Origin of the sequence: Nitrosospira sp. Nsp18 (assembly GCF_900103145.1) — a bacterium.
In the GTDB taxonomy this organism is placed as follows: Bacteria; Pseudomonadota; Gammaproteobacteria; order Burkholderiales; family Nitrosomonadaceae; genus Nitrosospira.
In genome coordinates, this window is sequence record NZ_FMWY01000032.1 from 1 (window position 1) to 43,548 (window position 43,548).

At 50.3% G+C, this 43,548-nt stretch carries 41 protein-coding genes, 1 tRNA gene and 2 pseudogenes; 32 read left to right on the forward strand and 12 right to left on the reverse strand.

The features are described from left to right. Positions 1-1,619 precede the first annotated feature (1,619 nt). The 6 genes from BLS94_RS12430 to BLS94_RS12460 all read left to right on the forward strand — a co-directional run bounded on the left by BLS94_RS12430 (position 1,620) and on the right by BLS94_RS12460 (position 5,261). Positions 1,620-1,708 (forward strand) — tRNA-Leu (locus tag BLS94_RS12430). A gap of 163 nt (positions 1,709-1,871) precedes the next feature. Next, positions 1,872-3,071, forward strand: coding sequence for a tyrosine-type recombinase/integrase (locus tag BLS94_RS12435; protein ID WP_090961534.1), 1,200 nt, complete (start codon positions 1,872-1,874; stop codon positions 3,069-3,071). Positions 3,072-3,158: 87 nt separating this feature from the next. Then, positions 3,159-3,839, forward strand: a complete 681-nt coding sequence (locus BLS94_RS12440) for a hypothetical protein (RefSeq protein WP_090961538.1) — start codon at positions 3,159-3,161, stop codon at positions 3,837-3,839. 94 nt (positions 3,840-3,933) lie between these two features. Further along, a complete protein-coding gene (locus BLS94_RS12445) occupies positions 3,934-4,443 on the forward strand; it encodes a hypothetical protein (protein WP_090961541.1) in 510 nt (169 codons plus the stop codon). Positions 4,444-4,761: 318 nt separating this feature from the next. Then, positions 4,762-4,965 carry a helix-turn-helix transcriptional regulator gene (locus tag BLS94_RS12455; protein WP_090961547.1) on the forward strand — a complete coding sequence of 68 codons (204 nt, stop codon included), beginning with the start codon at positions 4,762-4,764 and terminating at the stop codon, positions 4,963-4,965. Next, the gene (locus BLS94_RS12460) at positions 4,962-5,261 is read left to right on the forward strand and encodes a helix-turn-helix domain-containing protein (protein ID WP_218124804.1); all 300 of its coding nucleotides are present in this window, start codon (positions 4,962-4,964) and stop codon (positions 5,259-5,261) included. Before BLS94_RS12455 ends, BLS94_RS12460 begins: the two co-directional genes overlap by 4 nt. Before the next feature lie 604 nt (positions 5,262-5,865). Here the strand turns inward: BLS94_RS12460 and BLS94_RS12470 are convergent. Next, on the reverse strand, positions 5,866-6,099 hold the full coding sequence (locus BLS94_RS12470; protein WP_143021696.1) for a hypothetical protein: 234 nt from the start codon (positions 6,097-6,099) through the stop codon (positions 5,866-5,868). Between the two features lie 521 nt (positions 6,100-6,620). On the opposite strand from BLS94_RS12470, the gene BLS94_RS12475 reads away from it, so the two are divergent. The 8 genes from BLS94_RS12475 (at position 6,621) to BLS94_RS12515 (ending at position 13,992) form a co-directional block, all read left to right on the forward strand. Further along, a complete protein-coding gene (locus BLS94_RS12475; RefSeq protein ID WP_090961555.1) occupies positions 6,621-7,847 on the forward strand; it encodes a phage major capsid protein in 1,227 nt (408 codons plus the stop codon). Positions 7,848-7,865: 18 nt separating this feature from the next. Continuing rightward, positions 7,866-8,453 (forward strand): HK97 family phage prohead protease, encoded by a 588-nt coding sequence (locus BLS94_RS12480; protein ID WP_090961558.1) that lies wholly within the window; start codon positions 7,866-7,868, stop codon positions 8,451-8,453. Next, positions 8,435-9,598: a phage portal protein gene (locus tag BLS94_RS12485; protein WP_090961561.1), complete on the forward strand. Its 1,164-nt coding sequence runs from the start codon at positions 8,435-8,437 to the stop codon at positions 9,596-9,598. Before BLS94_RS12480 ends, BLS94_RS12485 begins: the two co-directional genes overlap by 19 nt. Positions 9,599-9,784: 186 nt before the next feature. Further along, positions 9,785-10,168 carry a DUF6950 family protein gene (locus tag BLS94_RS12490; RefSeq protein WP_090961564.1) on the forward strand — a complete coding sequence of 128 codons (384 nt, stop codon included), beginning with the start codon at positions 9,785-9,787 and terminating at the stop codon, positions 10,166-10,168. Next, the gene (locus BLS94_RS12495) at positions 10,156-11,226 is read left to right on the forward strand and encodes a hypothetical protein (protein ID WP_090961567.1); all 1,071 of its coding nucleotides are present in this window, start codon (positions 10,156-10,158) and stop codon (positions 11,224-11,226) included. The genes BLS94_RS12490 and BLS94_RS12495 overlap by 13 nt, the downstream gene beginning before the upstream one ends. Then, positions 11,226-11,699 (forward strand): retropepsin-like aspartic protease, encoded by a 474-nt coding sequence (locus BLS94_RS12500; RefSeq protein WP_256325425.1) that lies wholly within the window; start codon positions 11,226-11,228, stop codon positions 11,697-11,699. Before BLS94_RS12495 ends, BLS94_RS12500 begins: the two co-directional genes overlap by 1 nt. Before the next feature lie 1,065 nt (positions 11,700-12,764). Beyond that, positions 12,765-13,649: a GGDEF domain-containing protein gene (locus BLS94_RS12510; RefSeq protein WP_176767875.1), complete on the forward strand. Its 885-nt coding sequence runs from the start codon at positions 12,765-12,767 to the stop codon at positions 13,647-13,649. Between the two features lie 157 nt (positions 13,650-13,806). Continuing rightward, positions 13,807-13,992, forward strand: coding sequence for a CsbD family protein (locus BLS94_RS12515; RefSeq protein WP_090961578.1), 186 nt, complete (start codon positions 13,807-13,809; stop codon positions 13,990-13,992). Between the two features lie 386 nt (positions 13,993-14,378). Here the strand turns inward: BLS94_RS12515 and BLS94_RS12520 are convergent, their stop codons facing one another. Continuing rightward, positions 14,379-14,615, reverse strand: a complete 237-nt coding sequence (locus BLS94_RS12520; RefSeq protein ID WP_090961580.1) for a hypothetical protein — start codon at positions 14,613-14,615, stop codon at positions 14,379-14,381. 448 nt (positions 14,616-15,063) lie between these two features. Between BLS94_RS12520 and BLS94_RS12525 the strand changes: the two genes are divergently transcribed. The 4 genes from BLS94_RS12525 to BLS94_RS12540 all read left to right on the forward strand — a co-directional run bounded on the left by BLS94_RS12525 (position 15,064) and on the right by BLS94_RS12540 (position 19,502). Beyond that, entirely contained in the window at positions 15,064-15,306 is a 243-nt protein-coding gene (locus tag BLS94_RS12525; protein ID WP_090961583.1) for a hypothetical protein, read from the forward strand. 34 nt (positions 15,307-15,340) lie between these two features. Then, complete coding sequence (locus BLS94_RS12530) at positions 15,341-16,483, forward strand: sulfate ABC transporter substrate-binding protein (protein ID WP_090961586.1); 1,143 nt, start codon at positions 15,341-15,343, stop codon at positions 16,481-16,483. A 315-nt stretch (positions 16,484-16,798) separates the two neighbouring features. Continuing rightward, on the forward strand, positions 16,799-18,040 hold the full coding sequence (locus tag BLS94_RS12535; RefSeq protein WP_218124805.1) for an MFS transporter: 1,242 nt from the start codon (positions 16,799-16,801) through the stop codon (positions 18,038-18,040). Between the two features lie 463 nt (positions 18,041-18,503). Continuing rightward, positions 18,504-19,502, forward strand: coding sequence for a PstS family phosphate ABC transporter substrate-binding protein (locus BLS94_RS12540; RefSeq protein WP_090961589.1), 999 nt, complete (start codon positions 18,504-18,506; stop codon positions 19,500-19,502). Between the two features lie 495 nt (positions 19,503-19,997). Here BLS94_RS12540 and BLS94_RS14660 read toward each other — a convergent pair whose 3' ends face one another. Beyond that, positions 19,998-20,201: a hypothetical protein gene (locus tag BLS94_RS14660; RefSeq protein WP_143021698.1), complete on the reverse strand. Its 204-nt coding sequence runs from the start codon at positions 20,199-20,201 to the stop codon at positions 19,998-20,000. A 132-nt stretch (positions 20,202-20,333) separates the two neighbouring features. Here BLS94_RS14660 and BLS94_RS12550 point away from each other — a divergent pair, with 132 nt between their 5' ends. After that, positions 20,334-21,836 carry an OprO/OprP family phosphate-selective porin gene (locus BLS94_RS12550; protein ID WP_090961594.1) on the forward strand — a complete coding sequence of 501 codons (1,503 nt, stop codon included), beginning with the start codon at positions 20,334-20,336 and terminating at the stop codon, positions 21,834-21,836. 720 nt (positions 21,837-22,556) lie between these two features. Here BLS94_RS12550 and BLS94_RS12555 read toward each other — a convergent pair. Beyond that, positions 22,557-22,784, reverse strand: a complete 228-nt coding sequence (locus BLS94_RS12555) for a hypothetical protein (RefSeq protein ID WP_090961597.1) — start codon at positions 22,782-22,784, stop codon at positions 22,557-22,559. A gap of 279 nt (positions 22,785-23,063) precedes the next feature. Between BLS94_RS12555 and BLS94_RS12565 the strand changes: the two genes are divergently transcribed. After that, on the forward strand, positions 23,064-24,536 hold the full coding sequence (locus tag BLS94_RS12565; protein WP_143021699.1) for an alkaline phosphatase PhoX: 1,473 nt from the start codon (positions 23,064-23,066) through the stop codon (positions 24,534-24,536). 32 nt (positions 24,537-24,568) lie between these two features. Here the strand turns inward: BLS94_RS12565 and BLS94_RS14665 are convergent. The 3 genes and pseudogenes from BLS94_RS14665 to BLS94_RS12580 all read right to left on the reverse strand — a co-directional run. After that, a pseudogene (locus BLS94_RS14665) lies at positions 24,569-24,840 on the reverse strand (DUF932 domain-containing protein); the annotation flags it as partial. A gap of 111 nt (positions 24,841-24,951) precedes the next feature. Then, positions 24,952-25,575, reverse strand: a complete 624-nt coding sequence (locus BLS94_RS12575) for a MarC family protein (protein ID WP_176767876.1) — start codon at positions 25,573-25,575, stop codon at positions 24,952-24,954. 422 nt (positions 25,576-25,997) lie between these two features. Then, positions 25,998-26,588 carry a CHRD domain-containing protein gene (locus tag BLS94_RS12580; protein ID WP_090961605.1) on the reverse strand — a complete coding sequence of 197 codons (591 nt, stop codon included), beginning with the start codon at positions 26,586-26,588 and terminating at the stop codon, positions 25,998-26,000. Positions 26,589-27,011: 423 nt separating this feature from the next. Here BLS94_RS12580 and BLS94_RS12585 point away from each other — a divergent pair, with 423 nt between their 5' ends. The 6 genes from BLS94_RS12585 (at position 27,012) to BLS94_RS12610 (ending at position 33,391) form a co-directional block, all read left to right on the forward strand. Beyond that, entirely contained in the window at positions 27,012-28,949 is a 1,938-nt protein-coding gene (locus BLS94_RS12585) for a Tar ligand binding domain-containing protein (protein WP_090961608.1), read from the forward strand. Continuing rightward, positions 28,946-29,359 carry a response regulator gene (locus BLS94_RS12590; RefSeq protein ID WP_072766909.1) on the forward strand — a complete coding sequence of 138 codons (414 nt, stop codon included), beginning with the start codon at positions 28,946-28,948 and terminating at the stop codon, positions 29,357-29,359. Before BLS94_RS12585 ends, BLS94_RS12590 begins: the two co-directional genes overlap by 4 nt. Positions 29,360-29,410: 51 nt before the next feature. Beyond that, entirely contained in the window at positions 29,411-31,093 is a 1,683-nt protein-coding gene (locus BLS94_RS12595) for a hybrid sensor histidine kinase/response regulator (protein ID WP_072766908.1), read from the forward strand. 310 nt (positions 31,094-31,403) lie between these two features. Continuing rightward, positions 31,404-32,033 carry a UdgX family uracil-DNA binding protein gene (locus BLS94_RS12600; protein ID WP_090961611.1) on the forward strand — a complete coding sequence of 210 codons (630 nt, stop codon included), beginning with the start codon at positions 31,404-31,406 and terminating at the stop codon, positions 32,031-32,033. A gap of 151 nt (positions 32,034-32,184) precedes the next feature. Next, on the forward strand, positions 32,185-32,523 hold the full coding sequence (locus BLS94_RS12605; protein ID WP_090961647.1) for a cupin domain-containing protein: 339 nt from the start codon (positions 32,185-32,187) through the stop codon (positions 32,521-32,523). A 4-nt stretch (positions 32,524-32,527) separates the two neighbouring features. Further along, entirely contained in the window at positions 32,528-33,391 is an 864-nt protein-coding gene (locus BLS94_RS12610; RefSeq protein ID WP_090961614.1) for a DUF72 domain-containing protein, read from the forward strand. A gap of 296 nt (positions 33,392-33,687) precedes the next feature. Here the strand turns inward: BLS94_RS12610 and BLS94_RS12615 are convergent, their stop codons facing one another. The 3 genes and pseudogenes from BLS94_RS12615 to BLS94_RS12625 all read right to left on the reverse strand — a co-directional run bounded on the left by BLS94_RS12615 (position 33,688) and on the right by BLS94_RS12625 (position 36,327). Continuing rightward, entirely contained in the window at positions 33,688-34,161 is a 474-nt protein-coding gene (locus tag BLS94_RS12615; RefSeq protein ID WP_256325426.1) for a KGG domain-containing protein, read from the reverse strand. Positions 34,162-35,347: 1,186 nt separating this feature from the next. Beyond that, a pseudogene (locus tag BLS94_RS12620) lies at positions 35,348-35,629 on the reverse strand (chromate transporter); the annotation flags it as partial. A 398-nt stretch (positions 35,630-36,027) separates the two neighbouring features. Further along, the gene (locus BLS94_RS12625; protein WP_090961618.1) at positions 36,028-36,327 is read right to left on the reverse strand and encodes a hypothetical protein; all 300 of its coding nucleotides are present in this window, start codon (positions 36,325-36,327) and stop codon (positions 36,028-36,030) included. Positions 36,328-36,401: 74 nt separating this feature from the next. On the opposite strand from BLS94_RS12625, the gene BLS94_RS12630 reads away from it, so the two are divergent. Then, entirely contained in the window at positions 36,402-37,511 is a 1,110-nt protein-coding gene (locus BLS94_RS12630; protein WP_090961621.1) for an ADP-ribosylglycohydrolase family protein, read from the forward strand. A 288-nt stretch (positions 37,512-37,799) separates the two neighbouring features. Here BLS94_RS12630 and BLS94_RS12635 read toward each other — a convergent pair whose 3' ends face one another. Further along, a complete protein-coding gene (locus tag BLS94_RS12635) occupies positions 37,800-38,075 on the reverse strand; it encodes a hypothetical protein (protein ID WP_090961624.1) in 276 nt (91 codons plus the stop codon). Positions 38,076-38,724: 649 nt separating this feature from the next. Between BLS94_RS12635 and BLS94_RS12640 the strand changes: the two genes are divergently transcribed. Next, positions 38,725-39,237 carry a YceK/YidQ family lipoprotein gene (locus BLS94_RS12640; protein WP_090961628.1) on the forward strand — a complete coding sequence of 171 codons (513 nt, stop codon included), beginning with the start codon at positions 38,725-38,727 and terminating at the stop codon, positions 39,235-39,237. A 1,362-nt stretch (positions 39,238-40,599) separates the two neighbouring features. Beyond that, positions 40,600-40,824, forward strand: coding sequence for a hypothetical protein (locus BLS94_RS12650; protein ID WP_090961633.1), 225 nt, complete (start codon positions 40,600-40,602; stop codon positions 40,822-40,824). On the opposite strand, the gene BLS94_RS12655 is transcribed toward BLS94_RS12650, so the two are convergent. Next, positions 40,821-41,318, reverse strand: a complete 498-nt coding sequence (locus BLS94_RS12655; RefSeq protein WP_143021700.1) for a hypothetical protein — start codon at positions 41,316-41,318, stop codon at positions 40,821-40,823. The genes BLS94_RS12650 and BLS94_RS12655 overlap by 4 nt on opposite strands. A 456-nt stretch (positions 41,319-41,774) precedes the next feature. Between BLS94_RS12655 and BLS94_RS12660 the strand changes: the two genes are divergently transcribed. From BLS94_RS12660 to BLS94_RS12665, 3 genes are all read left to right on the forward strand, one after another. Further along, complete coding sequence (locus BLS94_RS12660) at positions 41,775-42,242, forward strand: DUF4145 domain-containing protein (RefSeq protein ID WP_218124809.1); 468 nt, start codon at positions 41,775-41,777, stop codon at positions 42,240-42,242. 8 nt (positions 42,243-42,250) lie between these two features. After that, positions 42,251-42,379 carry a hypothetical protein gene (locus tag BLS94_RS15350; protein WP_256325427.1) on the forward strand — a complete coding sequence of 43 codons (129 nt, stop codon included), beginning with the start codon at positions 42,251-42,253 and terminating at the stop codon, positions 42,377-42,379. A gap of 376 nt (positions 42,380-42,755) precedes the next feature. Beyond that, positions 42,756-43,436: a hypothetical protein gene (locus BLS94_RS12665; RefSeq protein ID WP_090961638.1), complete on the forward strand. Its 681-nt coding sequence runs from the start codon at positions 42,756-42,758 to the stop codon at positions 43,434-43,436. Positions 43,437-43,548: the final 112 nt, after the last annotated feature.

A 43,548-nucleotide genomic window follows, 5' to 3' on the forward strand; every position in this document is an offset into this window, starting at 1 on the left:
AAATCATCTTCGATGCACTAAAATGAATTCCTTTCCTTATGGCACAACGTTAACTGCAAAACTGTTTCGGTAACCTTTTTCTATGGCGCAACGCGATACCGGCGAGAATTACAACATCGCTATTACCATTTTTGGGTCAGCGCATAGTCCGGGCGGTTCGCTGCCAGGTGTGCATCTACTGGACAGTAAAGGCAAATGGCAAATAATTTTGCCGACAATAAAAAAAACGAATGGAGGAAATAAAGCCGCATGGTCTCGCCGGCTGCACTAGCGATAACTGCCACTGGAATCTTGAGTAAGCGCCGACAAGAAAAAATACGCCCCATGGGCTTCGGGTACGATAATTGCTTGATGCTTATCGCAAAGACTGGCTGCTTCCTTTCGGGAAAATTCTAAAAGGAGTGATAAAAGGAGCGATATTAATGATGGTTTTGAGGCGGTAATGGGTGGCTTTCAGCAATCCCTGTTTTCATAAAAGCAGCCGATATACCTGCTTATTCCTGAGTCGGGTGCGTGGTTTATGCGATGTAACGCACAGATGTAATTGGGAAAAACGAAAATGATGACGCTTTGATCGACCTTCAGAAGGAGGGGCAGACCATGGAGAAGTTTTTATTACTTTGTTACAACTCTGTTCTTATATACTGGACCGGCTGGGTAGCATACGGACTGGCAACCAATCTGGGACCTTAAAAAACAGCACAAGCAGGGCAATAAAAATCCGAGGAGGTCGGTTTTTGGATCGCCAACAGAGTTGTTTAATGCTTTAGCTAACAAAGTTTAATGTAGGTGTTTACCGATTTTCTGCGTTAATTCAGGGGGCCTTATCGAGCGCCGTCGTTAATAACGGTAGCGGCGTGGTGGCCCGCATGACGGATCGATCAAGCTGGGGCGTGTATCATCCCCCTTCGGAAACATTTCTATGGGCGTCGGGAAGACCTATTGCCTGGCAGACTCTGCCGTGCTCTTCCCGTTACTTTTTTTACAATTGCACCAGTTCGAGCAAGCGGCCAATGCTGGGTGAGTGAAATTCCCATGAGATTCGATTGGGCTAACTCATCCAATGGCCGAAGCATGACTCATAATGCGGTAACCACAGCGGCATAGCGGCCACCAGAGGCTTGCTGCATATCTGATCTATGGCAAGCCGTGACTTGTGTAACGCGGTAGGCAAAAGCGGTTCATAGTATTATTAGGAAGGCCACCCAGCGCGGCGTGTTGATCTGGCAGGCTTGCGCCTCATAACCCGATGGCGCTTGTGCTGATAACCGCAAACCCAGCAGAACTCGTATCCTTGTCAGCGCGTCCGCAGCGCGTCCGGCCCGGCGATAGCGACTGCATATTGCTTCAAGGTTAATCCGTTTCTCAGGTTTGCCCATGTCGGTAACCCTCGCTTGATTCGGTTATCAACAGTTTGAGCTATCTTCCGGAAATACCTCTTCAGTTACTTTTTTTATGGAGGCAATTCGGAAGCAAACCCCGGCAATACAATGATTTTTGGGTGTGATAAAATCAAACACGTTTTCAGTTGAAGGCTTTCCTTTTGTATCGCTATATAGCCGGAACGCAGGGGGAAAGTTCAATCAAACTTTGTCTGAAAATAATGAATAAGATCTATTGCCCGGATGGTGAAATTGGTAGACACAAGGGACTTAAAATCCCTCGACTGGAAACGGTTGTGCCGGTTCGACTCCGGCTCCGGGCACCATAACAGAGTTCCAGTAAGTCTCAAAGAGTACCAAAACCTTAATAGATACGGGCATTAGCGCTGATAGACCGTTTCAAGCCGTATCAATTAATATCTTGACATACCGTCAGTAATGGCGGTATCTTTGACGGCAGAGCACATACCGTCATACTTAGATACCGTCATGCCTCTCTCTGATCCCGCTGTACGCAATGCAAAACCTTCCGCCAAGCCATACAAGCTAACTGATGGCGAGGGGCTTTATTTGCTTATCAATAATGCGGGGAAATATTGGCGGTATGACTATCGTTTCCAAGGAAAGCGCAAAACGCTCGCGTTTGGCGTTTATCCTGTCATTACCTTGGCTGATGCAAGAGACCGGCGTAATCAAGCCCGTAAACTGATAGCTAATGGCGGAGACCCTGGAGCTATCAAACAGGCTAAAAAACAAGAAGAAAGACAACTCGCCGCCAATACCTTCAAAGCCGTCGCTCTTGAATGGCACAAAAAGCAATCAGTAAAATGGGTGCCCAAGAATACCGCCAGGACATTGAGCCTGCTGGAGCGGAATATCTTTCCCTATATTGGCAGCACTCCCATAGCGCAAGTAACACCTGCGAGTTTGTTGAGCGCAGTTCAGAAAATAGAAAAGCGCGGCAACATTGAAACCGCTCATCGATCGATGCAGATTTCTGGGCAAATATTCCGCTACGCCATCGCCACGGGTCGGGCTCAAGCGGATCTTAGCCTAGTGTTAAAAGGTGCGCTCACGCCCGTAAGAGAAAAGCACCACGCCAGCATTACCGATCCCAAAAAGATAAAGGATTTACTTCTCGCGCTCGAAGGCTATAACGGATCGTTTATTACGTTGTCGGCTCTTAAATTAGCGCCGTTGCTTTTTGTGCGCCCGGGAGAACTCCGGCATGCTGAATGGTCAGAAATAGATTTTCATGCTGCTGAGTGGCGTATAGCGGCCGGCAAGATGAAAATGAAGGCCGTTCACTTGGTGCCTTTGTGTAAACAAGCTTTGGCCGTATTGCGGGAGCTGAAACCGCTGACAGGAGAGGGTCGGTACGTTTTCCCGGGTGTCAGAAGCTATGCCAGGCCGATGAGTGAAAACACGGTTAACGCAGCTCTAAGGCGCCTGGGTTACGATAAAAACGAAATGACGGGGCATGGCTTCCGAAGCATGGCATCGACCATCCTACATGAGCAGGGTTGGCCCCATGAAGCAATAGAAAGGCAATTGGCGCATGCTGAACGCAATAAGGTAAGTGCTGCTTATAACTATGCCGAGCATTTACCAAAGCGCAGAGAGATGATGCAGGCCTGGGCGGATTATTTGGACGAGCTCAAGGCTGGACAGAGTTACACCGTGGCCTGACGGACTTCAGGCAATAAAACGGGGTGTAAAGTGTTGACGCACCAAACACCCCTGACCACAACGCAACCTTTACTGGAGGTACGCATCATGGCTAACGCCAATTCTACACCTATTGAAACACCCCTGGATCGTCTCAAGGTCGAGGACTGTTGGTGGGGCAAATTTTATCAAGGAACGCAAGCAGACCTTATCGGCGCCGGATTGGTTAAGCTTGAGTGGTTTCCTGGGCCGGGCACCGCAAAGACTGCAACCAGAATCGCAATAGTCGACGGCGAAATGAAAGTTCTTCCATTGGGGAGAATGGCGACACGGGAGCAGCAGGAAAAAGGCCTGGTGAAGATTTTTCAGGCAAGCAAGAATGTATTCAAGGTACACATAGCTTACAGCCGAGAACAGATCGAAAGAGAAAATTTCAAGCGGGAAATAGAGCGACAGCATGCCGATAAAAAACGAGCGCTGGAGGCAGCAGCCAAAAGCCCGGGGGAATTCTTACACGATCAAAAACGTGTGATCAAAGGCCTTCTGGAGGTAGTTTTTAATCACTTTAGAAGGGCTGACAATGGTTTCCATTATTCGAAAGAAGTTATTGAACAGGCGAATGATTTAATTTGCGATTTGATTGAACTGGCCGAAGACGGGAAGGTATATTTTGACCAAAAGCGGCATCAGCACTTTATGGATGACGTGGAGGAAAAGGCAGTAAAAGCGCATCCGGAATTTTCCGCATTCATGGCGGCGACTCTGGCGATTGGTAAAGCTGCAGCATGACAAGTTAAGCCACCCCTAGCCCGACGGGGCGAAAAGCGGAAACCTTCACCGCCTGGGGTGGCATCTCAATGAAGGCACTTTGAAGGGGTGCGAAATGGTAAATAAAGACTGGACGGGAAAAGAGGCTTGGGCTGCTAATCAATCGGCATTAGAAGAAAATCCATCACGCTCATGGACTGACCCCACATTACCTTATTCGCAATGGTTCGCTCTTCAAGAGCTAGATACTTGTCAACAAAACTACGAGAACGACCCTTATTTCCTAATGACGGCAATAAGAATTTGTGCAAATCATCAGTTACCACTGCCAGACTGGGCGGCAAAATCGTATATCAAAGCGTATGACAACGTTAATCAAGCGCGGGCCAAATCATGGAATTCTGTATTCGGTAACCCGTATCCAAAAGGCCGACATCTGAGCGCAATAAGAAAAAAATTAATGTATCAGGTTGCGATATGGAATGAAATTACATTGATTCGACAAATGGAGCCCGATACACCGGTAGACGAAAACCTCTTCGAGACCGTAGGTAAAAAGTTTGGCCTCGGGAAAACGCTTGCCAGCGAATATTACTACTCGGAAAAGAAGAGGTTTGAGAAGTAAGGTTTCCGCTAATTTTCAAAATCTTGCGGAAATACAAAAAAAGGATAAGTTGATTAAATGGCGTTGGCTGTATTCAGTAATCCACTGAAGCCCGTAACGAACGATGAGGACATATATGAACAAACCAGCTTATACATTCCCCGGCTTTTGCAGTGATCACCATATCTCCAGATCATTCCTTTATGAATTGATTAAAGAGGGCAAGGGTCCACGTCTTATGAAGATTGGCCGGCGCACCTTAATAAGCGCAGAGGCCGCTGCTGACTGGCGCGCAAGAATGGAAGCCGAGACAAACCAGACATCAGCACAGGGGCAAGTATGAAAGAAAAAGAAACCGACTACATACGCGAGTCGAAACTCATTCCCGGCATAGTGCCGTTCTCACATGCAACGCTGTGGCGTAAGGTGAAATCGGGAGAGTTTCCAAAGCCCATCAAACTATCTGAACGTATCACAGCGTGGGAAAGGAGCGCTGTAATGGCGTGGCTCGAATCCAAAACTCAGGAAGGAGCTGGAAAATGAATGATGATCAGAAAATAAAAGGCGCAGCCCCCTGCCAAGAGAACGCGCCTTCGAAATACGTCAAGCAACAGAATACCAAAGAACTGAGTATTTTGGAAGAACTCCGCACCGGTCGCACCCTTAATAGGTTTGAAGCTGAGCGGCTAGGCGATCACTGCTTACATTCCACAATTTCTACCCTACGCAGCAAAGGCTATTCGTTTTACGACGAATGGGAGCGCGTCCCTACCCGCTTCAATAAAGAAGCTCGCGTTAAACGATACCGCTATGTTGGGTTAGGGCGTGAGCAAGGCTAGAACGCGCGCGCTAAGGGAAGCGCAGGAAAAGCGGGGGCCGGGCGGATTCGTTGCCTTGCCTTTCGCCTTGCTGCGCAGCAGGTCATTCGCCGCCCTCGGACCGCACTCAGTTAAGCTTCTGTTTGATCTATTGCATCAGTATAACTTACGGAACAACGGCGACCTCTCTATGAGCTTTGAGAAGGTTATGAAGCCTCGCGGATGGAAGAGCAAGGACACGCTGTATAAAGCCCGCCAGGAGCTCTTAGAGTGCGGTTTCATCATCCTTACTCGGCAGGGCGGATTGCACCAATGTTCGCTGTACGCCGTGACATTCTTTGCGGTCGACCATTGTGAAGGGAAGCTTGATGTAAGCGCCACTCGATCACCGCTCGGGCTTTGGAGCAAAAACGAGCCGGTTAAAATTAGATCGTCCAGTACGCCTGCCGTACTAGATAAGCAGCATTTAGGTACGCCGGCCGTACTATAGGATTCTCAAATTGCCCATTTAGGTACGCCGATCGTACTTAAATGGGCCTTTTTTACGCCCTTACTAGTACGCCTACCGTACACCTTCTAAGAGTTACCATCTTATACAAAGAATTCTCCGTCCTTGTTAGGCGAGCTAGTCAAGGACCACGATTCCCGGCTCCCGGGTATCCTCCGGACCCTCGCCAATTCTGCTAATGATCTCTGAAACCTCTTTCGGCAGATTCAACGCGTCGGCCAGAGTCAACGTCCTACTCGCGATCGATCTTAGATTATTGCCAGTCTCCCTTGACAGCGTGGCCAAGATCAAGCCTATCGCCATTTCGGTATGTTTTAAACGCTCATCAAGATCCAGTATCGACGTATTCATTTCTTCCCCAGGTAGTGTAATGAAAGCCAATTTTACCACGTCCACATATCAACTCAGCAGTGGGCACCCAGCCTCCCTGTCACCGTTACAGTAACGTTACATCACCGTTACGCATCCGTTGAACGGCTGTTCAACACATGTTCACTCGCTCGCGACAAATCCAGAGCGCTCTGGATAAAACCAGAATAACCCAGCAGGTTATTTATCGGTTTCGGAAAATAACCTACCCAAGCAATGCTTCAAGCATTCATCAAGCAGAGCTTAACCATTGCGCATCACCTACCCATGCCTTCGCCATGCCTTCGCTATGCGTTCGCATTGCCAAGGCAATTCTTCTGATTCGGTTCTGAAATCATATCTGACATCACATTGCTGTCATTCGACCGCGAGCTGCTGGCAATCATTTTTCTGTTCTTATTTGTACACTGAAATCCACAGGGGTATTAAGTGTAACGTACTGTATCAATAGGACAATTAACATGATATAAAGATAGTGAGACATTCTTTATATGGAGTATTAAATGATCCACGAACTGAAAGAACAACGCGCCCTGGCTGTAACAGAAATGCGCGGTATTGTAGAAAAAGCGAAAGCCGAAAAGCGCAATCTGTCTGCTGACGAGGCCGCGAAGTTTGACGGTTTGAAAGCAAAGATTACCGAACTTGAAGGACAAGAGGCCCGCACATCATTTCTGGAAAACGCCGAGCGCAGCATGAACGGCGTACCGGTCGACGGCGACAAAGCTTTCAGCTCCCTGGAAAGCAACGTAAGCCTGATGAGCGTCATTCGTGCCGGCATGGAAGGCCGCGCACTGTCTGGAGCCGAAGCTGAATACTCGAAAGAGATCGAGCGACGCACAGGCCGCAAAGCTGGCGGCGTATTCGTTCCCCTTTCCGTTCTGGAGAAGCGGGTAAATACGACAACTACCGGAACCCAGCTTGTCGCGACTGAGCACAGACCGGACCAGTTTATTGAGCCCCTGCGCAACAAGCTGTTGATGCGGCAATTGGGCGTACGCGTACTCAGCGGGCTGGAAGGCTCGCTGTCGATCCCTGCTTATACCTCCGGCGTCACGGCTGGATGGGTAGCGGAAAACGGCTCGCTTACCCCTTCCGACATGGACTTTGACAGCAAATCGCTTTCCCCCAAGCACGTCGGCGCGTTGTCCGAAATGTCACGGCAGTTGATACAGCAAAGCAGCCCCGACATTGAGCAACTGCTTCGCGACGATATGTCGTTCGCCCTGGCTGCCGCACTCGATAGCGCGCTGATCAAAGGCGGCGGAACCAACGAGCCGACCGGGATCATCGGCACAACCGGCGTTCAGACCCACTCCCTGGCTACCCTGGATTGGGCGGGTATCGCTTCCATGGTTGAAAAAATCGAGCTCGCGAACGCTACCGCGGGCGCATGGTTAACTTCCCCCGGCGTTGCTAAAAAGCTCCGCGTCACCCTGAAATCGGCGACCGCCGGCGCAGCCTACCTTTGCGAAAACAACCGCATGGCCGATCTGCCCGTGAACAGCACAAAGCAAGTGCCCCTTGCTACGGCAAAAGGCCAGCTCATCCTGGGCGACTTCAGCCAGGTGCTTCTAGGAATCTGGAGCGAGCTGGATATTCTGGTAAACCCGTTCGACTCTACCGCATACGCTCGCGGCGGGGTGCTGGTTCGGGCGATGGCAACCTGCGATATAGCGCTGCGCCAGCCGACCGCCTTTGTCCTGGCCAGCGACATAACCGTCTCGTAATAAGGAGGCGCGCAGGTGATGACAAATGCCTTTGAAATACGATCAGGAGGCGATCTGCGCGCAATCTCTCCCGGCAAATTGGCCGGGTATGCGGCGGTCTACAACTCTCAGAGCCAGGACTTAGGCGGCTTTGTAGAGCGCATCCTGCCGGGAGCGTTTAAACGTTCACTCACCAAACCGGACAATATCCGCGCATTGCTTGAGCACGACCCACAACGCCTTTTAGGCCGCGTGGGCTCGCGTACTCTTTCCCTACAGGAAGATACCAGGGGGCTCTACTTCGAGTTGTCGCTACCTGATACCAGCTATGCGCGTGATCTGGGCGCTCTGGTCGAGCGTGGCGATATATCCGGCTGCTCATTCGGCTTTCGTGTCCCTGCTGGCGGCGATCACTGGGAAATGTATTCCGGCCAATTAACGCGCGATCTGGTACTGGTCGACTTGCACGAAATAACCATTACTGCAAACCCTGCTTATCTTGATACCACCGTTGCTAAACGCAGCATGGAAGATTGGCAGCTAAGTCGTTTAGAAGCCGATATGCGGTGGCTGGAAACGGTGGATGACGACGACTGTGGAGGCTCGCGATGCGTACGACTCTACTAGACCGCGCGCTGAGTTTTGTTGGCCTGGAGCGCCGGGCATATAACGCACAAGATCCATCATGGAACCATCCTTTGATAAGTAGCGGCCCTGCCAAGGCTGAGAGCCTTTCAGCGGCCTATGCGTGCGTAGCAGCGATAAGCGAAACCATTGCATCTCTACCCCTGATTCTCTACAAGCGCACCGCTGACGATGGAAGGGAAAGGGCGCCGGAAAACCCGCTGTATCGAGTATTGCATGATCAGGCGAACGAATTGCAAACAGCACTTGAATTCCGCGAAATGATGCAAGCCAATACATTGCTACGCGGCAATGCTCACGCTGAAATCATCCGCGGCAATGATGGGCAAGTTACCGCGCTAGTGCCATTGCTGCCAGGCAGGGTAACAACGCTCCAGCTCGATAACGACCGGCTGGCATACGATGTGACAGACACCAAGGGGCGCGTGCGGCGCCTGCTGCAGCATGAGGTATTGCATCTGCGCCATCGTTCCGATAATGGCTTGGTGGGAGTATCGCCAATCACAGCAAGCAGGGAGACCTTCGAGCTAGCTCTATCCGAGCGTGATCACGGCAATTCGACCTATACGAACGGAACAAGACTATCCGGAATATTAAAGTTCAAACAGTCACTCAAACCCGAACAGTTGGAGCAGATCAGAGAAACGTGGCACAAGAGGCACGCCGGAACCGATAACTCCGGGCGGATAGCCATAACCTATGGAGACGTTGACTACGTGCCCACATCGATGAGCATGGAAGATGCGCAGTGGCTCGAGTCGCGCCAGTTCTCAGTTGAAGAGATAGCCCGCCTGTTCCGCGTACCGCCTACCATCATTGGCGATCTGCGCCACGGCAACTACTCCAACAGTGTCGAGATGAACAGAGTATTCGTAGTTCATACCCTACGGCGTCACATGACGATGTGGGAGCAGGCTATCAGCTCATCATTGCTTACCCCTGCCTCGCGCCAACTCTACTTTGCTGAGCATAGCGTTGAAGGATTGCTAAGAGGCGACAGCACGAACCGCGCGGACTTCTACAGCAAGGGGATAGCAGATGGATGGCTACTCATTGATGAAGTGCGCAAGTATGAGAACCTGCCTAAGCTTCCACCCAGGCAGGAGAAGCCAGAGGCTGGCATATGAAAGAAAATCACCGCAACCTCATAGCCCCAGACCGCGCTCCTTCCTTTCCTTTTATAAATCGTAACAAAAAAGATAAAAATCACCGCAACCTTGCGCTCCTAGACCGCGCTGGTAGTCATTTATTCGCACGTGCAGTTCAGAAAAACAGGTTTTTCGTAGTTAAACACTTAACCAAAATGGATAAACATGCTTACCAATTTGCCGATGACGCTACCGGAATACATTACCGCGCATCTAACGAAGCCGTTCAAATGGGGTGAAAACGACTGTTGCACGTTCATAGGAGCGTGGGTTCAGATTAAGGCCGGTCGCGATTACCTGACTGAGCACAAGCCCTGGCGCACCGCGCGACAGGCTGCAAAAAAGCTTAGAGACCTGGGCGGCATTCGAGGTTTGCTCCAAAGCAATCTGAAACAGATCAATCCAAACATGGCTCAAGACGGTGACTTAACAATTTATCAAGGCACGGCACACCTATTTAGTGGCTGGCACATAGTTTCGGTTGGGATCGATGGCTTGATTTTTACTGACCGTACTGTAGCAAAGGAGGCGTGGACATGCCGCCACTAATAGCCGCACTACCAGCAATTGCTGCAGCAGTTGGTCTTACTGTCCCTCAGCTAGCGTTTGCTGTCGCCTCTATTTCGCTGACTATCGGCACTACCGTATTCGGCGCAGTCCAGCAAAAAGCCGCAGCGAAAAAAGCCAAACGCGCCGCAGCCCGCGCCCGCGAGGATTTCCTCAACTCTTTGCAAGAACGCACGGTAACGCGCATTGCTACTGACGCGCCTCATCGGTACGTTTACGGGAAAGCCAGGGTCGGTGCGGATATTGTCGCGACGTTCAAGAGCGGTCCAAACGACGAATATAAGCATCTGGTTTGCGTCCACGCGGCCGGGGAATCGGAATCGATCGATGAGATTTACATCAATAACAAACCGCTGGGCCCGCTTGACGATGAAGGCTTTGTCACCACCGGCGATTATTTTATTTCCGTCCGCACGGAGAACATCAGCGAGACCTTTACAACCTCACCTTTTACCATGACGCGCACGCCGTCAAGCGCGATCCGCGTTATTGCGAGTGGTCGCGTCATGACAGCGGCCGGCCAGCCGTTTCCATTTCCGCCCCAAGGCGGCGAGGTCAGTTTTACGCGGGTCGGGAATACGCTCACGGTAACCAGTGCGCCGAGCTCGCCGATACCGGGCACTTGGCTGCAAGTGACGAGCTACACGGTAACGTATCAGTATCAGGTCAACGATTCACAAGTCCGGGTCAAGAAGCACCTGGGCGCGCCGGGCGATCCTGCTGATGCTTCCCTGCTGGCCGAGTGCGGCGACAAATGGAAGCCTACTTCTACCCTCAGCGGATTCACCTACACAGTGATCCGGCTGGATCTGAGACAGGCGGAATTTCAAAACGGCGTCCCCGATATTAATGTCTTGATGAAAGGGCGAAAGCTCTACGATCCGCGCACCGGTTTAACGGCGTGGAGTAGTAACCCGGCGCTCGTAGCCTATGACTACCTAACCTCTGAAATGTGCGGGGTTGATCCGGCTGATCTTCCAGTAGCGCGCTATATCACGGCGGCAAATGTCTGTGATGAACAAATTCAAGGATTATGCTAATGGATAGAAGCTTTACCGTTAAATCTGCCAACGGGTTATTAAGTTCCTTGGCAACCCCTTGCCATGTTTCACAATCATTCGATTCAGCGACTGGAGCGTCTGACAGCGCAAGGATTCAATGCAATGCACTTTGGGATACAGGCGCGACCAAGTCAGTGATAACAAAACGTCTCGCCGACGCATGCGGCCTAAAACCTATCAGAGCTATAAGGCCAGTCCTTATACAAGGTGTAGACGGGCTCGAAAAGAGTGCGGCCTACGTGGTAAATATCCATCTTCCAGACAAGATTACGATACGTGAACTGACGGTCCTTTTAAAGGATCCGGGCGATGTGTGGTGGGATGTAATCGTCGGGATGGATGTCCTGTCAGTTGGAAATTTCTCGATAAGAAACGTGAACGGCAAGACTGAGTGGTCATTCAGTATTCCATTGGGCCGGCTATCCAAGCAAGGCGCTAGCGATGGGAAATGAAATCACGGCAACCTCAGGGACTTGGACACCGCGCTCCCTCGCACGCAGACAAAAAATTCCATATTTGAAAATATTCAACAAATCAAATGGCGAGCGAGTGGAACCGGTAATCAATTTTTTCGTTTTGTTGTTCCAGGCGTCCTACGCCCGATTAGTCGTGAGTGCGATAACCGCGACGGCCAGCGGCAGGGTTTCCTTTCATTCCCCTGCGCGGCTGGCTCTACCAGAAGCCCTACAATCAATTTAAATGGAGTGGTGGCTACCTCAGCGTGGACGCCGCGATAAAATGGGCTATGGTGGTCTATAATCGTTTAATTAGGTGAGTTCGATGCCGCCTAAGAAACCCGCAGGAATATTCATTAGCTGACAATCTGTAGGAAAGGTCGGCTGGGTCCTAGTGCTGAGCTATGACGGTATCTTTGACGGTACCTCATCCATAAACAATATATAAATCATTAACTGATCAATAAGTTATAGAGTTTATTCGAATGAGGCTCCGGCACCAGCAGATAATCCAGAAGTCCAGAGAGATACAAATAATCATTCATATTACATCTCCGGACCTGCGCGATAATGTTAGGGGTGTTGTAGACAATAACCCGACTCAAGCATTTAGGCTAGTGGAAGTAAGCCAGACACTTGAAGAATAAGACAATTGAATCTAAAGCCGGCCGCTGCTAGAGTTGATCCGTTCTACCAATACCACGGTGCTGTCCATAATCTGTCCAAGAGAAACAGCGGTAGCTTAACTTGTTCCATAAGCGATATAGAGGCCGGCCAGGAACTCCAATCGGTTGGCCGCAATATTACCGGTTTCGCCCTGCGCCAGAAGGTTGGCGGCGGCGCTGTAAACAATCATGAATAGTCCGACTATGAAGCGGCAAGGCAATCCATACTTCCGGCAATGAAATATTGGGGTTCAAACGGTAAGGAGGGTGGGTAGTCAAAAGATATATTCCTGCTGAGTTAAGCACAACCTCTCGTATCGGTTAAAATCCTCGATTCTCTTCAACTGCTCTCCACGAAATGACCACTGAAAACAGTTCAACGGCACGATCACCGCGCATGCCTGCTCCTCCTTTGAAGAAGGCTCTTAAAAAAAACCAGGGTATTAAGAAAAACATGGAGGATTGCGCCGCTGAGCTTTCTACCGTCAATGCAACGGTCAAGAAAGATATGAAGGCAGGCATTACTCTGCGGCAGGGAAAAAAAGCACTGGTACAAAGCGAACGCGTGGAAAGTCAGGTACAGGACTGCGCTATCAAGCTTGATGAAGTCAATAAAACCCTGGAACAGGAAATTGACGATCACAACAAGCGCGACTCCGAACTTAGGGAAATTACGGAAAAGCTGTCTGTAGCGGAACGCACCTTGTCCGATACTGAAGACGTATTGGCGAGCGTGAATCAGGCAATGGAGGAAGCAAAACAACGTTCGTTACAAGATGCCGCGACAGGTATACCCAATCGGGATTTATTCAACGTTCGCATTGAGCAGGCAATTGCTCTGGCTAGACGGAACAATTGGGTTTTGGCGGTGATGTTTATCGATCTCGATCGCTTTAAGCTGATAAACGACACCTACGGGCATGCCATCGGTGACGAAGTATTACAGGCAGTGGCGCAACGTATGCAAGGGCGCGTCCGTTTTGAGGATACTCTTTGCCGCTATGGCGGCGATGAGTTTCTTTATCTGTTGGTCAACCCGCAAGGCCTTGAGAGCATTCAACGAGTTGCAGAAGAGATGTTCGAGCGTGTTGCGCAACCCGTAATAATTGGTGATCTGACGCTAACTGTGGAACCGAGCATCGGTATTGCTCTATATCCAAATGATGGAGATACCAGCTTGGAATTGGTGGCGAACGCTGATGCTGCCATGTATCGCGCAAAAAACACAAAGGCGGGTTATACCTTGTTCGATCGCGTTAAAGATCACTCAAATCGGGTCTAATGCACAGCAGGGGAGCGCTACCGTTTCTGTTTTAGGTCTCGAATGTGATACACCGAACAGTATGAGCCATTAAAAGGGATTAATCTGATTTCTAATGCTGTTCCAGTAGCAACTGGTAACGGCGATTCAAACGTAAGCTTTTAACGGGAGATCGATCATGAATAAAGATCAAGTGAAAGGAACCGCGAAAGACATCGCAGGAAAAATCCAGGAAGAGGCCGGCAGGGCGGTAGGAAGTAAAGAGCATGAAGCCAAAGGCCTCGGCAAACAAGTTTCCGGCAAAGCCCAAAAGAAATATGGAGATGCCAAGGAAGCCGTAAAGGACGCAGCGGACGAGCTTTAAGCTCTGCAGTCCAGCATTCCTGCTCTAACCCGCTTCGGCGGGTTTTTTATTATTGCCGCGCTTCTTATCGGACGCAGCAATGATGCCGTGGAGGCATGGCGCCTAAAAGACCTTCTCATGGCTGAGTTAATTCGTTTATCCGTGTTATCAAATCTTTCCCATTATTATTCGATCGACTCGATTCACTGCTCTATCTACTCTCCATGAAGGCTTCGGTGGGCAAAGAGCGGGACTGCGCTATTTGTGCGGCTTCCTCAATCGGCGTATCAGGTCCATCCAGCGCCACGCGTCCTCCTGTTCCAGCGCAACAGCCGGCGGTCATGTATATCCACCATGCCGCCTTCAGAGTCCTCGGTGACTGAAAACGCATGAGATAAGTTATCGGACTACTCAGCCGAGCCGGAGAGCTTTGCCGTATCGCCATCGATCCACGCTCTGGCCTCTGTATTTGCAGCTTCCTGCGCCTTGCTCTCTTCGTCTAAACCTGTAGCGAAACTCTCGTAAGCAACTATACCGTCGCTATCGAGAATCCTGTAGCGACCATTCCAGAGGCCGGTGGTATCGTCGTGCTCTGCACTGGCAACAATTCTGTAGCCTTTGTAATCAACATTATCAACGTTCATCTAATCTCCTTGGTAAACCGGCTGTGCTCGCACTCCCGTGCATCATGGAATAAGCGGTCAAACTCCTTCTTCACCACACCATAGCACTCGCAAACGCCTTCATACAAGCTAATTCATCAAATATTGGTAGTAACTGTAAAGGGCCTAGTTTTTAAGCCGATCTAATGCTCGTGTTCTTGAGATGACCGCTATGTGTTTCAAAGTCAAACAGATCATTCCATTGTTTCAATTCGTCCTGTATCTGCTGCGAAAAACCGCTGTTTTCCCCGTCATTATTTCCCCGACAAACCAGTCAGTTTCGTTTCTTAATTTGCGTGCTTCATACGGCTGAAAACCTTCATCGCGCAACCCCTTCAGGACATCGCTGGTAGGAATATAGTCCCCTTAAAAATACTGTAACAAACCCACAGTAAGATGCGCAAACCGAATCTTATTACAGGAGTGAACCATGTTTGAATACGCGGTGTATGTACGGACTCAAGAGGGCTATATCGAGCGCATGAATAACGTTATTTCCAACCTGCCTTACGATCCGCAAGGAACCTATGGTTCTTTATCCCCCTATGTGCACGAAGAAGAGCTTGTCGGTTTTCCTGAATCGGTAGTGCTCTGGAAAAATAGCACAGGCCCCAGCGTCGGGATAGCCCCCATTAACGCTGATCGCAACTCCCCCTCCTTATTGGTTGCTTAGAGCAAGGCTGGTGGGCAACTGGAGGAAATGAAAAATGACTCTCAATACTTCTCATTTTGGTGTTGGTATATTTATAGTACTGGTGAGCCTGGGCGCTGCCTATGCCACCCTGAATAATTTTCCCGGTCGTCCTGCACCCGGCGCCGCGGGGCGGTTACATGAGGATTTGAATGTTGCGTTCGCCTCTCACTGGAAAACCCGGGCGGGCCTGGACATCGAGGTTGAGCAGGCGCGGAGCAAGTCGGGGAAGCCGGTGCATATTACGGTCGATGGACTTAATGTTCCGGCCCTCGCGCTGTCCTACGATGTAAATAAGCTGGCTGATAAGGAACGACTTATTGCACCCGGCCCTCGCGAGCTTTTAGCGCAGGATTTTCGGACTGGCCCTTATCCTTCAGCCTATACCTCAACCATCGTGTTTCTCGTACGGAAAGGCAACCCAAAGGAACTGCAGGACTGGAGCGATCTCGTGCGCCCTGATATAAAAGTAGTTAGCCCGAACCCAAAGCGCTCGGAAAGCGGCCGCTGGAATTATCTGGCGGCCTGGGGATATGCAATCAGGCAATCAGGCGGCAGTGAACAAGCCGCCCGTGAGTTTGTCAGCCAATTGTTTGCCAACGCCAAGGCGGTGGATTATAAGGATGAAAAGCCGGAAAGCTCCACTACCGCCTTTGTCTTGCTCAACATAGGCGATGTACTCCTCACCTGGGAAAATGAAGCGCACCGGATCGTTCAGAATAACGGAAACGATAAGTTTGAAATCGTTACCCCGTCTAGGTCAATAGTGGCTGAACCCGTTATTAGCGTAGTGGACGCGGCTGCACATGGGGTCGCACATGGGAAAGGCGCGCGCGGTGTAGCGGCTTCATACATCGAATATTTATATACACCCCAGGCACAGCATATCGCCGCCAAGCACTATTACCGTCCCCGCGATCGGTCCGTGGCCGCCAGGTACGAAGACCGTTTTCCCCACCTTGAGCTGTTTACTGTTGACGAGGTGTCCGGCGGCTGGCAGAAAGCCCAGAAAATACATTTTGCCAAGGGCGGTGTTTTTGACCAGATCACCGGTGATGTTTCGGATTCTGTCGCTGTGAATGGCGCTATCGATGCCGCTTCACAGATAAGCGCGATGGATAATTTACTCGTCCTCCAAAATAATTGGGGATTTAATTAGCGGCAATTCCCCGATCCACAACCACATAAGCATCAGGTGAGCGTCAGCGAATAGCGAAGGTGGCCACCTCATTGTAAGGAGCGGTCCACATCACGTCAGGCTTCGGTGTACCTCCAGCCGAACACATCTATTCAGATGATCATGTTATCGAATGCAATAAAGGGTTTTCGCACGCCAGACTGTTGAGTATCAGCATCAGCTGGCAAAAACCATTAAAAAGGAAAAGGCATTTGATGCACAATGTAGCGCCGAATAATCCTTAGTAACAAAATCGGCATTACCTTATAGATAGATCACAGATGGAGGACCAAATTAGTGAAAGCGGGCGTGGGGCACAGAATACTTACCCGTTTGCTCATGCCCGCGGGAGTAGCTAAAACAGCTTTTCCATTACTGGCAGCTCGCGCGTTGCGCGCCTTTGGCGATGGCTATATTGCTGTCCTTTTGCCCGCTTATCTGCTGGCGTTGGGATTTGATCAACTGGACGTAGGCTTTTTAAATACAGCAACGTTAGCCGGATCAGCTTTGGCGATGCTGGGGCTCGGGGCGATTGGCTACAGATGGACAACTCGTCGGCTGCTGCTGTTCGCTGCCTTGTTAATGGCAATTACCGGCTTTAGCTTCGCGAGCGTTTCATCGTTTTGGCCTCTATTTGTTGTCGCATTCGTAGGAACCCTTAATCCGGGTTCAGCCGATGTAAGCGTATTTTTGCCGTTGGAGCATGCCCGCCTGGCGCAGGCGGCTAGCGGCAACGCAAGAACCACGCTGTTCGCTCGTTATTCGCTTATTGGCTCACTGAGCGCCGCTGTTGGCGCGTTAGCCGCCGGCATCCCATCCTGGCTCGCGCCATGGTCCGGCCTTTCCTTAATTGATGGCCTGCGCGCAATGTTCGTGCTGTATGGTCTACTCGGCGGATCAGTCTGGCTGCTCTATCGAACTCTCCCGGCGATCGAGATCCAGACTGCCCCGCTACAACAGCCGCTGGGGCCATCACGCAGCATTGTGTTCAAGCTTGCCATGTTATTCAGCATTGATGCGTTTGCCGGGGGATTGTTGGGAAACTCCCTGCTGACGCTTTGGCTCTTTGCGCGGTTTGGACTGTCGCTCGGACAGGCCGGTACATTCTTCTTCTGCGCCGGGCTCTTGTCTGCCGGATCCCAGCTTGCTGCACCAGTCATCGCGCGCAGGATCGGGCTGCTCAACACGATGGTCTTCACTCACATCCCTGCTAACGTGTGCCTCATTTTTGCTGCAATTGCCCCCAATCTCGAGGTCGCACTCGCTCTGCTGCTCGTACGGAGTGCATTATCGCAGATGGATGTGCCGACACGTACTGCCTATGTAATGGCTGTTGTTACCCCGGCTGAGCGCACCGCCGCTGCAAGCTTCACCGCGGTATCCCGCAGCCTTGCTTCGATCGCGAGCCCAACCTTGACCGGCGCTTTGCTGGCCAGCGGGCTGCTGAGTGCACCTTTGATTGCTTGTGGAGCTTTGAAGATCGCCTATGATCTGGCCTTGCTAATATCCTTCAGGCGCCTGAATGTTCCGCCGGATTGAGAATAGAAAAATCGGTTTTCGATCACGGTAAGGGCAAGTCTGTCCTTCAGTTCAGGAGATAGGAACAAAACCACAAGTTATCAAGACCCATCATCACCTTTCATTGCCTCTGCATCTTCGGCCGTGCCGGCTTGAACTCTCCTGTGATCGCCTCCATCACTCCGCCTCTCGTTTATAGCCAATCCGCAACGTCATAAAACAGACACAAAACCGAAATGATATCGACATGACCGGACAGTACTCTCCCAATTGTCTTCCCTTAAAGAAGACGAGAATAACCAGATGAAAATATCAGAGTTGCGTTAAACCCTCTTCTATTTTCGTAATGGTCCAAAAGCACCAAGGCAAAAATACTTATACCAATAAATTAATGCAGGGGCGCTGACCTGGTTACCAACGGGGCTTGAGTTAATAGCCAGGGATGTCACGAAAGCGGTTCCTGATCCATCTTGCGGAGAATGAAATGCTGAAATTGCGGGGTATTGAGATAGTAGTAGTGGTATTGGGTGCGCTGCTTGGAGGTGTCAGTATTGTGAATGCTGATCCAATTGTAAAAATTGACGGTTCCAGCACTGTTTATCCCATTACCGAAGCAGTGGCGGAAGATTTTCAAATAGCCAAAAACGGGGCCGTTAAAGTCACAGTTGGTATTTCAGGCACGGGTGGTGGCTTCAAGAAATTTTGCCGCGGTGAAATAGATATCGCCAACGCTTCGCGCCCCATCTCGAAAAAAGAAATGGACAATTGCAAAGCTGCCGGGGTGCAATACGTTGAAATGCCAGTGGCGTACGATGCGTTGACGGTTGTTGTAAATCCAAGAAATGATTGGGTTAAAGTTATTACCGTCGCAGAATTAAAGAAGATTTGGGAGCCCGACGCGCAGGGGAAAATAACCAAATGGAATCAAGTAAACCCGGCATGGCCTGATGAGCCAATAAAGCTTTACGGTCCAGGAGCGGACTCGGGTACGTTTGACTACTTTACTGAAGCCATCGTCGGAAAGGCCAAATCGAGTCGGGGCGATTTCACCGCTTCCGAAGATGACAACGTGCTGGTACAAGGGGTGGCGAGCGATAAAAACGGGCTTGGGTTTTTTGGCTTTGCTTACTACTTCGAAAATCAGAAAAAGGTTAAAGCGCTCGCTGTTGATGGAGATAAAGGCGGTATTACCCCATCCATAAAAACGGTGGAGGATGGAAGCTATCAACCATTATCACGCCCGATTTTTATTTACGTGAATATCAAGGCGGCGGAAAAACCCGGAGTCAAGGAGTTTGTGGAGTTCTATATGAAAAAAGGACCGGCTTTGGTAAGCGAAGTTAAATACTTTCCGCTGCCAGCACAAGCTTACGCCACTAATCTGGAGCACCTGAACAAGAAGAAGCTTGGCACGGTATTTAACGGCCAATCTGAAGTGGGGCTCAAGATCGATGAATTGCTCAAGCGTGAGGCCAGCCTGTAATACGACGAAAAAGATGAGGTGGCAGACTGCCAATAACCACTGCTATTTAAACCTTTAAATCTCTGGGGGAAGAATAGCGCAGACTCGGAATTGTTGGCAGTTGGTTAAGTACAAGCGGTCAAGCAGGTGGGCTAGGCCGTTCTCCACCTCGAACAGGTCAGCTCTCAGCTGCCGGCATTCTATCCAAAAAGTACTGCCTGCATCTTCTGCGCTTTCCACCCCAATAGTTCCACCCATCATTTTCACAAGTTTTTATCACGGACGGCCCATTCTCGTCTTCGGGCCCCTCCCCCTACGCCAGGCGATGGTAAGACTGGAATAACTGATCCATTTTCTCTGCCAGGAATGCCAACGCATGCATCCGATGCTGATCCGAGTCCGGCCGGGGAGATTTTTTCTCACTGAATGGCAACTTTGCCTCGGACGGCGTGTACTTGATATTGTCATTTTCTCACAACATGGAATAACGGCAATTCCATGTGCAAGAAGTCTTGTTCAGGCTTCTTCACAGTGACCCCCCCGGAGCACCATCCGAAATCGGGACGGAGCCAGGCGTTCCTCCCGTCCATCCCGTAACAATCCATCGGCAACGTCCAGTAGCTTGGCAGTCCGTGGGGAGACTATTCTTTCATTTACTCCATGCATGGCGGTTTCGAGGCCGTTGTAGAAAGCCATCCCGTACTCGGATCGAGTCATCATCGTTCAACGCTGCCCTTGGTACTGTCATGAAACTGTTACCAAAGGTTAATAAGGCGGTCATCTCTTTCCCCTATTCTTGCCCCGGTTTTACAAATAAACATAACCATAAACTTCACAACTGGGAGCATAGCTTTGAAGATTTCGAAACTTATATTGGCAGCGGCAGCCGTCTTGGGAGCAAGCACATCGTCCGGAGCTTTTGCGATTGACCTTTATATTGATACCAAAACCAAGCAAATATATGGAGAGCCTGGATCTGACCGGCAACCTATAGGTACTTTTGAGAGAGTCGAACGTACTCCATCGAACAATGCAACGCCAGCGCCGGAAGCAGAGAGAACCGGCCAGTCAACGTCCGGCGACAGAAGCGCGAGACTAAAAGAAAAGGCGGAGCGGGCGCAGCTCGTCGGCAAGATTGAGTCCATTGAGGAGCGTGTCAAAGAAAGCGAGAAGCAACTCAAACTGGATAAAAACGGCTTGCAATTCGAAACAGCAGACAAGAATTTCAAGTTCAAGATCGGGGGCCGGATTCACACTGATTACACCCATAGCAGTAATGATAATTTCTTCTTTAGGGATGGCACTCCGGTTCAAGCCAATGATGGGGCAGAGCTGCGCAGGGGGCGCCTGGAGTTTTCAGGTACTTTCTTTAAGGATTGGGATTTCAAGAGCCAGGTCGACTTTGCTGATAACAGTGTCGGCGTCAAGGACATGTTTATCTCATATAGAGGGCTGGATTTCGCAAAGGTCAACGTCGGCCATCAGAAACAGCCTTTCAGCCGTGAGTTACAGGAAAGCTCCAACGACCTCATGTTTATGGAAAGATCATTAATGAATGTGCTTAACGCACCGCTCGTAGATCGCGCCATTGGTTTAAATGTGTCACACAGCGGTAAAAACTGGACTGGACAGGTTGGACTTTTTGGCGAGTCAATCGACCCTAATAACAACAGCATTGATGAAAGCTGGGGAACCAGTTCGCGTGTCACTTTTGCACCCATTAACGAAAAGACAAAGGTTGTCCATTTAGGTGTGGCGGGAAACTATCGCAAACCGAGCGGCAGCGGCCAGCTATTCGGTCCCGCTAATGGCGTGAGATTCAGGCATGAAACATCGCATCTGACTAACCTGTTTCCGATTGATTCGAGCACCATAGGAAATATCGAGGACATCAAGATGCTTGGCCTGGAGGCCAGCGGCATATATGGTCCGTTCAGTGCGGGAGGCGAATATACCCGTAGCTGGATTGGCCGCAACAATGGTCTGGATTCTCTAAGCTTCGATGGCTGGTACGGAGAAGCGGCGTGGACGCTCACCGGGGAATCGCGCAACTACAAAGAAGGAAAGTTTCACAGAGTGGAGCCAACCCAGAACTTCAGTTTTTCCAAGGGAGGATGGGGCGCATGGGAGTTGGCAGCACGTGTCGCCGGAGTAGATATGAACGATGGCGCCTTCAGGGCAGGTGAGATGAAAAACTTTACCGCTGCCGTGAACTGGTACGTGAACAGCAACATTCGCTTCATGTTTAACTATGACAAAATCCTGGAAATCAAGGATTCGCCGCTAGTGACGGCAAGCGGTGGAAAGCCGTCTGGCCTGAACACTTTCATGTTCCGGAGTCAAATAGCCTTCTAATACCGTTCTCTTGAGGATTTGCGTGAAATCACGGATCAGTGGGTTCAGAGTGCAACCAGGAACGGCCCGAATGGTGCATTTGGTACCAGAACCCCCTCCTCCGCTGATTTTATTTCGAGTCGACAAGTAATGCGGAAGGGTCTGGCCGCATGGGATTTGATAGGTGCGGTACCGAACATATTCCTCACCTAAAGATTTGTAAAAATGCGGCCACACCTGAACGAGGATTTTTTTTTGCTGCTATGTTTTCCCACCCCAAAGAAATGTTATGAAGAAACGAAGATACGTTGATCTGTACGGTTATACATCGGATGAGTTTGACCACTTGCTGGAAAGAGGTATTAACAAAAAGCTTCGCTCTGCCGGAAAGTCCAAGTCGGCGTTAGACATGCGCACAGTCTTTGCAGCTTATAAAGATGAAACTCGCACGCTCCCTCGCCGTAGGCTCCGTGAAATGCGCATTACCGCCAGATCTCCAACTTCTCAAGGCACAAACATTTGAGTAGGTTCGCTTGTCTGGTTTTGAGTTGTCTGATCCATGGTGTGTAAAGGACCCGTCCGAGTTCCGGATATAGGGAACAAGCTTGCTCATGCAAAATCTCCAGAGAAAAAAATTTTGACGAAAGCGTAAAGCAGATGTTGCGGCGCCCATTCTTGGAATGAGCGTGTTGCTTTTTTGTGAACGCAAGCGTTTTTATCTGAACTTATTTACCAAGTGGCTTATTCCAACTCACTTTGATCCGGTTGGTTCTGCATGTCCGAGCACAGCGCAAAGCCCACGCTAGGGCCTTCACGGTTTATCCAGAATACAGTTTTCTCGGGAAAGCCGGTAAGCGATGCTTCATGAAAATGGAGCTTTAAAAGATCGTAGGGATAATGGGTAGAAAGATTTCTTGCGCGTACGACATGTTCCGCGTTGGTTCTCGTATAGACGACGTAGTTAGGCATGGCTTCCTGGTTGTGTATTGGAGCATCTATGTTAACGACAGCGTGTTGCAGTATTTATGCAAAATAATGAAGCTTTATACCCGCAGTGCGCGGGCTTTTTTTTGCCTTCGAAAATCAAGCTGCTTTCCTTCGCATCCGCAGTTACCTATACCGTAATGCTTCCAGCAGCGCTGTCATCGTTCGGTCATATTCAGAAGGTATATTGCGGAATTATTCTAAGGATGAGTCTGAGAGCACCTGTGCTTTTCAGCAGTGCTGCTGTTCAATTTCGGAGCTTCCATGTTTAAGCATAAAACACTGAGCGTTATTTTTGTATTGGTACTTCTGGTAATGACTAAAACGGCACAAGCTACAGTTGCCGATACGCATTTCGCCAAATTCCATCCCGTCTCGGGCAGCGTTGCTGCCGGCTCCCTCCCGGAGAGTTCTCCATTTACGTTCTCTTCCACGAGTTTCTCGCAGGTTCGGATCGCAGATCGCATAAGTCAACTCAAGCTTGGAGAGCCCAACTCTGGTGGCTGGGATATGATCACCGCTAATGAGACTGGCTTCGATGCAGGCCGCTACCTGTTTATCCCTTTTGAAACTTTGGAAGCAGGAGTACAGCGTATAGATTTAAAAACAGGACTAACCAAAACCCTCGTTCAGCCTGGCACACAAGGATTCACCAAGGGGGATGCCTCTCGCTGGACACCTTGGGACAGCTACCTGACCGCGGAGGAATTTTGGGAAAAGGGGGGTACTAAAGGACGTTTATTTGAGCTGACCAACCCCACAACTGCTACTGGCGGCGGTGACTCCAATTTCGTCCATCGGTCAATCGTGCCGCGCGTAGCGCATGAAGGACTAGCCTTTGATAAAGAGAATAACCTGTATTTCATTGATGAGTTCAACGGCGGCAGCATTTATAAATATGTGCCGGCCAGCCACGCTGCCACTACGGGTAACGAGTATTTCTTCGCCGGCCAAACCTTCGTCCTACAGGTCAACGGAGGTGACAATGCGAACGTAGTAGGGTCTTTTGTATGGATTCCGATTACTAATACAACGGGGGGCCCCATTGATGGGATATCGGTGATGAATGCCGATGGAACCATCGATGGCCGCGAGACGGCGAAAATGGTGAAAGGTACCGGTTACCAGCGCCCTGAGGATATAGAGATCAAAACCTTGGTAAACGGAGATGAAATGTTGTTTGTGGCCACCACGTCGACCCACGAGGTGTACTCCATTAATCTTGATTCCAACGAAGTAAATCTCTTTGTAAGCCGTAACACCGTAGACAAGTCGACGGGCGTATCAGTGGGCACCTCGTTGGCCAATCCGGATAATTTGGCGATCGATGCGGCTGGGAATATTTATATTGTCGAGGACCAACCCGCCGGGATGGCTGACATCTGGTTTGCCCGGGATACCGACAATGATGGCGTGGCTGATTCCGTCGCGCGCTGGGCCTCTCTATCCACTATAGGGGCCGAGGCTACCGGCCTTTATTTTGACAAGTTTGATGCCAATGTCGCCTATGTGAATGTGCAACACCCGGATAGTCTCGTGGACAGTACGATCATGATCTCCGCAATTCCAGAACCGAATCTGGCCTCTGCAATTCCGGAATCAAATTTGCCCTCCGAATTGCCGGGATCGAATCTAAGCTCCGCAATGCCGGAATCGATGGCTTTGTCCATGTTGCTGTCTGGTGTGGGCTTGATGGGCTTTATTGTTCATCGCAGGTCTGAAAATAGTATTTCCTGAACAGGATTCGTATGTCTCTGTTGTTCGTATTTCCTGGAGGCACCGGCCAGCATCTGGCAAAAGCTGGTGCCCATCATGGCTGTTGAGCAAAATAATCTCGTTGGCTTCCCTGCCGATGATTTGATTGGCGTGACGCAGCGGATTAAGTGTTTGGCGTACTCGCGCCGGCTATCGTCGCGTCACGCGTCTGGCACACCATGAACGGCTGAAAATCTTTATTGCGCAACCCCTTCAGCACATCGCTGGTAGGAATATAAGCGTATCGCTCCGAGCGGCTTTGATGCTTGCCTTCGGCAAAGATCGCTGTTCTGCCTAAGGGGTCATAACCGAATATGGGTCATCCATTTTTGGGCAATAGTAAATACGTTCTCGACACTTCCAGGTCATCCAATCTTATCCAATAAGAATTTTGACACTACGCTGGAGCAAGCATCGGAAACAGCCCACGTAATCCTGTGGCCATCATCTCTACGGCCATCGCCGCAAGGATAAATCCTCCCACGCGCTGTACTACATCCAAAGTAGATTGACGAATCTTCTTTTCCGCCTGACAAGCCATATAAAAAGTTATCCAGCACACGATACCTACGATAAGGATAGGCACCACCACATGAATCAGATCGACAGAGGTATGCCATGAACTATTTCCCATGACATAGCTGAATGCCGCCGGACCGGCTAGCAGTGGCACAGCCAGAGGAACGATTGCGGCTTCCCGAACCCCCTCTTCATTAGCAATACCGGGCGACCCCTTAAAGGTTGATTCCTTCCCAAGAACCATTGCTATTGCCAGCAACAAGACAATGACTCCTCCGCCAACCTGCATCGCCCCCAGCGATACGCCGAGCAATCCTAAAATAGGCATCCCCAGAAATGTTGCCACCAGCAATGCCACCGTAACGCTCAACCCAATAGTCCTGGCAAAGCGGCCCTTGCTGGGTAGATCAAAACCCTCCGTAGCGGCGAGAAAAACCGGGATCATGGAAACAGGTCCCATCAGCACGAACAGCGTGATGGTTTTTTTGATGGTTAGAGCCAAAATTGAAAGCATTATCTAGCGGGGATGGGTGAAATATGTGCGTCCATACAGGCGCAGACTGGGTGGTTTATTCTTTAAAGCGGGCGCTCAATGTTTGATATTCGGGTACGAGCGGGATTCTCTGTTTAGCCTCTGTTCTCCGTTTTATCGTATTGCGCGTTTGCGCTGCCCCAGAGATTTTACAGAACTCAACAATACTGGATAGGTCCTGAGGCACACCACAGGATCGGTATGGGTGTATGGTATAACAAAGCGACTTCGGCAATCGAGGTGATGCAACGAGATAATGGAATTAGTCGAGTTGGCATAAACCACCCGGCGAGAACCAATATCGTAGACGAGCATGGAGTCAGGCTTGATAGTACAAAAAAAAGGGGGCACGAAGGCCCCCTGTCGATATGCAGTTTAAGTGCAAAGTTGGGTCAAGCACGCCGCCGTCGTGCGACCGCACTTATCATGGCGAGACCGGCAAGTAGCATCGCATAAGTCTCGGGTTCGGGTATGGGCGCAAGGAAACCGCGTATCTCCCCCATTGGAAACATGGTGCTATGGATATTTGAATAGGCCCCGCCAGTATTCAACCCCGTCAGCAGCGCATTGAATGCGCCATCAACGTTATTTCCATTGGCAGCGATGAAAGCAGGGTTATAATTCGATGCATTCTTCATATCAAAAGTATGGTCATAGACGCCCTCCCTTACGCCGGACGGAAAATCTGGAAATGTAGGGATTGCGGTTGCTACGCCTGCGGTGCCGCTGTTTGGCGCAGTAGTGCAGCAATGGATATGTGAAACTGTAGTATCCGCCATAAGCCCGCTAAAACTTTCATGGATGTGCATTGTGCGAAGATCGGAGTCTATGCTGACCGTTGCCATACCGGTACCGGGAGAAATATTAGGTGGAGCCTCGCTGGGGCCATCAAGCTTGGTTTGGTAAAATGTCTGATCAGCGGCAGCGGGAACGGCTGCTGCCGCCGCCAAAAGACCTCCCACAAATAAGGCGTTGAGTTTCATGACTGTTACCTCCTTTAAGACGATTGGACTGCGAGGCGTTACGGATACCGCAATAATAAGGGCGAGCGTTTACGAAGACCCTGTATCGAGGTACGAAAAGCTAATGAAATTGTACATATCGGCAATCGTCGTTCAATAGGCCATGTGGTGGGGTCGCGGCTGACAAGCCGCTACAGCATGAGTCAATGCAACCCGATTAGTGAGTTATTTAAAGGATATTGGAGATTTGGAGACTGATCCGCTTTTCTTTATTGAAATAATAATTTTGGCTCTGCTCAGCCCTGTCAAAACCACTGAACGATGCGGAGTTGTTAAATTAAATCAAAAGATGTTTTTCACTTTCGGCTCATACGGGTAATATCAAAGGCTTTGGTACAAGACGAAAAGAAAAGATGTTTTCCATTTTGAGTAATCCGAGCCAATATGTTTAAGAACCTGACTATCAAATCGCGCTTGATCTTCATTCTTTCCTTCCTGCTGATTTTTGTGTTAGGGATTCAAGTGGTTGGGTTGTTTGGTATGAGCAGCGCGATCGGCGGCCTGAAAACCGTTTATCTTGACAGATCCATCCCTCTGAGCCAGGTGACGCATATCGAGTCGCTTCTGCTGCACAACCGGCTTGCCATCACGTCTGCTTTGGTTATGCCGACGCGCGAGATCATCGAGAACAAGACGGCAACTGTCGAGAAAAATATTGAGACAATTATCAGAACCTGGGAAGCTTACATTGCGACAAACCTAACCCCGATGGAAAGTAAGCTGGCCAATAAATTCGCTTTAGACCACAAGAAATATCTCTCCGAAGGCGTGTTGCCGGCAGTAGCGGCTCTACGTGCAAATAAGATCGGCGAAGCGAACCGGATACTGGTCGAAAAAATTCGTCCCCTTTATCCATCTGTTAGCGAAACCATTGACGCACTTGTCTTGCTGCAAATTGATGAGACCAAGATAAAATATACGGAGGAACAAAAACGCTACCAGACCATTCGCAATATCCTTATTGCGTCGATAGTCCTGGCCCTGGTGTTGGCTGCGTTGTTCAGCCTCATTTTCATTCGCTCCATTTTCCGGCCGCTGGAAGATGTAGTGAACATTGCCCGGAGTGTTGCCGCGGGCAACTTAAGGCAGGAAATCCAGGTCCGGTCGAAAAATGAAATCGGCCAGCTCATGCAAGCGCTGAAGGAAATGCGGGACAGTCTGGTGGATACCATCGGCCGGGTCCGCGACAGTGAAGCGCATACACGCGCTTTATTGAACAACCTGATCGTCGGCGTTACATCGGTTGACGAACAGGGCGCAATCAGATCCTTCAATCCCGCTGCCGAAAGAATTTTTGATTACCCGGAGAGCGAGATTATCGGGCAAAATATCGGTCTGCTATTCCCGCCCCAGGGTCAGGGTCAGGGTCAGGGTCAGGGTCAGGGTCAGGACCAGCATATCGATTATCTTGAAAATTACTTGAAAACGGGCTCTAAAGCGTTTGGTGTGACGACTGAAGTGGCAGGGCTGCGCAAGAATGGCGCAACGTTTCCACTGGACATTGCCGTAGTCGAGATGCATGGCGGCGAGCGCCGCATGTTCGTGGTCATTTTGCGTGACATTAGCGAACGCAAGCTCGTGGAGGAGCAGAAAGCCAGCTTAATGGCCGACCTGGAAAGCGCCAATGAGGAACTGAAAAGCTTCGCCTATGTGGTCTCTCACGATCTAAAGGCGCCGCTGCGAGCCATCGGCGCACTGGCAGATTGGCTTTCCACCGATTACGCGGACAAATTCGATGACGAAGGCCGGGAGCATATGCGCCTTCTTGTCAGTCGGGTACACCGCATGGGAAACTTGATCGATGGCATTTTGCAATATTCTCGCGTAGGCCGGGTAAGAGAGACACCAGTCGCGGTAGACGTCGGCGAGGTAGTGGAAGATGTGATTGAGCTTCTTGCCCCCCCGCCGAATATTAACATTACTGTAGAAAATCACTTGCCGACTGTCATCATAGAGCCAACCCGTATACAGCAAATACTTCAGAACCTGATTTCGAATGCCATTAAATACATGGATAAGCCTCGGGGCGAGATTCGCATCACGTGTATCGCTGAAGGCGAGCAGTGGAAATTCAGCGTCGTCGACAACGGGCCCGGCATCGAGTCACGCCATTTCGAAAGGATCTTTCAACTATTCCAGACGCTCGCACCTCGGGACCGCATAGAAAGCACCGGCGTCGGCTTGGCCCTGGTGAAAAAGATCGTGGAAATGTATGGCGGCAGCGTCGGGTTGGAGTCCACAATTGGTAAGGGCAGCACATTTTTCTTCACCTTACCCAAAACGTCATTAATTGATAACTCAACTAAAGGAACAGCAGCGTGAAAGTAACTAACAAACCCATTCTCCTGGTGGAAGACGATCAAGTGGATACCATGACGGTTATACGCGCGCTCAAGGAAATCCACGTAACGAATCGGCTCGTGCATCTGGAGAATGGGGAGGAAGCGGTAAGCTATCTTCGAGATCCGGAAAGCGAAAAACCATGCATCATCCTGCTTGACCTGAACATGCCCATCATGAACGGGATTGAGTTTCTGCAGGTGGTGAAACGCGACGACCATCTAAAGCGTATTCCGGTAGTGGTATTGACCACATCGGAGGAACAACAGGATAAAGTGAACAGCTTCAACATGGGGGTCGCCGGCTATATGACCAAGCCGGTCGATTATCGGCAATTCGTCGAAGTCATGCGTTCGATCGATGCCTACTGGACCATAAGCGAAATGCCATGATGAGGACTTCGGTGAAACACTTTTGGATTTTTACCATCAGCTGATTATTCTATGATCAAACCGCTGATTCGCGTACTCCTCGTCGAAGACGACGCCGTGGATCGCATGGCCTGCCGCCGCGCGCTCGCGCGAAACCCGGACTATGATTTCGTGCTTTCAGAAGCCGAATCAGGCCACGAGGGGCTGCAACTCGCTCACGAGCAAAAGCCGGATTGCGTTTTGCTTGACTACCACTTGCCGGACCTGAATGGTCTGGAATTTCTGGCTGCCCTGACCGACGAGGCAGGAGATGTCGCCATACCCGTCATGATGCTTACCGGCACGGACAATGCCGCTATCGCGGTGGAGGCCATGAAACGCGGCGCCAGGGATTATCTTATCAAGGATATGGATCACCAGTACCTGGAATTGTTGCCCGCCATCATTCAGCGCGTATTGAGCGAGCGGCGGATGAGGATGGAAAAGAAGCTGGCGGAAGACAAGCTGGCCCAAGCGGAAGCCAAATATCGTTCGCTGGTGGAGACAATTCCGGCAATAGTATATATCGCTGCGCTGGACGGCACTAATCGCTTTCTTTACGTCAGCTCCCGGATTAAAACACTGGGATTTCCTGCTGAGGAATGGTTGAACGACCCGGATATACTTCTTGCCCGAACTTACGCCGAAGATCGGAGGCATATGCTCGAGGAACGCGCAAAAAGTCGTGCGACCGGCGCACCCTTGCGCTGCGAATACCGTTTACTTTCCCGTGAGGGATCAGTTTTATGGTTTCGCGATGAAGCGAGCGTGGTTCGGGATGAGTCGGGACGTTCGTTATTCCTACAGGGTATTCTCGTCGATATTACAGAGAGCAAACTGGCGGAAGCTGAGTTGCGGCAACATCGTTATCGTCTCGAAGAATTGGTGGCGAAGCGCACAGATGAATTAGCAAAGGTTAACGAAGAATTGCGCCGTGATATTGCTGAACGGAAGCTGATAGAAACGGAACTGACCAAAGCCAAGACTGATGCGGAAAAGGCCAATCTCGCCAAATCCGACTTCCTTTCCAGCATGAGTCATGAGTTGCGATCTCCGCTCAATGTCATGCTTGGCTTCGCGCAGTTGATGGAATCCAGTTCGCCACCGCCGACGTTCACCCAAATGACCATGCTCAAGGAGATCAATGCCGCAGGGTGGTACTTGCTGGAGCTGATCAATAAAATCCTCGATCTGGCCACAATTGAATCCGGCAAACTCGTGGTTTCCCAAGAACCCATGTGTATGGGGGATGTCATGGTGGAATGCCGGACCATGGTGGAACCGCAAGCGCAGGAGCGTAATATTCAACTGATATTTCCGCCGGCGGATATGCATTTCTTTGTGAGAGCCGATCGAACGCGGGTGAAACAGGTGCTGATTAATCTTCTATCCAACGCGATCAAATATAACCGCGAAGGTGGAACAGTTGAAGTAAATTGCAATGCGACCGCACCGCACCGTATCCGTATCAGCGTCACGGATACCGGCGCCGGATTGCCGCCTGAAAAGCTGACGCAACTTTTCCAGCAGTTCAATCGACTTGGCCAGGAAGACGGTTCGGTTGAGGGTACGGGCATAGGCCTCGTCGTGACCAAGCAATTGATCGAGCTGATGGGAGGTGAAATCGGCGTGGAAAGTACGGTCGGTGAAGGCAGCGTGTTCTGGTTCGAACTGACTGCGGACGATGTCCCCAAAAACTTGCAAGGAACGCTGTAAAAACAGGGGCTCCGAGCTTGAACAACGCTTGCGCCTGTTAGTTCGGCATGGTTATCTGTAACGACACTGGCTAGGCTTGTAATATTTTTTCTCCAGTCCCATCCGTCTCTTATCGGTCCGGCCTTGCATCTTAGTCCCGGCACCATATTTTGCCTATCGGCAATGCCAGCAGCAGTGGCTGGTACTGTACCGCTTAATCCAGTTCGCTATTTTTTATTGTCCTTCTCCAAAATCTCCAAGCTTTTCAGGTTTATTTGACCTATAAATTTATTTCCTGGCAAATAAATTTATAAGCCGCGGGCCCTGCTATATGAAGGCTGCTTCAGAAAATTCGTTGCATCCCGCAGAGCGGGCGGGTGACACAATCGAAGCCCTGCGTAAAGCGGCAATGGACTGTCGAGCTTGCCCACTGTGGGAGCATGCAACCCAAACCGTTTTCGGCGAAGGTCCTTCGCATGCATCGATCATGCTCGTAGGCGAGCAGCCTGGCGACCGGGAAGATCTGGCAGGCCACCCGTTCGTGGGTCCAGCCGGCCAACTTCTGGCACGGGCGTTGGCAACGGTCGAGATACCACAAGAAGATGTTTATATTACCAACGCCGTCAAGCACTTCAAATTCGAAGTCCGCGGGAAACGTCGTATGCACAAAAAACCTGCCGACGCAGAAATTGCCGCGTGTCACGACTGGCTTCGGCGCGAAATCGAACTGGTCGCCCCTCGCCTTCTTATCGCCCTGGGTGCGACAGCTACCCGCTCACTGCTGGGCCGCGCGACACCGATTACAGCTAATCGGGGAAAACTTCGTGAATATGCATCAGGTATATCGTTGCTGATTACGGTTCATCCCTCGTTCTTGTTGCGAGTGCCCGATCGAGACAGGGATGAGGAATATGATCGCTTTGTCGACGATCTCAAACTGGCAAGGCCTTTTCTGCGCTGATAATCCCGCCAGAAACAGGCGCAGCTTGTTTGATCTAACATAATAGTGAGTGTGCCGCACGCGATTCCTCTCAACAACGCGCAAAACCGTGTCACTTTCGGGCTGTCCAATTTTTTTCTTTATTTCTTTGATGCAGGAGGCGCAAGTGAAAATGAAGAACCTGGCGTTCGAAAGTGGATTTCGCGTAGTCCTTGGCAACGAGAGTTCTCAGGCAGCGGAGATGGTTCTTCCGCACGGTGATACGGAAGGTGGACCGGAAAATCGTCATCGTGGCGCTGATCAATGGCTGTACGTACTGTCTGGAACCGGTATTGCGACAGTGAACGGCAAGCACTACGATCTGCACCAAGACGTGCTCATGCTCATTGAACGCGGCGATGAGCATGAAATCCGCAATACCGGTGGCGACTTACTCCGGACGCTCAATTTCTACGTGCCGCCGGCTTATACGATCAGTGGTGAAGAACTGCCGCGTGGGCGGGACTCCTAGTACGGTGAGCGGGACATTTGTAGGGATTTCCGGCTGGCGCTACCCGCCATGGCGAGGGGTTTTTTATCCTTCTGGCCTTCCTCAGGATCGAGAGCTCGAATACGCTTCCAGGGCACTGCCGACCATAGAGATAAATGGAACGTTTTACTCGTTACAGAAACCGGAGAGCTTCCAGCATTGGTATGAGGCCACCCCTCCGGGCTTCATTTTCAGCGTCAAGGGACCCCGCTACATTACTCATGTACGACGCCTGCGCGATGTTCATGGCCCGCTCGCCAACTTCTTTGCGTCCGGATTATTCAACCTTCGAGAAAAACTTGGGCCTATCCTCTGGCAGTTCCCGCCAAGTTTTCGCTATGAACCGGAAAGAATGAAGCTTTTTTTTGAGCTTTTGCCGCACGATACCCAACAGGCGCTGAGCCTTGCTCGCCGTCGTGAGCACCGCATGACAGGGCGTGCGCGACTGGCCGTGGATGCCACGCGCACCGTTCGGCATGCTATCGAGATCCGGAACGAGAGTTTCATTGACGAAACTTTTGTCCAAATGCTGCGCGAGCACAACATTGCGTTCGTCGTTGCCGACACTGCCGGAAAATGGCCCTACCGGGAAGACGTAACCGCGGATTTTCTTTATCTCCGCTTGCATGGCGACAAGAAACTGTATGCGAGCGGATACACCGATGAGGCGCTGGCGCGCTGGGCAGCGAGGATTCGCGCCTGGCGCGCCGGGTCCCAGCCAGAGGACGCGCACCTCATCTCGGCGCAGTCCCCGTTACAACTTCATATGCGTGATGTCTATTGCTATTTTGATAATGATATCAAAGTCAGGGCGCCGTTTGATGCTAAGACCTTGATAGCGAAACTGTAAAGAATGAAGCCACAGCTGGCGCGCGGTTCATGATTTGATCGTACAAATTCAACCGATGGAATTCCAGGCCGGAGTCAACCCACGGTGTAACTGTGCCGGGTGGTCCGAAAAAATAGAAGAAGAGAAGAAAATTCTCCAAATTCGAAAAATGGTTCTCAAGGAAATTGCTCTGAAATGGCCGGACGCGAAGAAAACGCCGGGGAACGATAATGATGTGTAGCAGCCGCAGCCGAGACTACTACACATCATTAAAAGTAATGGTGAGCAATACAACTCGCCCTCATCACTCTGGGTCACTATTTATTTTTATGGCTTTGGCTACCGGCTTTGGCATGTTGCTCTGATGTTCCACCTCGAGTTGAATGAGAGGAACTCTTGCTGTCCGAGCTACCTTTTTCACGATCGTCCGAACTTCCTTTTCCACGCGATTCTCCGCCTTTTCGGCCAGCTTCGCGAGCTTCCTTCGAATCAAACTCGTGGGCGGTACCCTTGTCATGAGCTGCCTTGCCACCTTTGCTGCCGGCTTCACGAGCTTCCTCCGAATCAAACTCGTGTGCGGTGCCCTTCTCATGAGCCGCTTTGCCACCCTTCCTGCCAGCCTCGCGAGCTTCTTCCGAATCAAACTCGTGTGCGGTACCCTTTTCATGAGCGGCTTTACCACCCTGACTGGCTATTTCGCGTTGCTTATCTTCATCCATGGAAGCAAAACCGCGTTTGCTTTCGCGGCCGCTGCTCCGGTCATCACTTTTTTCTTTATCTGAAGCCATCATGAATCTCCTATTATCGATACCTCAAAAGTTTCCCTCCGACATATAATTCCTCAAACCCAATGTCTTCGGGGTTCTTGTCTCTGTTAATCGAGTTAAACACAACAGAGAGTGACTGCATCCTAATAGGGAAAATCGCTTCACTCTGTTCGGAAGCATACATAACCTGAGCTGTTGACCAAGGAGGTATCAGATGAGATATGGTTAATTCGGAAGCCTTAAGTGCCAGGAGTTGCGGCGAGCCGACGGGCCAGACAGTTGATCAGCCAACAGCCGCTGCTAATCTCTGCTGAGCTGTTTTTTGCCGCCCTCACTGCCATCCTTTTTGCGGCTTGGCTATACTCATGATTCATGGGGGTGGCACTGGGGCCGTCAACCTACGGTTTTACGGGAGTACGGGGAGTATCAGGAGATATCCAAGGTTTGCCTGAAGGGTTTGTGTGAGAGTTTGCTTTGGACGATTCTGCTGAGGGTCTGCCTCAGGGCGGTTGCCCAAAGGCTTGAGGGAGCCTGTATCAAGGGCGAGTCGCTAGCTACATACCTAAAAAAGAAGCCGGTGCGCCGGACAAGCGTCGCATGAGCACCGGCTGGTTGAGCATTAGCCCTGAATTCAGATGACGTTTCTTTTCAGTAGCTCTACTCAAGTATCTAATCGGTTTTATTCTTTCCGTCCACCATCCTTGGTCATAAAGAACCAAAGAGCAACGGCACCTACACCTATTACGAGAATTGCCATTTCCATGATAACCTCCTTTAAGAATTGAGATGATTCAAGAGTTGACAACTTGACGACCGAGTACCACAGCGCACTTCTCCCGATTTTCGCCAGCAAGCACCTTCAGAAACATCCCTCTATTTAAAGAACCTTACCTGCGGATGAAACTCGTCATTCCGTCCGCTAACCTTTGACCCTAGTGCAAATAAAAAGTTCTGGCTTCAAGCATTAAGGCCTCTCTGAAGCCGTAATAATCCTACTTCCTTTGTGGGTAAAGGGTATGTGCGGTTTCGCACACTAGGAGACCCTCTGTGCTTATTTATTCAGGATCAAGGTAACTGCTTCCACTAGCTCATCATATTATTTTCTCGAACCCAGCTATCTCTCAGTCTGGCCTGCGTTTTCAGAAGGTGATACTTGACGCCCAACCGCCCAGGCCGCTGCATAGGACGGCTAGCCAAGGCGGAAGTTTCATGATGGTAAAGTGAAGGCTGTCCACGCCGCAAGTGCGCCGATCATTCCAGCCTGAGAGAGACCGATTGCCATGCCGACCTGGCTGCTGGCCGGACCGGGCAGAAATTGGCAGAAAGCAACCAGGTCTGCATAACTGCGCTCGCTAAGCCACCCGCGGCGCATGACGAATTCATCGTGAAAGTATCCCAGTTGCGCGATAGGTCCACCGAACGAGGTCAAACCCAAACGTAGGAAGACAAAAAAACCGTCCAGGTTCTGCCCTGGTTTTTTGCCTTCTATCATTTCCTGCTGATAATTGATAAGTCCGTTGATCGCAAAGACAGTAACCTGATATATGAAGGAAATTGGGCCGGTGAAGCTTTTGCCTTTCTGTCCCGGTAGTGCTGCATTCAAATCCAGAAAACCATTTTGAAGAAGAGACATTTTTCAACCTCTGGAATCGTACTGAATATTTACTATACGTTGGCTTGCTCTGTCGTGGTTCGACATAGGCAATCTTGCGTTTTTTAATGCCGCAGGCTATAAAAAGCTTGATGCTGCCATATTAACGTTCAGTTTAAGATATAAGCAGGCTCAAAAATTTCTACAGCTGATCAGTTGGATCGTGCTTTCTTACATCGACCCACTGCGTGAATAAATGGGTTTGGATGCTTTGAGGAAAAATTTGCCCAAAGAATAATTCAGGCATTCTCATTCTGTACCAGGTCCTCGGGTATTGGGAGCGTGAGCACGTCGCTCTTTCGGGGCGCGAACATCAAGAGAGCCCACTTGAGGTAAACCCGGCCAGTGGCATCGCACATGACGTAAGATAAATTGACCAACCTGCGGTGAAATCCTGCAGCGCCCGGGTATTCATGGCTTGCAATGCCTGAGTTGTATGCCGCAAGCAGCGTTGTGTCTCTCAGGTTAACCCTTCGTTCCAGCAGACAATTGACCGCGGTGAATACACGCGCTTGATCAACAACTTTGTCTTCCGGCAAAGCTTATGGAATAACCGCTCGTATCAGATTACCTGCCGGGGGATAATGAGGTTAACCAAGAGGAGGATCAGAACATGTCCGACCCTGCAATACAGGACCGCGCCGCCGGCGCCATTATGGGCGCCTTTATCGGAGATGCCTTAGGCCTCGGCCCGCACTGGTATTATGACCTGGCGGTACTCCGCCGCGACTATGGCGACTGGATTACGACCTACGCCGACCCCAAGCCCGGCCGCTACCATAGCGACCTCAAGGCCGGCCAACTCTCCCAGAGCGGCATCATTCTCCAGCTCATGCTGCGTTCACTCGTCGAGCGCGGCGGCTATGATGAAGCCGATTTCTGCCGGCGGATGGATGAGGAAATCTTCCCGTTGCTCAACGGCATGCCGGTGAACGGCCCGGGTGGGTATACCCAGCAGTCTATCCGCGACGCCTGGCGCAAGCGTGTGCGACAGAACCTGCCGTGGGGGCAAACGGGAGGCTTGGCCGATACCACCGAGGCGATAGCCCGCGCCCTCGCGCTGGCGGTGCGCTATGCTTTCCAACCGCAGGAACTGGCAGCCGCCATCTCCAGCAACACGCGGCTTACCCAGATCGACGATACCGTGGTTACCCTGACTGTCGCGTACGGGGCAGTGCTGGGTCTCCTGGTGCAGGGACACAAGCTCAACAGAAGCCTTTCCGGCAAGCTCATGCGATTGGCAAGGGCGGGAAAACTGCCTTTCCATACGATGGCACATACCGACCTGCAGCCGCCCCAGGCGGACTTTCCGTGCGAAAGTGGATATTTCATCTCTCCGGACGCCCTGCTCACGCCCTCGTATGTGGCTGCGGCCGCGATGGACCCGGATATCCGCATAGAGCCTGCATGGAAAGTCTCCATCGTTTATGGCATGACCTGCGCCATTTATCACCAACTTCCCGCAGCCTATCATCTCACCGCACGCTTTCCGGACGATTTCGAATCGGCTGTGCTCCACGCCGTGAATGGCGGCGGCGAAAACCAGGCGCGTGCCATGTTGACCGGCGCGCTGGTCGGCGCCCAAGTCGGGCTATCGGGAATACCCCTGCGCTTCCTCGATGGCCTGGACGAAGCCGAAACGCTCCAGCGGCTTGCAATGGAGCTGGCATCGAAAGTCGGCGCTTCAACCGCAGCGTCCCTTGCTGGCGTGCAGGCAACGTAGAGCAAATGGCGCTAGTGTCATAAACCTCTGCAAGTCCGCATCATTGCCAACCGTCGCGATGCTCCTGCAAAGAGATAATCCCTTCGTCGCACGCCATCATAGCAACAGCACGGAACTCCAGACCTTGCGAATTTATCGCGGAATCGACACCACTTGTCTCTCGGAAGGGGTAACGATCTCTCGGCGGGGCACGGCGCTTGATGAGGGATTTTACGAGGGGACGGGCGCCGGGGAAGTTCGGAAGGTTCTCACGATGTCCCAGTGCAGCGTCAGCGATAGAAACACTTTCTACATCTCCGGCGGCTCGAGACTCAGGCCCGACATTACCATGATCTCCAGTGGCGCGAGATGGCTCAGGTTGGACGCTCTTGCCATCACGTCCTGTTCCTGCAAAAGCTGGTACTGAAACACTTCCTCGTATGTATCCTGAACCAGAAGATTCACGACCCTCTTTGGCCACCCCATCATCCACCGGTTTGCGATCTCGATTCCGATTTGCCCTGATTGAATTATCATTTCCCGGACTTGATCCGGGTATATGTCCGGGTTGTACAGTAATTGCATTTTTGTTCTCCTGATTCGTTTCAGGCGTTTTAACATACCGTGTCAGTTCTTGCTTAATCAGACCCTCTCCACGCTCCACCAGCGCATCCTGAATCGGCTTGACCTCAACAGCTCCATTTGGCCCAGCCACGGCAGCCGCAGCTTGCTCGACTTCGGCCCGGCGATCGAGTGCCACATCCTGAATTACGGTCCCGCTCGCATCTCTGGCATTAACAACCTGGTCCGCTGCAGGCTCTATAGCCCAACACCCATACGATTATCGAGGGCAGCTTGCAGGGCAGCCTCTTTTTAATCTACATCCCAAGAAGCCTTGCTATAAAAAAACAAATTTCTCGTTCATCTTTACGTTCTCCATAAAAAAACCGCACTAGGCGAGTATAAAAATCATCATATTCAAGCAAACAGCAGCAAAAAAAAAGACTCGACCTTTACGGCTCTCATAATCCTAATGTCATCATAATTAGGTACTCCTATTATGTACCTGATAGAATGCCAGCGCTTTTTAGTGTGACTTTTCATTTCATCTCTGGGAGAAGCCCATGAATAAAAGGAGGCCGTTTCCATATGTAATTATTTCTTTATTGACAGGTACAGTTACAGCAGCAATTTACTATTTTTTAACAATAATGAATAAAAAGAAGAGATAACAATGAACAACACCGTTTTGAAAACGATAGTAATTTTTATTGCTTCAGCCATTATTTCTGGCTGCGCCACGATTATGGGACAAAGCGCTCCGGAAGCTTTAAACGTTCGCAGCGCTCCAGATCAAGCAAATATCGTTATTACTGATGAATCTGGTACCAAAATATTTGAAGGTAAAACTCCCACATCTCTGCCACTAGAAAAAAAGAAGGCCTTTTTCAGCGGCAAAAAGTATACGGTAACAATTAGTAAAGATGGTCATGCCGAGCGGACTGTCATCGTAGATACAAAAGTAAACGGATGGTACATTGCTAACGTCCTGTTTGGGGGCGTCATAGGCTTGCTGATCGTTGATCCGGCGACCGGAGCCATGTGGACGCTGAATACCAACGAAGTCAACGTAACACTGGAAGCTTCAAAACCAGAGGCGGCCACTGCACCGAATAACTTACGCATTGTTCTTTTGAACGATGTCCCAGCATCTTTACGCGACAAAATGGTCCAGGTTGCTCAGTAGTATGAGCGTTTAGTCGCAAATAAAATGTGAGACGGGCCGACGGACATGTATGTCTGTCGGCCCTGCAGCAGCTACACGCTCACCCGGATACGGCGCTTTACGTTGCGTCAATAATAATAACCTTGGTTCCGAACTGCTTAGAGGGAGGATACTGGATAATATAAAATTTCCAGCATTCACCAACTAATATGGAGAAGAGGAAGAAATGATTAATTTGTCAGCAATTGACCCATCCTCGAATGACTGAAATCTACCCTGCCTCTACAGCTAATTCAGTTTCCCATCAAGTAAATCGCCAGAAAGCTGAAAATGATGGTCCAAAGTATTACTCTGAGTATAACCAGCCCAGGCCGAAAACCGCCTTCAGGTTGCTTCTTCTCGTCGTCAGTCATTTTCTCACCTCTGCAAGTTAGTGCGGCTGGAAGATAGCATGTGACTAACTAATTTTGACGCGGTTCCTCTCGCGCGCAACTCCCAGCTAGGGAATAACTGCCCCTGCTATTGCGGTTTTTGTTTTATGCGCCTCCAACTGAAGGGACCCCGAAGACTTTTTTACGACTTCGCACAAAAAATAGGGTTCGCCTATAATCTCGAAAAAACCTAGCGCAAGTGGAGGAGGCTAATTCAACGTTTTGCTCATCTAGGCCACCCCTGGCTACCAAATCCTTCGAAATTATTTCTTTATCGCTAGAAGATAGACCAGACGTCGCCGCGAATACTCTACTGTCAGTAACTCCAACCGTAGCAAAACTTGGTAGCAACAACTCCATATTCATGGGATGAAATGCGAAGCCCAAAAACACAAGCTGCCTGGCCTCCTTAATCCTCTTGCGAATACCACTTGATCCTTCGTCGGTCTCTTCCGCGAAGGTCTTAATTTGACTTGTCAAATCCATGAGTTTTGTAGCATGCAGTGTTGCGCCAAAGCCAACTCCGCGTTCCTGACAAATGAATGGCAGCGATTCAACCATACCGTAGGGATGGTAAATCTCGATACCTTTGACCAATTCTGTCCAATGGCCCTGCTTATCCTCTTCTTCATCGCATTCCTCGCTTTGGTAGCAATCGCCCCCAGTTCATGTAGATACTGCTGGCACTCACATGGTTCGGCATGGGGCTATCAGTCATCTACACGCTAGTGGCGGGCCTGTTCTCGTAATTCCTTCACCCGAACATTGAACCCGGCCGTGAGCTTCGTAATGCGTTCCTCGACTGCTTTCACTTGTTCCTTAGGAGCGTCTTTGGACATCTCTCCACTCCTAAAGAAAATTCCTCTTTCCTTCTTTGCAACCGGAACAATATTTTTGTAAAGTGCATCACGCGGCAACCGATTAACCAAGCCAAATCAAGAGGAGAAATAAAATGGCAGCAACCAGAAGCTACAAAATTATCTTCGCCAATCAGGGGCGGTTTGCGGTAAACGTGCTCGCCCTTGCCTGCGACGGCTCGTGGCGAGATGCGATCCACCGCTACAACGGTAAGCATGATCTGGCGGTTATCGACGTGGGAGAAGAGAACGCTGCACACCTGGAGGAAATGCTAGATCAGGACGACAATGTTCTCTCCTACATATGTACGGAGCATTAAAAAGAGATGACCTCTGCAGAAATCCGGGAAGCCTGGAACGCACCGTGCTCATGTGGGAGCGCGGCAACGGAAAATGGCTCCAGCATCACAAGACCTGCTCCCGCGCACGCATCATGACTGAGCGCGGCTTGAACATACTCTCTCTGCTCACGCTCCACCGCCTGGCATTGAGTCTCATCCGGGCGAACCGGAAGGCTATTTACCTCTTCAGCCAGCGTCGAATGTTTGCCCGCCGAGTATTGAGCATCTTTCATTGCCGCATCGGCAGCTTGTTTCTTGGCGTCCAGTGCGTCAGTGACTTCTTTCACCCCAGCCCGGACCGTAACAACGTCAGTAGCGCATTTATCGTTCGCCGCCCGTAACACAGCGTTCTCTGAACTGAGCCGCTGCATTTCCTTGCTGGAACGCCAATCGCTAACGACGAAGCCGCCACCGAAAGACAGTGTCGCAAAAATAGTAATGACGATTGCTGTGATAGCTGGAGTGGCAAGCATCAATGCACCGCCGGACCAATAAGCGCTACCGCGAGCATTGCGGTATAGGCAATTGCGAAGGCAAGGGAAAGAGATTTCATTTTCGATAGACGTAAAAAAAGCCGCGCTTGGCGGCTGAAATGCAAAAACCACCGGGTTAGGGGTGGGTTAGGTTTCCGAGTAACTATTTCGCACTTTATAGAATACTTCTATCAGTGCTTCCCAGGAAAAGCAAGGGTTTTATTGGACCTTTAATCGTATGGCTACCTCAACCGTTCGTATACAATTTATAGGCCAGATGAGCTAATCAATCACTTTTCATCCACTCAATCCACACAACAATGCCATGTCTGAATTCCCTACCTTGTCCGATAATCTTGATCTCTCACGTTGCCCACATTGTTCAGTTTCCACCCCTTATCTGCAGCGTATAGATGGTTTTGATACAAACAATCACTTACGCAACAGGAAACGAACTTGGGCAATGTACAAATGTGCAAGTGTGGCGGCGTTGTAACTGCATCGGCAGCTGAACGGGGTGGAGTCGTATATGAATATTTTCCTGAATCGCCATCCGTGAACGATGATATACCGGGCAAGCCAAAAATTTATCTTCAACAAGCTCTCGAAAGTCTTCATGCCCCAGTTGGGGCCGTTATGCTAGCCTCAAGCGCAGTTGATGCTATGTTGAAGCTCAAGGGTTACGCTGATGGAAGTCTTTATACTCGTATCGAAAAGGCAGTAAAGGATCATTTGATCACCTCCGAAATGGGAACGTGGGCTCATGACGTTAGATTGGATGCCAATGATCAAAGGCATTCGGATGATTCGGCCTCCCTGCCCACTTCAGAAGATGCGCAAAGGGTAATTGATTTCGCTATCGCATTAGCAGAATTTATGTTTGTTCTGCCCAAACGCGTACAGCGAGGGATTGCGCATACGTAGGAAAAAGGATGGAAAATCCACTCTCCAAACTCGCGCTCGACTATTGGTACCAGGTAATCATGGTAGCGGGATTCGCGATATTCATCTTATGCGCACCGGGCTCCTTGTATCATTCCCTACAATTCCAGTTGCGCTAATTTCACTAGGCAGCTTTTTCATTAGTCTTGGCGATTAACCATCCTTTACAAACGCAAATCATAGCAGCATCACTATATTTTCCGGGCGGTAAGGTCACCAGCCATCCTAGAAAAACCTCATTTATTGGTTTATTTTTCGATTTTCTAGGAATGGCACTCTTGGCTTTAGGAATATACCGCCTATAACGTCAGTAGGACTAGCGGAATATTCTTGCTTGTCCACGCCCCATCTCAATGACAAACGACGTAGACGCACTTAAAATTGCCAACGATTCTGGCTTTCCCCTGCAGATCGCTATTGAGCACCTAGTACGAGCGGTGCCCCAGCGATCACGGATGGCGCGTTAGGTATATTGAGCATTCCTGGACAAACCCTTTGGACAACCAAAGCGGCTTCATTGATCTCGTCCTTCAGGATAAATATGCGACTACTTTCCTGGTAATTGAATGCAAGCGAATGCGTGATGCTACCTGGCTTTTCATGCAGTCTGGGGAAGGCTTGGAAAAACAGCATACGGCAAAAGGCTGGGTGTCACGCTTTTCGCCAGATAAAGCCACTTATTTTGGATTTCATGATGTTCGGGAAGACCCAGCTACACCCGAAGCAATTTTTTGCGCCGTTCGCGGACAGTCTACCAACGATAAGCGAACCCTTTTCGAGCGGATAGGGGGAGAATTGGTTTCTGCTACCGAGGCTCTAGCACAAGAAGAAAGGGATTTTCGGCCAACAGTTCATGACACTATTCGATTCTACTTTAATGTCATCGTAACTACCGCTGAGCTAAAAATGGCGTATTTTTCTCCTGGCAGCATTTCCCTTTCCGATGGCACATTAACCGACGCACGCATAGAAGATGTTCCTTTTCTTCGGTTTAGAAAGCAATTGTCAATTCGATCGAGGGCTCTGACACTAGAGGATTATTCCAACGATAGAAGTGGTTCTTCTGCTGCTATGGCGAAGGAAAAAACTATATTTGTTGTGCGCGCTGACGCGTTATTAGAGTTTCTTCGGCAATTTCAAGTACCGGACTACGCCGTGCGCCACTTCGATTACTAGAATACCGCTAAGCATAATGAATCGCCCCGAGTTTCATGGAGGCTGTTTGGTTTAAGTTAAACTTCTAGCGTGGTTTTTTCAGCCAGTTGCTGATAATAGTTTATCTCAGCTT

Bases quoted from the DNA above. Each gene is read 5' to 3' on its own strand.
- BLS94_RS12435 (WP_090961534.1), top strand. From the start codon at position 1,872: ATGCCTCTCTCTGATCCCGCTGTACGCAATGCAAAACCTTCCGCCAAG.
- BLS94_RS12440 (WP_090961538.1), top strand. From the start codon at position 3,159: ATGGCTAACGCCAATTCTACACCTATTGAAACACCCCTGGATCGTCTC.
- BLS94_RS12445 (WP_090961541.1), top strand. From the start codon at position 3,934: ATGGTAAATAAAGACTGGACGGGAAAAGAGGCTTGGGCTGCTAATCAA.
- BLS94_RS12455 (WP_090961547.1), top strand. From the start codon at position 4,762: ATGAAAGAAAAAGAAACCGACTACATACGCGAGTCGAAACTCATTCCC.
- BLS94_RS12460 (WP_218124804.1), top strand. From the start codon at position 4,962: ATGAATGATGATCAGAAAATAAAAGGCGCAGCCCCCTGCCAAGAGAAC.
- BLS94_RS12470 (WP_143021696.1), bottom strand. From the start codon at position 6,099: ATGAATACGTCGATACTGGATCTTGATGAGCGTTTAAAACATACCGAA.
- BLS94_RS12475 (WP_090961555.1), top strand. From the start codon at position 6,621: ATGATCCACGAACTGAAAGAACAACGCGCCCTGGCTGTAACAGAAATG.
- BLS94_RS12480 (WP_090961558.1), top strand. From the start codon at position 7,866: ATGACAAATGCCTTTGAAATACGATCAGGAGGCGATCTGCGCGCAATC.
- BLS94_RS12485 (WP_090961561.1), top strand. From the start codon at position 8,435: ATGCGTACGACTCTACTAGACCGCGCGCTGAGTTTTGTTGGCCTGGAG.
- BLS94_RS12490 (WP_090961564.1), top strand. From the start codon at position 9,785: ATGCTTACCAATTTGCCGATGACGCTACCGGAATACATTACCGCGCAT.
- BLS94_RS12495 (WP_090961567.1), top strand. From the start codon at position 10,156: ATGCCGCCACTAATAGCCGCACTACCAGCAATTGCTGCAGCAGTTGGT.
- BLS94_RS12500 (WP_256325425.1), top strand. From the start codon at position 11,226: ATGGATAGAAGCTTTACCGTTAAATCTGCCAACGGGTTATTAAGTTCC.
- BLS94_RS12510 (WP_176767875.1), top strand. From the start codon at position 12,765: ATGCCTGCTCCTCCTTTGAAGAAGGCTCTTAAAAAAAACCAGGGTATT.
- BLS94_RS12515 (WP_090961578.1), top strand. From the start codon at position 13,807: ATGAATAAAGATCAAGTGAAAGGAACCGCGAAAGACATCGCAGGAAAA.
- BLS94_RS12520 (WP_090961580.1), bottom strand. From the start codon at position 14,615: ATGAACGTTGATAATGTTGATTACAAAGGCTACAGAATTGTTGCCAGT.
- BLS94_RS12525 (WP_090961583.1), top strand. From the start codon at position 15,064: ATGTTTGAATACGCGGTGTATGTACGGACTCAAGAGGGCTATATCGAG.
- BLS94_RS12530 (WP_090961586.1), top strand. From the start codon at position 15,341: ATGACTCTCAATACTTCTCATTTTGGTGTTGGTATATTTATAGTACTG.
- BLS94_RS12540 (WP_090961589.1), top strand. From the start codon at position 18,504: ATGCTGAAATTGCGGGGTATTGAGATAGTAGTAGTGGTATTGGGTGCG.
- BLS94_RS14660 (WP_143021698.1), bottom strand. From the start codon at position 20,201: ATGATGACTCGATCCGAGTACGGGATGGCTTTCTACAACGGCCTCGAA.
- BLS94_RS12555 (WP_090961597.1), bottom strand. From the start codon at position 22,784: ATGCCTAACTACGTCGTCTATACGAGAACCAACGCGGAACATGTCGTA.
- BLS94_RS12565 (WP_143021699.1), top strand. From the start codon at position 23,064: ATGTTTAAGCATAAAACACTGAGCGTTATTTTTGTATTGGTACTTCTG.
- BLS94_RS12580 (WP_090961605.1), bottom strand. From the start codon at position 26,588: ATGAAACTCAACGCCTTATTTGTGGGAGGTCTTTTGGCGGCGGCAGCA.
- BLS94_RS12585 (WP_090961608.1), top strand. From the start codon at position 27,012: ATGTTTAAGAACCTGACTATCAAATCGCGCTTGATCTTCATTCTTTCC.
- BLS94_RS12595 (WP_072766908.1), top strand. From the start codon at position 29,411: ATGATCAAACCGCTGATTCGCGTACTCCTCGTCGAAGACGACGCCGTG.
- BLS94_RS12600 (WP_090961611.1), top strand. From the start codon at position 31,404: ATGAAGGCTGCTTCAGAAAATTCGTTGCATCCCGCAGAGCGGGCGGGT.
- BLS94_RS12605 (WP_090961647.1), top strand. From the start codon at position 32,185: ATGAAGAACCTGGCGTTCGAAAGTGGATTTCGCGTAGTCCTTGGCAAC.
- BLS94_RS12615 (WP_256325426.1), bottom strand. From the start codon at position 34,161: ATGATGGCTTCAGATAAAGAAAAAAGTGATGACCGGAGCAGCGGCCGC.
- BLS94_RS12630 (WP_090961621.1), top strand. From the start codon at position 36,402: ATGTCCGACCCTGCAATACAGGACCGCGCCGCCGGCGCCATTATGGGC.
- BLS94_RS12635 (WP_090961624.1), bottom strand. From the start codon at position 38,075: ATGCAATTACTGTACAACCCGGACATATACCCGGATCAAGTCCGGGAA.
- BLS94_RS12640 (WP_090961628.1), top strand. From the start codon at position 38,725: ATGAACAACACCGTTTTGAAAACGATAGTAATTTTTATTGCTTCAGCC.
- BLS94_RS12650 (WP_090961633.1), top strand. From the start codon at position 40,600: ATGGCAGCAACCAGAAGCTACAAAATTATCTTCGCCAATCAGGGGCGG.
- BLS94_RS12655 (WP_143021700.1), bottom strand. From the start codon at position 41,318: ATGCTTGCCACTCCAGCTATCACAGCAATCGTCATTACTATTTTTGCG.
- BLS94_RS15350 (WP_256325427.1), top strand. From the start codon at position 42,251: ATGGAAAATCCACTCTCCAAACTCGCGCTCGACTATTGGTACCAGGTA.